General features: G+C 72.3%; 56 protein-coding genes (2 of these 56 running past the window's edge). 37 read left to right on the forward strand and 19 right to left on the reverse strand.

Features of this window, described 5'->3' with window-relative positions; genetic code table 11:
- A protein-coding gene (locus tag ACFVDM_RS22790; RefSeq protein ID WP_383642908.1) for a hypothetical protein crosses the window boundary here: on the forward strand, positions 1-67 show its 3' portion. It extends 107 nt beyond the left edge of the window; the window shows 67 of its 174 coding nt (coding positions 108-174); the start codon falls outside the window, past its left edge; its stop codon occupies positions 65-67.
- A gap of 24 nt (positions 68-91) precedes the next feature.
- Here ACFVDM_RS22790 and ACFVDM_RS22795 read toward each other — a convergent pair whose 3' ends face one another.
- Positions 92-1,288, reverse strand: coding sequence for an acetyl-CoA acetyltransferase (locus ACFVDM_RS22795; RefSeq protein ID WP_383642911.1), 1,197 nt, complete (start codon positions 1,286-1,288; stop codon positions 92-94).
- A 165-nt stretch (positions 1,289-1,453) separates the two neighbouring features.
- Here ACFVDM_RS22795 and ACFVDM_RS22800 point away from each other — a divergent pair, with 165 nt between their 5' ends.
- Positions 1,454-2,737 (forward strand): acyl-CoA dehydrogenase family protein, encoded by a 1,284-nt coding sequence (locus ACFVDM_RS22800; RefSeq protein WP_383643247.1) that lies wholly within the window; start codon positions 1,454-1,456, stop codon positions 2,735-2,737.
- Positions 2,737-3,252, forward strand: a complete 516-nt coding sequence (locus ACFVDM_RS22805) for a nitroreductase family deazaflavin-dependent oxidoreductase (protein ID WP_383642914.1) — start codon at positions 2,737-2,739, stop codon at positions 3,250-3,252. Before ACFVDM_RS22800 ends, ACFVDM_RS22805 begins: the two co-directional genes overlap by 1 nt.
- 142 nt (positions 3,253-3,394) lie before the next feature.
- Here the strand turns inward: ACFVDM_RS22805 and ACFVDM_RS22810 are convergent, their stop codons facing one another.
- Positions 3,395-4,042: a TetR family transcriptional regulator gene (locus ACFVDM_RS22810; protein ID WP_383642917.1), complete on the reverse strand. Its 648-nt coding sequence runs from the start codon at positions 4,040-4,042 to the stop codon at positions 3,395-3,397.
- A 320-nt stretch (positions 4,043-4,362) separates the two neighbouring features.
- On the opposite strand from ACFVDM_RS22810, the gene ACFVDM_RS22815 reads away from it, so the two are divergent.
- Positions 4,363-5,163, forward strand: coding sequence for a VOC family protein (locus ACFVDM_RS22815; RefSeq protein WP_383642921.1), 801 nt, complete (start codon positions 4,363-4,365; stop codon positions 5,161-5,163).
- Positions 5,164-5,416: 253 nt separating this feature from the next.
- Positions 5,417-7,786 carry a PQQ-binding-like beta-propeller repeat protein gene (locus tag ACFVDM_RS22820; RefSeq protein ID WP_383643250.1) on the forward strand — a complete coding sequence of 790 codons (2,370 nt, stop codon included), beginning with the start codon at positions 5,417-5,419 and terminating at the stop codon, positions 7,784-7,786.
- Positions 7,787-7,790: 4 nt separating this feature from the next.
- Here the strand turns inward: ACFVDM_RS22820 and ACFVDM_RS22825 are convergent, their stop codons facing one another.
- Positions 7,791-8,435: a hypothetical protein gene (locus tag ACFVDM_RS22825; protein WP_383642923.1), complete on the reverse strand. Its 645-nt coding sequence runs from the start codon at positions 8,433-8,435 to the stop codon at positions 7,791-7,793.
- Positions 8,436-8,659: 224 nt separating this feature from the next.
- On the opposite strand from ACFVDM_RS22825, the gene ACFVDM_RS22830 reads away from it, so the two are divergent.
- Positions 8,660-9,205, forward strand: a complete 546-nt coding sequence (locus tag ACFVDM_RS22830) for a hypothetical protein (protein WP_383642926.1) — start codon at positions 8,660-8,662, stop codon at positions 9,203-9,205.
- 86 nt (positions 9,206-9,291) lie between these two features.
- Here ACFVDM_RS22830 and ACFVDM_RS22835 read toward each other — a convergent pair whose 3' ends face one another.
- Genes ACFVDM_RS22835 through ACFVDM_RS22845 form a run of 3 tightly spaced genes read right to left on the reverse strand, consistent with a single transcriptional unit; the run spans position 9,292 to position 11,668 of the window.
- Positions 9,292-10,068 carry an enoyl-CoA hydratase/isomerase family protein gene (locus ACFVDM_RS22835; protein WP_383642929.1) on the reverse strand — a complete coding sequence of 259 codons (777 nt, stop codon included), beginning with the start codon at positions 10,066-10,068 and terminating at the stop codon, positions 9,292-9,294.
- 4 nt (positions 10,069-10,072) lie between these two features.
- Complete coding sequence (locus ACFVDM_RS22840) at positions 10,073-10,513, reverse strand: Zn-ribbon domain-containing OB-fold protein (RefSeq protein WP_383642932.1); 441 nt, start codon at positions 10,511-10,513, stop codon at positions 10,073-10,075.
- Between the two features lie 6 nt (positions 10,514-10,519).
- Positions 10,520-11,668 (reverse strand): lipid-transfer protein, encoded by a 1,149-nt coding sequence (locus ACFVDM_RS22845; protein WP_383643253.1) that lies wholly within the window; start codon positions 11,666-11,668, stop codon positions 10,520-10,522.
- A gap of 124 nt (positions 11,669-11,792) precedes the next feature.
- Between ACFVDM_RS22845 and ACFVDM_RS22850 the strand changes: the two genes are divergently transcribed.
- The 3 genes from ACFVDM_RS22850 to ACFVDM_RS22860 all read left to right on the forward strand — a co-directional run bounded on the left by ACFVDM_RS22850 (position 11,793) and on the right by ACFVDM_RS22860 (position 14,106).
- On the forward strand, positions 11,793-13,370 hold the full coding sequence (locus ACFVDM_RS22850) for a FadD3 family acyl-CoA ligase (RefSeq protein WP_383642935.1): 1,578 nt from the start codon (positions 11,793-11,795) through the stop codon (positions 13,368-13,370).
- Positions 13,371-13,435: 65 nt separating this feature from the next.
- Positions 13,436-13,711, forward strand: a complete 276-nt coding sequence (locus ACFVDM_RS22855) for a hypothetical protein (protein ID WP_383642939.1) — start codon at positions 13,436-13,438, stop codon at positions 13,709-13,711.
- Positions 13,711-14,106 carry a PIN domain-containing protein gene (locus tag ACFVDM_RS22860; RefSeq protein ID WP_383642942.1) on the forward strand — a complete coding sequence of 132 codons (396 nt, stop codon included), beginning with the start codon at positions 13,711-13,713 and terminating at the stop codon, positions 14,104-14,106. The genes ACFVDM_RS22855 and ACFVDM_RS22860 overlap by 1 nt, the downstream gene beginning before the upstream one ends.
- 90 nt (positions 14,107-14,196) lie before the next feature.
- Here ACFVDM_RS22860 and ACFVDM_RS22865 read toward each other — a convergent pair whose 3' ends face one another.
- A complete protein-coding gene (locus tag ACFVDM_RS22865; RefSeq protein WP_383642945.1) occupies positions 14,197-14,385 on the reverse strand; it encodes a hypothetical protein in 189 nt (62 codons plus the stop codon).
- Between the two features lie 206 nt (positions 14,386-14,591).
- Complete coding sequence (locus ACFVDM_RS22870; protein WP_383642948.1) at positions 14,592-17,561, reverse strand: BTAD domain-containing putative transcriptional regulator; 2,970 nt, start codon at positions 17,559-17,561, stop codon at positions 14,592-14,594.
- Between the two features lie 234 nt (positions 17,562-17,795).
- On the opposite strand from ACFVDM_RS22870, the gene ACFVDM_RS22875 reads away from it, so the two are divergent.
- Positions 17,796-19,028 carry an amidohydrolase family protein gene (locus tag ACFVDM_RS22875; RefSeq protein WP_383642952.1) on the forward strand — a complete coding sequence of 411 codons (1,233 nt, stop codon included), beginning with the start codon at positions 17,796-17,798 and terminating at the stop codon, positions 19,026-19,028.
- 100 nt (positions 19,029-19,128) lie between these two features.
- Here ACFVDM_RS22875 and ACFVDM_RS22880 read toward each other — a convergent pair whose 3' ends face one another.
- On the reverse strand, positions 19,129-19,956 hold the full coding sequence (locus ACFVDM_RS22880; protein WP_383642954.1) for a MerR family transcriptional regulator: 828 nt from the start codon (positions 19,954-19,956) through the stop codon (positions 19,129-19,131).
- Between the two features lie 113 nt (positions 19,957-20,069).
- Between ACFVDM_RS22880 and ACFVDM_RS22885 the strand changes: the two genes are divergently transcribed.
- Both ACFVDM_RS22885 and ACFVDM_RS22890 read left to right on the forward strand, forming a co-directional pair.
- Positions 20,070-20,720: an RNA polymerase sigma factor gene (locus ACFVDM_RS22885; RefSeq protein WP_383642957.1), complete on the forward strand. Its 651-nt coding sequence runs from the start codon at positions 20,070-20,072 to the stop codon at positions 20,718-20,720.
- Positions 20,717-21,742 (forward strand): CU044_5270 family protein, encoded by a 1,026-nt coding sequence (locus tag ACFVDM_RS22890; RefSeq protein ID WP_383642960.1) that lies wholly within the window; start codon positions 20,717-20,719, stop codon positions 21,740-21,742. Before ACFVDM_RS22885 ends, ACFVDM_RS22890 begins: the two co-directional genes overlap by 4 nt.
- A 159-nt stretch (positions 21,743-21,901) precedes the next feature.
- On the opposite strand, the gene ACFVDM_RS22895 is transcribed toward ACFVDM_RS22890, so the two are convergent.
- Positions 21,902-22,105: a cold-shock protein gene (locus tag ACFVDM_RS22895; RefSeq protein WP_003967102.1), complete on the reverse strand. Its 204-nt coding sequence runs from the start codon at positions 22,103-22,105 to the stop codon at positions 21,902-21,904.
- Positions 22,106-22,460: 355 nt separating this feature from the next.
- On the opposite strand from ACFVDM_RS22895, the gene ACFVDM_RS22900 reads away from it, so the two are divergent.
- From ACFVDM_RS22900 to ACFVDM_RS22915, 4 genes are all read left to right on the forward strand, one after another.
- Positions 22,461-23,339: a menaquinone biosynthetic enzyme MqnA/MqnD family protein gene (locus ACFVDM_RS22900; RefSeq protein ID WP_383642962.1), complete on the forward strand. Its 879-nt coding sequence runs from the start codon at positions 22,461-22,463 to the stop codon at positions 23,337-23,339.
- 232 nt (positions 23,340-23,571) lie between these two features.
- Positions 23,572-25,362, forward strand: a complete 1,791-nt coding sequence (locus ACFVDM_RS22905; protein WP_383642965.1) for a serine/threonine-protein kinase — start codon at positions 23,572-23,574, stop codon at positions 25,360-25,362.
- A 72-nt stretch (positions 25,363-25,434) separates the two neighbouring features.
- Complete coding sequence (mqnC, locus tag ACFVDM_RS22910; protein ID WP_383642968.1) at positions 25,435-26,634, forward strand: cyclic dehypoxanthinyl futalosine synthase; 1,200 nt, start codon at positions 25,435-25,437, stop codon at positions 26,632-26,634.
- A 7-nt stretch (positions 26,635-26,641) separates the two neighbouring features.
- Positions 26,642-27,283, forward strand: coding sequence for a hypothetical protein (locus ACFVDM_RS22915; protein WP_383642971.1), 642 nt, complete (start codon positions 26,642-26,644; stop codon positions 27,281-27,283).
- A 21-nt stretch (positions 27,284-27,304) separates the two neighbouring features.
- Here the strand turns inward: ACFVDM_RS22915 and ACFVDM_RS22920 are convergent, their stop codons facing one another.
- From ACFVDM_RS22920 to ACFVDM_RS22950, 7 genes are all read right to left on the reverse strand, one after another.
- Positions 27,305-27,652 (reverse strand): helix-turn-helix transcriptional regulator, encoded by a 348-nt coding sequence (locus tag ACFVDM_RS22920; protein ID WP_383642974.1) that lies wholly within the window; start codon positions 27,650-27,652, stop codon positions 27,305-27,307.
- A 114-nt stretch (positions 27,653-27,766) separates the two neighbouring features.
- Positions 27,767-28,189 (reverse strand): peptidase inhibitor family I36 protein, encoded by a 423-nt coding sequence (locus ACFVDM_RS22925; RefSeq protein WP_383642976.1) that lies wholly within the window; start codon positions 28,187-28,189, stop codon positions 27,767-27,769.
- Positions 28,190-28,340: 151 nt separating this feature from the next.
- Positions 28,341-29,021 (reverse strand): DUF3152 domain-containing protein, encoded by a 681-nt coding sequence (locus tag ACFVDM_RS22930; RefSeq protein WP_383642979.1) that lies wholly within the window; start codon positions 29,019-29,021, stop codon positions 28,341-28,343.
- A 114-nt stretch (positions 29,022-29,135) separates the two neighbouring features.
- Positions 29,136-29,924, reverse strand: coding sequence for a DUF3152 domain-containing protein (locus ACFVDM_RS22935; RefSeq protein WP_383642982.1), 789 nt, complete (start codon positions 29,922-29,924; stop codon positions 29,136-29,138).
- 182 nt (positions 29,925-30,106) lie between these two features.
- Complete coding sequence (locus tag ACFVDM_RS22940; protein WP_383642985.1) at positions 30,107-30,379, reverse strand: helix-turn-helix transcriptional regulator; 273 nt, start codon at positions 30,377-30,379, stop codon at positions 30,107-30,109.
- Positions 30,380-30,568: 189 nt separating this feature from the next.
- Complete coding sequence (locus tag ACFVDM_RS22945) at positions 30,569-31,549, reverse strand: hypothetical protein (protein ID WP_383642988.1); 981 nt, start codon at positions 31,547-31,549, stop codon at positions 30,569-30,571.
- 125 nt (positions 31,550-31,674) lie between these two features.
- Positions 31,675-32,109: a peptidase inhibitor family I36 protein gene (locus tag ACFVDM_RS22950; RefSeq protein WP_383642991.1), complete on the reverse strand. Its 435-nt coding sequence runs from the start codon at positions 32,107-32,109 to the stop codon at positions 31,675-31,677.
- A gap of 302 nt (positions 32,110-32,411) precedes the next feature.
- Here ACFVDM_RS22950 and ACFVDM_RS22955 point away from each other — a divergent pair, with 302 nt between their 5' ends.
- From ACFVDM_RS22955 to ACFVDM_RS22995, 9 genes are all read left to right on the forward strand, one after another.
- Complete coding sequence (locus ACFVDM_RS22955; RefSeq protein ID WP_383642994.1) at positions 32,412-32,963, forward strand: hypothetical protein; 552 nt, start codon at positions 32,412-32,414, stop codon at positions 32,961-32,963.
- 61 nt (positions 32,964-33,024) lie between these two features.
- Entirely contained in the window at positions 33,025-34,641 is a 1,617-nt protein-coding gene (locus ACFVDM_RS22960) for a peptidoglycan-binding protein (RefSeq protein ID WP_383642997.1), read from the forward strand.
- Positions 34,638-35,354, forward strand: coding sequence for an ABC transporter ATP-binding protein (locus ACFVDM_RS22965; RefSeq protein ID WP_383643000.1), 717 nt, complete (start codon positions 34,638-34,640; stop codon positions 35,352-35,354). The genes ACFVDM_RS22960 and ACFVDM_RS22965 overlap by 4 nt, the downstream gene beginning before the upstream one ends.
- The gene (locus ACFVDM_RS22970; protein ID WP_383643003.1) at positions 35,351-36,637 is read left to right on the forward strand and encodes an ABC transporter permease; all 1,287 of its coding nucleotides are present in this window, start codon (positions 35,351-35,353) and stop codon (positions 36,635-36,637) included. Before ACFVDM_RS22965 ends, ACFVDM_RS22970 begins: the two co-directional genes overlap by 4 nt.
- Before the next feature lie 41 nt (positions 36,638-36,678).
- A complete protein-coding gene (locus ACFVDM_RS22975) occupies positions 36,679-37,371 on the forward strand; it encodes a demethylmenaquinone methyltransferase (RefSeq protein WP_383643006.1) in 693 nt (230 codons plus the stop codon).
- 180 nt (positions 37,372-37,551) lie between these two features.
- Positions 37,552-39,087, forward strand: a complete 1,536-nt coding sequence (locus ACFVDM_RS22980; protein ID WP_383643009.1) for a zinc ribbon domain-containing protein — start codon at positions 37,552-37,554, stop codon at positions 39,085-39,087.
- A 170-nt stretch (positions 39,088-39,257) separates the two neighbouring features.
- The gene (locus ACFVDM_RS22985; RefSeq protein ID WP_383643012.1) at positions 39,258-40,541 is read left to right on the forward strand and encodes a geranylgeranyl reductase family protein; all 1,284 of its coding nucleotides are present in this window, start codon (positions 39,258-39,260) and stop codon (positions 40,539-40,541) included.
- 144 nt (positions 40,542-40,685) lie between these two features.
- Positions 40,686-41,195, forward strand: coding sequence for a hypothetical protein (locus tag ACFVDM_RS22990; protein ID WP_383643015.1), 510 nt, complete (start codon positions 40,686-40,688; stop codon positions 41,193-41,195).
- A 101-nt stretch (positions 41,196-41,296) separates the two neighbouring features.
- A complete protein-coding gene (locus tag ACFVDM_RS22995) occupies positions 41,297-41,785 on the forward strand; it encodes a DinB family protein (protein ID WP_383643018.1) in 489 nt (162 codons plus the stop codon).
- 106 nt (positions 41,786-41,891) lie between these two features.
- On the opposite strand, the gene ACFVDM_RS23000 is transcribed toward ACFVDM_RS22995, so the two are convergent.
- Both ACFVDM_RS23000 and ACFVDM_RS23005 read right to left on the reverse strand, forming a co-directional pair.
- Positions 41,892-43,154: an MFS transporter gene (locus tag ACFVDM_RS23000; protein WP_383643021.1), complete on the reverse strand. Its 1,263-nt coding sequence runs from the start codon at positions 43,152-43,154 to the stop codon at positions 41,892-41,894.
- Positions 43,155-43,334: 180 nt separating this feature from the next.
- The gene (locus ACFVDM_RS23005; RefSeq protein WP_383643023.1) at positions 43,335-44,174 is read right to left on the reverse strand and encodes a C40 family peptidase; all 840 of its coding nucleotides are present in this window, start codon (positions 44,172-44,174) and stop codon (positions 43,335-43,337) included.
- A gap of 782 nt (positions 44,175-44,956) precedes the next feature.
- Here ACFVDM_RS23005 and ACFVDM_RS23010 point away from each other — a divergent pair.
- The 12 genes in view from ACFVDM_RS23010 to nuoL are tightly spaced (at most 29 nt apart) and all read left to right on the forward strand, a layout consistent with a single transcriptional unit that may run on beyond the window.
- Complete coding sequence (locus tag ACFVDM_RS23010; RefSeq protein ID WP_003992243.1) at positions 44,957-45,316, forward strand: NADH-quinone oxidoreductase subunit A; 360 nt, start codon at positions 44,957-44,959, stop codon at positions 45,314-45,316.
- Positions 45,317-45,334: 18 nt separating this feature from the next.
- A complete protein-coding gene (locus ACFVDM_RS23015; protein ID WP_383643026.1) occupies positions 45,335-45,889 on the forward strand; it encodes a NuoB/complex I 20 kDa subunit family protein in 555 nt (184 codons plus the stop codon).
- Positions 45,886-46,599, forward strand: coding sequence for an NADH-quinone oxidoreductase subunit C (locus ACFVDM_RS23020; RefSeq protein WP_383643029.1), 714 nt, complete (start codon positions 45,886-45,888; stop codon positions 46,597-46,599). Before ACFVDM_RS23015 ends, ACFVDM_RS23020 begins: the two co-directional genes overlap by 4 nt.
- Positions 46,599-47,921, forward strand: a complete 1,323-nt coding sequence (locus ACFVDM_RS23025; RefSeq protein WP_383643032.1) for an NADH-quinone oxidoreductase subunit D — start codon at positions 46,599-46,601, stop codon at positions 47,919-47,921. The genes ACFVDM_RS23020 and ACFVDM_RS23025 overlap by 1 nt, the downstream gene beginning before the upstream one ends.
- A 29-nt stretch (positions 47,922-47,950) precedes the next feature.
- Positions 47,951-48,673: an NADH-quinone oxidoreductase subunit NuoE gene (gene nuoE / locus ACFVDM_RS23030; RefSeq protein ID WP_383643255.1), complete on the forward strand. Its 723-nt coding sequence runs from the start codon at positions 47,951-47,953 to the stop codon at positions 48,671-48,673.
- A complete protein-coding gene (gene nuoF, locus ACFVDM_RS23035; RefSeq protein ID WP_383643036.1) occupies positions 48,673-50,049 on the forward strand; it encodes an NADH-quinone oxidoreductase subunit NuoF in 1,377 nt (458 codons plus the stop codon). Before nuoE ends, nuoF begins: the two co-directional genes overlap by 1 nt.
- Positions 50,046-52,550, forward strand: a complete 2,505-nt coding sequence (locus ACFVDM_RS23040; protein WP_383643039.1) for an NADH-quinone oxidoreductase subunit G — start codon at positions 50,046-50,048, stop codon at positions 52,548-52,550. Before nuoF ends, ACFVDM_RS23040 begins: the two co-directional genes overlap by 4 nt.
- Positions 52,547-53,950, forward strand: coding sequence for an NADH-quinone oxidoreductase subunit NuoH (nuoH, locus tag ACFVDM_RS23045; RefSeq protein ID WP_383643042.1), 1,404 nt, complete (start codon positions 52,547-52,549; stop codon positions 53,948-53,950). Before ACFVDM_RS23040 ends, nuoH begins: the two co-directional genes overlap by 4 nt.
- Positions 53,943-54,662: an NADH-quinone oxidoreductase subunit NuoI gene (gene nuoI, locus ACFVDM_RS23050; RefSeq protein WP_383643045.1), complete on the forward strand. Its 720-nt coding sequence runs from the start codon at positions 53,943-53,945 to the stop codon at positions 54,660-54,662. The genes nuoH and nuoI overlap by 8 nt, the downstream gene beginning before the upstream one ends.
- Complete coding sequence (locus tag ACFVDM_RS23055) at positions 54,659-55,489, forward strand: NADH-quinone oxidoreductase subunit J (RefSeq protein WP_383643048.1); 831 nt, start codon at positions 54,659-54,661, stop codon at positions 55,487-55,489. The genes nuoI and ACFVDM_RS23055 overlap by 4 nt, the downstream gene beginning before the upstream one ends.
- Positions 55,486-55,785, forward strand: a complete 300-nt coding sequence (gene nuoK, locus ACFVDM_RS23060; protein WP_018101339.1) for an NADH-quinone oxidoreductase subunit NuoK — start codon at positions 55,486-55,488, stop codon at positions 55,783-55,785. The genes ACFVDM_RS23055 and nuoK overlap by 4 nt, the downstream gene beginning before the upstream one ends.
- 13 nt (positions 55,786-55,798) lie before the next feature.
- Positions 55,799-55,961 carry the beginning of an NADH-quinone oxidoreductase subunit L gene (nuoL, locus tag ACFVDM_RS23065; RefSeq protein WP_383643051.1) on the forward strand. It continues 1,733 nt past the right edge of the window, so 163 of the gene's 1,896 nt are visible here — the first part of the coding sequence; it begins with the start codon at positions 55,799-55,801; its stop codon lies beyond the right edge, outside the window.

Genomic DNA, 55,961 nt, shown 5'->3' on the forward strand with positions numbered 1-55,961 from the left:
CGACGGGCTCCTCGGCGGCGAGGACCGGGTCGGGGAAGCCGGTCCCCGGGAGCGCCCGCGCGGCTGAACGCGGCGGAGCGGGCCCCGCCCCTCACCCCCGCCCCAGCACCACCGTCCCCGACGAGCAGAACCAGCCGCCCGTGCCCGAGGCGACGGCGAGTTCCGGGAGGCGGTCGCCGGGTTTGCGGACCTGGCGGGCGCCGGCCTCGCCCCGGAGCTGGCGGACGGCCTCGACGAGGAGGAAGAGGCCGCGCATGCCGGGGTGGCAGGCGGAGAGGCCGCCGCCGTCGGTGTTGACGGGGAGCTCGCCGGTCAGGCCGGTGCGGCCCTTCTCGACGAAGGGGCCGCCCTCGCCCTTCGCGCAGAAGCCCAGGTCCTCCAGGGTCACCAGCGTCATATAGGTGAAGGCGTCGTAGATCTCGGCCAGATCGATGTCCGCCGGGCGCACCCCCGCCCGTTCGAAGGCGAGGCGGCCGGAGACGGCGGCGGGGGAGACGGTGAAGTCGTCCCATTCGGACATCGTGGAGTGGGAGACGTGCTCGCCGGTGCCGAGGACCCAGACGGGGGTCTTCGCCGTGTCGGGGACGTACTCCTCGGCGGCCAGCAGCACCGCGCAGCCGCCGTCGCTGCGGATGCAGCAGTGCAGTTTGGTGAACGGGTCCGCGATCATCGGGCCGGACAGCACCTCGTCCACGGTGACCGGGTCGCGGAACATCGCGTCCGGATTGGCCGCCGCGTTCGCCCGCGCCCGCACCGCGACCTCCGCGAGCTGTTCCAGCGTGGTCCCGTACGTGTGCATGTGGCGGCGGGCCGCCATCGCGTACTTGGCGATCAGCGAGTGCCCGTACGGCACCTCGAACTGGAGGGGGCCGCGCGCGCCGAACGACAGGTTCGAGGTGCGGCGGCCCGCCCTGATGTCCGCGCGGGCCGTCGACCCGTACGCCAGGAGCACGGCGTTGGCCCGGCCCTCGACTATCGCGTCCGCCGCGTGGGCCGCCATCACCTCCCAGGTGGCACCGCCCACCGAGGTCGAGTCCACCCAGGTCGGCCGCAGCCCCAGGTACTCGGCCACCTCCACCGGGGCCAGCGTGCCCAGCCCGGCCGAGGCGAACCCGTCCACGACCGAGCGGTCCAGCCCCGAATCGGCCAGCGCCCGGCGGGCCGCCTGGGCGTGCAGGGCGTACGGCGTGGCCGTGTCGACGCGCCCGCAGTCGGACAGGGCGACCCCGACGACGGCGACCCGGCGGCGCCCGCCGGAGGGGGAGGGGTGCGTGGGAGTGGTCGGCATGAACCTGACGGTACATCAGATAGTGGGGAGCGGAACCCGTGCGGAACGGGGTGGCCGTGTGGCCCCCGTCGCCCTGCGCGACTCTGGGAATCTCCGTGCTTCACCCCTAGCATGACGGCCCGTCAGATCAGAGGCCGTCGGCCCCTGAGGGGAAGGAGCCCGATGATGGACGCCGCCTTCACCGCGGACCAGGAAGCGATCCGCCGCACCCTGCGCGCCCTGCCGGCCGCGCACCGCTCCCCGGCGCCGGACGGCCCCGGGGGCATCGCCTCGCCGGACGGCCCCGGGGACGGGAGCGGTGCGCCGGACGGCTACGACCCGGAGGTGTGGCGCGCCCTCGCCCGCGACCCCGGGCTGCCCGGCATCGCCCTGCCCGAGGCGTACGGAGGGGGCGGCCGCGGGACCGCCGGGCTCGCCGCCGCCCTGGAGGAGACCGGCCGCGCCCTGCTCCCCTCCCCGCTGCTCGCCACCGCCGCGCTGGCCGCGCCCCTGGTCCTCGCCCTCGGCACCGAGGACCAGCGCACCGCCCTGCTGCCGAGGATCGCCGACGGCACCCTCACCGCCGCCCTGGCCGTGCCCGGCGGCTCGCTCCCCACCGCACTCGGCCTCACCGGCGACCCCACCGGGGGCGCCTGGGCGGGCGGCGGCCGGGCCGGCGGGGTGCAGGCCAGGCCCGCCGGGGGCGAGGGCGGCTGGCGGCTGTACGGCGAGGCCGTCCCGGTGCCCGACGGCGCGAGCGCCGGACTGCTCGTGGTCGCCGCCCACGCGGGCGGCTTCCCGCGCAGCCGCACCCTGCTCTTCCTGGTCGCCGCCGACGGGCCGGTCCCGCCCGCCGGGCTCGTCCGCACCCCGCACCCCTCCCTCGACCCGACCCGGCCCCTCGCCCGGGTCCAGCTGCGCGACACCGAGGCCGTGCTGCTCGGCGCCGACGACGGCGCGGACGTCACCGCGGCCCTCGCGGAGGCGGGGCGCACCGCCGCCGTCGCGCTCGCCGCCGAGGCCGCCGGGGCCGCGGCGGGCGCGCTGGAACGGGCCGTCGCCCGCGCGCAGGCCGCCGAGGCGGCCGGAAGCCGGGCGGCGGACCCCGGAGTCGCCGGCGCGTTCCCGGCCGCCCGGCTGCGCCTCGCCGAGCTGTACGCCCGGGTGCGGTCGGCCCGGACCGCCGCCCACCACGCCGTCGGGGAACCGGAATCCGGCGGGCTGGCGCTCGCCCAGGCCCTGGAGGTGCTGCGCGCCACCACCGCCGAGACCGCGCATCCGGCCGGCGGCCCGGGGGCAGCCCGGGACGGCGGGGCCCGGGGCTACTTCGAACGGGCCGCCGGGGACGAACTCCTCCTCGGCCCCGTCCAGCTGCTCCGCGACCACGCGGCCCACCGGGCCGGAATGTTCGGCGCGCGGCCGTGCGGGGACGCCGGACACGGGGCCGCGTCCGGGCGGGTGGCGGTCTGATGGCGCCCGGCGTCCGGCTCGTCCAGAAGGTCTCCTCGACCCGGGTCTTCGCGCGGCTCGCCCCGCACGTCGTGCCCGCCATGGACCGCGCGGTCCACCGGCTCACCCGGGGCAAGGTGCTGCTCAGCGCCCGGATGCTGCCCGGGGTGGTGCTCACGGTGCCGGGGGCGCGCAGCGGGCAGCCGCGTACGACCCCGCTGGCCTGCATGCCGCACCCCGGTGCGGACGGCGGCGAGGGCTGGGTCCTGGTGGGCAGCAACTTCGGCCGCCCCGGCCATCCTGCCTGGACGGCCAATCTGCTGGCGCACCCGGAGGCGGCCGTCATCAACTGGAAGGGACGCGACATCCCGGTGACGGCCCGGCTGCTGGCGGGCGAGGAGCGCGCCGGTGTCTGGGCGCTGGCGCTGCGGTTCTGGCCGCCCTATGCCGCGTACCAGTCCCGGATCGACCGGGAGATCCGGCTGTTCCGGCTGGAGCGGCGGGAGGGCGGGGGCGCTCCGGCCCGGGGGGTCTGAGCTGGGGAGCGGCCGGGGGCCGCAGGAGTGTCCCGTCCGGGTACGCCGACGGCGGACCACAGGCGTGGTCCGCCGTCGGTGAGACAGGACCCGGGGCGCGCGGGGCCGCCGCGCTTCGCCCCGCGGGGAGACCGGCCGCGCGTTACTTCGGCGGCTTCTTGCCGGTGATGCCCAGATGCACCAACAGCGCCAGGTTCGGCTTCAGTTCGGCCTGCTTGACGCCCCAGGTGGTGAAGCCCTTCTGGTGCGAGGCGACGGCGGCGAGCATCGCGACCAGGGAACCGGCCATCGCCGCCGCGCTGACGTCCTTGTCGACCTTGCCCTTGGCCTGGAGCTCCTTCACGGAGTCCGTAAGGGAGTTGGTGACCGAGTTCAGGATCTTCATGCGGATCTTGTAGAACCGCTTGTCGCCCTCGGCCGCGCCGAGGTCCACCACGCGGAGGATGGCGTCGTTGCGGCGCCAGAAGTCGAGGAAGCCCTCGACCAGTTCCTCGGCCGCGTGCCAGCCCGACTTGCCGACCCAGGAGCGCCCGGCGACCAGTTCGGTCAGTCCGGCACCCTCCTTGGCCATTTCCTCGGCGATTTCGAGAACGGCGCCCTCGACGTCCGGGAAGTACTGGTAGAAGGTCGCGGGTGAAGTCCCCGCCTTCCGGGCGACGTCGATGACTTTGACGTCCCGGTACGGCGAGGAACTGAGCATCTCGCTGAGGCAGTCGAGCAGCTTCTGCCGCGTCGCCTGACCGCGTCGACCGGCCACGCGGCCGTCGACGGTGCGTACTTGTCCTGTCATGCCGTCAGCTTACCGACGGGTGATCGGAGCGCGATTCGGCCGAGTGCAAATGGGGTGCGGGGCAGGTGTGATGGGGGGAACGGGGGGATTTCGGGGGGTGCGCCCCGGGCTCTCCCGGCCCTTCCCCACGGAGTGATTAGTGTTATCAACAGCCTGTGGACAACTTTGGTGGATAACTTTCCGTGAGGGCGGGGTGACCACGGCGCGCGGAGTGCTCTGTATCGAATGTGTGTTCGCATGTGGTGGGCCGGGGAGCGCGTCGCGGGCCGCGCGGCTACGTTGGGTGTGACGAGCGTCACCGCTACGGAAGGAGCCGGGCCATGGCCGCATTCGCACGGTCCGCCCCGTGCTGGGTGGATGTGCAGCTCCCCGACCTCGAAGCCGGCAAGCGCTTCTACGGGGAGCTGTTCGGCTGGACCTTCCGGCCCGGCGACGGCCCGTACGCCGACGCGCTCAGCGAGGGCCGGCTCGTCGCCGCCCTCGCCGCCAAACAGGACGGCCGGATGCCCACCGCCTGGGGCGTCTACTTCGCCACCGACGACATCGGCGCCACCGTCGCCCTCATCCGCGAGCACGGCGGCCAGATCATCACCACCCCCGTCCGGGCCGGGCTCTCCGGAATCCTCGCCCAGGCCGCCGACCCCGGCGGCGCGGTCTTCGGCCTCTGGCAGGCCGCCGAACGCAAGGGCTTCCAGAAGCAGAACGAACCCGGCTCCTTCTGCTGGACCGAGGTCTACACCCGCGACAAGGAGCACGTGGACGCCTTCTACGAGGCCGTCTTCGGCTTCCGCTCCACGGACCTCGACGCGTCGGGACCCGGCGACCCCGGCACCGCCGAATCCGGCGTCGACTTCCGCATGTGGTCCCCGGAGGGCACCGAACCGGGCCCCGACACCGCCGTCGGCGGGCGCAGCGTCATCACCGACGCCTTCCCCGCCGAGATGCCCAGCTACTTCCTCAGCTACTTCGCCGTCGCCGACTGCGACACCACCGCCGAGACCGTCCAGCGGCTCGGCGGCCGGATCTCGGCGGAGCCCTTCGACATCCCGTACGGGCGGATGGCCGTCGTCCAGGACGACCAGGGCGCCGTCTTCGCCGTACTCCAGCCGCCCCCGTCCTGACGCGTCGCCCGCCTCCCCGGGCACGGCCGCGGGCCCCGGCTGTCCCGAAAGCCCGAAAGCTTCCCGTGTCCCGAAAACAGCCGGAGTGGTACGGGACACCCCGATCCGCCCCCGGGTTCGCCACCGGAGCCTCGGCCAGGAAGAATCGGGGTGCGCACCGCCGGGTGGTGCCCACGGATGAGACGCTGCACACGGCGGGTTTTTCGCGGACCTCAGATCTTTGGGGTCCGTACGGGGAGGTGGCAGGCAAGTGGTGGAGCAGCTGACGCAGCACGACCCGAGGCGGATCGGCCCGTTCGAGGTGCTGGGACGGCTCGGGGCCGGCGGCATGGGGCTGGTCTATCTCGCCCGCTCGGCGTCCGGCCGGCGGGTGGCGATCAAGACGGTCCGTACGGAACTGGCCGAGGACCAGCTGTTCCGGGTCCGCTTCACGCGCGAGGTCGAGGCGGCCCGCGCGGTCAGCGGTTTCTACACGGCCGCCGTGGTCGACGCGGACCCGCGCGCCGCCGTGCCGTGGCTCGCCACCGCCTATGTGCCGGCGCCCTCGCTCGAAGAGATAGTGAATGAGTGCGGGCCGATGCCGACGCAGGCCGTGCGCTGGCTCGCCGCGGGCATCGCCGAGGCCCTCCAGTCCATCCACGGCGCGAAGCTCGTCCACCGCGACATGAAGCCCTCCAACGTGCTGGTCGTCGAGGACGGCCCCCGGGTCATCGACTTCGGCATCGCCTCCGGGGTCTCCAACACCCGGCTCACCATGACGAACGTCGCCGTGGGCACCCCCGCCTACATGTCGCCCGAGCAGGCCCGGGACTCCCGCAGCGTCACCGGGGCCAGCGACATCTTCTCGCTCGGCTCGACCCTGGTCTTCGCCGCGACCGGGCACGCCCCGTTCCACGGGGCCAACCCCGTCGAGACCGTCTTCATGCTGCTGCGCGAGGGCCCCGACCTCGCCGGACTGCCCGAGGACCTGCGCCCGCTCATCGAGTCCTGCATGCAGATGGACGCCGCGCTGCGCCCCACCCCGGCCGAGCTCCAGGCCCAGCTCGCCCCGCACCTCTTCGCCTCCGGCGGCGACGACAGCGGCACCGCGTCGGCCTGGCTGCCCGCCGAGGCCACCGCGATGATCGAGCAGCGCCGGGGCGGTGGCCGCGCCCCCGCCGCCCGGCCCGCGCCCGCCGCCCCGCCGCAGCGGAGCGCCGACTGGGACAACGCCTGGCGCCCCGGCGAGAACCCGCCCCCGCCGCCGCCCGCCGTCCCGCCCGCCCCCGCCCCGGTGCCCGACGCCGGCGGTCCCGTACGCCTCCAGGGCGCGGCCGTGCCGATCGGGCCCGGCCCCCGGGCCCAGGACGTGCGCGCCTCCGCCGGTGCGGCCGAGGCCGGTCCGGCGACCGACTGGGTGCGCCCGCCCGCCGGGATGAACGGCGCCGCCGCCACGCACGCCCCCGTACCCGCCCCGGCCCCCGCGCCCGAGCCCGGACCGGCCGCGCCGGACCGCTGGCGGCCCTGGCGTTTCCGCATGTCCAACGATGTGTGGGGCACCCCGGTCGTCGTCGGCGATCTGCTCTACGTGACGTCCTTCGAGGTGCACGCGCTGGACACCGGCAACGGGCGGCGCCAGTTCAAGACCCGGGACGTGGCCTGGGCGATGGCCGTCGACGGCGGCAGCATCCACGCCTCCGACGGCCCCTCGCTCTACGCCCTGGACGCGACGAGCGGCGCCGAGCGCTGGCGGGTGCAGTGCGAGGCCTGGGTGTACGCGCTGCGCGCCGAGCGCGGCACCGTCGTCACCGCCACCCGCGGCGGCGGCGTCCAGGCCTGGGAGGCGGCCACCGGCGAACGGCTCTGGGAGATCACCGGGGCGCAGACGGACTTCGAGACGGCGGAGGCCGGACCGGCACTCCACGACGGCACGGTCTACCTCTGGCAGGACGCCCGGCTGCGGGCCGTCGACGCCCGCACCGGCACCGAGCGCTGGTCCTACCCGGTCGGCGACGCCGCCTCCTGCGGCGGTGTGCCGGTCCGGGTGACCCCGGCCGCGGACGGCTACGCGTACATCGCGGCCGGGACCCGCGTCCTCGCCGTGGACATCGCCGCCGGCCACGTCCGCTGGCACTTCGAGGCCCCCGCGGTCTTCCTCTCCCCGCCCGCCTTCGCGCCCGGCCCGGCGGTGACCGGCGGTGGGGTCTACCTCGCGGACTACCTCGGCACCGTCTACGCCCTGGACGCCTCCACCGGCAAGGACCGCTGGCGCATCGCCACGGAGTCCCGCCAGTCGATCGAACCGGTGCTGGTGGAGGCGGGCAACGTGCACGTCGGCAGCGGCAGCGCGCTCTACACCCTGGACGCGGTCACGGGCACCCCGAAGTGGCGGTTCGCCGCGGGCGGCGAGGTCGTGGGCGCCCCGGTCGTCGCCGACGGGCGGGTCCACTTCGGCTCCGCCGACCACGTCCTGTACACCCTCGACGCGGCGGGCGGCCAGCTCCGCTGGAAGCTCGCGACCGGCGGCGAGATCACCGGCTCGCCCGTCGCCCAGGGCGGCGTCGTCTACGCCTGCAGCAAGGACCGCTGCGTGTACGCGCTGGACGCGGTCAAGGGCACGGGCACGGGGAACAGGGCGCGGTAGCCCCTCAGCCGGTGTCCTTCGGGGGACGCGGCTCCCCGGGCGGCGGCGGGGCCGGGCGGCTGCCGGTCCCCGGACCCGCGTCCCGGCCCGGTCCGGCCTCCGGTCCCACGTACGGCTCCGCCTCCGGCTCCGGCCAGGGGCTCGTCTGGACCGACGGGCCCGGCTCGCGGGTGGGCGGCCAGGTGTCGGGATCCGCCGAATCCGGCGGGGTGTACGGCGGCTCGGCGCGGACCTCGCGGGGCCGCCCGGACATCAGCGCGGCGCCCAGCAGGAGCAGCACCCCGCCGGCCGCGGCGCTCGCCACGCCCTCGTCGAGCCCCGATCCGTCGCCCGCGACCGTCAGGCTCCCCTCCGCCTGTCCCTGGCGCACCATCCACAGCACGGTGAAGCCGAGCACCAGCACGCCCGCGACCGCCACCAGCGGCCGGAAGCGCAGCACGACGCCCACGACGGCCAGGACGGCGGCCACGAGGAAGGGCAGCAGGATCGAGCCGAGGACGGCGGGGCGGTCCCCGGTGATCCCGGTGAACAGGTCGTCGACGCGGTAGTACCGCCCGAGGCGGCCGTCGTACCAGTCACGGAAGGGGCTCTGCACGGCGGCCGCCGCTCCTAGGAGAGCGACGACGGAACCCAGGACGTTGCGGATCATCTCCGGCCTCCCGCGGACGATGGCCATCGCCCTCGCTCCGACGCTACGCCGGGCCTCCGGGTGCCGCCACCAGACGGACCATGACGCACCTGTGACAGGACCATGACCGGGGTGCCGGAACGTGGGCGGGATGCTGTGCGCTACGTTGTCGCGCGCCCGTTCGACAACGCGCCGACGGACGGCACGCAGGGAACGAGAAGCGGGCACCCGAGGGGGACATGGCGATGGTGAAGCAGCATGTGAAACTGACGGTGGTTCTGGTGGCGGTGGTCCTCGCCCTCACCGGATTCTCCACCAGCGGCAAGGGCCGGGGCGGCAGCGGCAAGAGCAAGTCGCACAGCAGCAGCGGTGGCGGGGGCGGGTGCTCCAACTCCAAGAAGAGCAACGGCACCTACCACGACACGGACTCCGACACCGACTACTCCTCGTCGAGCGGCGGTAGCTCCGGCTCGGTCAGCACCACCCCGACCGCCACCGCGACGGACGCGCCCCAGGTGTACGTCTTCCGCTGCGCCTCGCCCCGCAAGGGCAAGCGCAAGGCCGTCACCGTCTCCACCGCGCGGCTCACCCCGAACGCGACGGCGACCGGCAGCCACACCTACGAGGTCGAGGTGACGTTCCTCGACGCGATCGGCAACACCGTCGACACCGGTTCCGCCTCCACGACGGTGGAGGGCAACGAGACGAAGACCGTCTCCGTGCGCATGGACCACCCGTCGAAGGTGTCCCGCGTCAAGAAGTGCTCGGCCACCGCCGAGCTGCTGTACTGACCTGACCGGGGGCCGCGCGGCCACCCCCCACCGCGGCCGGCCCTTCACCGAGGCCGCCTTCACCGAGGCCGCCTTCACCTCGGCCCTCACCGCAGGCGGAACCCGCCGCCCCTGGCCCGCCCGCCGAACAGCCCGGCCTGCTCCTCGGGCGCCAGGTTCCCGAGCGCGATCAGATGCGGGGCATGGGCGAACGCCTGCGCCCGCGCCGCCTCCTTCGCCGACCACACCGCCCGCACGGTGCCCTGCACCGCCCCGGTGGGGTACGAGGCGATCACCCCGGCGGCCCGCAGTGCCGCCGCCACCGCGCCCCCGGGCTCCGTCACCTCGCTGACCAGCCCCGTCTCGTACGCCCTGCGGGCCGTGACCCGTTCCGCCGTGCCCATCAGGGCCATCCGGGCCACCTCGCCGAACGGCATCCGCTGCGCCATGGCGATCGCCTCGTACGCGCTGACCATGCCGTACGTGGTGTGCGGATCGAAGAACACGGCCTCCTCGGAGGCGACGACGAACTCCGCCTCGCCCAGCAGATAGAACGCCCCGCCGCACGCCATCCCCTCCACGGCGGCGATCACCGGCTTCCACAGGTCGTTCGCCTTCGGTCCGATCGTGAGCAGCGGATCGTCGATGGTGAAGGGCGAGGAGGGCTGCGGGACCTCGGCGTCCCGGTCGATCCCCGTACAGAACGCCCGGCCGCCGGCCCCGGTGAGCACCACCGCCCTGACCGTGTCGTCGCACCGGAACGCCCGCCAGGCGGCGACGAGTTCGGCCGCGGTGGCCAGATCGATCGCGTTGTGCCGCTCGGGCCGGTCCAGGGTGAGCAGGGCTACCCCGGTCGCCTCGTCGGTCTCCGTGCGAAGGCTCATCCGCTCACCGCTCCAGCAGCCAGCGGACCAGCACGGTCCCGGGCGCGACGGGGCAGAACACGGCCCGCACCGGGGCCCCGATCCGCAGCCGCGCCGGGTCGACGGAGTCCAGGGGCGCGTCCGGGCCGCTGACCACATTGCCGACCAGCCGGATGTGCGGGGCCTCGGCGAGTTCGACGACGACCGCGTTGTACGGGGCCTGGGCGGCGTACGCCGGAAGGAGCGGGGGATGCGGCAGCACGTACGACCAGATGCGGCCGCGGCCGCTCGTCTCCCGCCACTCGCTGTCGAACGAGCCGCAGTGCGGGCAGCACGGCCTCGGCGGGAAGCGGAGCCGGCCGCAGTCCGGGGCGGCGCACGCCTGGACGCGCAGTTCGCCGCGGGCCGCGTACTCCCAGAAGGGGGCGCCGTCGTCGTCGACGACGGGCAGCAGAAGATCGTCCATCGCGGTTCAGCTCCTCAGCAGTACGGCGGAGGTGGGGACGCCCTCCCCGGCGGTGACCAGGCAGGTCGAGGCGTCGGGGACCTGGGCGGTGGAGGTGCCGCGCAGTTGTTTGACGCCCTCGTTGATGAGGTTGAAGCCGTGGACGTAGCCCTCGCTCAGGCCGCCGCCACCGGTGTTGATCGGCAGCCGGCCGCCGCTCTCCAGTGCCCCGCCCTCGGTGAACGCGCCGCCCTCGCCGCGTCCGCAGAAGCCGTACCCCTCCAGGGAGAGCGGGATGAGCGGGGTGAAGGCGTCGTAGATCTGGGCCACGTCGACGTCCCCGGGCCCGAAGTCGGCCTGTTTCCAGAGCTGCCGGGCGGCGGCCCAGGCGGGGCCGGTGAGCGGGTCGTCGTTCCAGTAGTTGACCATCCCGTGGTGCTGGGCGGGCAGGCCCTGGGCGACCGAGTGGAGGTAGACGGGCCGCTGCCGGCAGTCCCGGGCCCGTTCGGCGGAGACGATCACGCAGGCCAGCGCCCCGTCGGTCTCCAGGCAGTTGTCGAAGAGGCAGAGCGGCTCGCTGATCCAGCGCGAGGTCATATACATGTCGCGGGTCAGCGGCCGTTCGTACATCACGGCGTCCGGGTTCTGGTTGGCGCGGTTGCGGCAGGCGAGGGCCACGTTGAAGAGGTGGTCGCGGGTGGCCCCGTACTCGTGCATGTAGCGCCGGGCGAGCATGCCGATCTCGTCGGCGGGGCGCAGCAGCCCGTAGGGCCGGGTCCACTGGGCGGGGGTGGGCAGCTGCACCGCGGTGTTCTTCCAGGGGCGCGGGCCCGAACCGCGTTTGCGCGAGCGCCAGGCGACGCCGACGCTCGCCTGCCCGGTGGCGACGGCGGCGGCCAGATGCGCGAGCGTCGCGCAGGAACCGCCGCCGCCGTAGCCGACCTTGCTGAAGAAGGTGACGTCCCCGGCGCCGATCGCCTTGGCGACCTCGACCTCGTCGGTCTCCTCCATGGTGTACGAGGCGAACGCGTCCACCTCCGACGGGGCGATGCCCGCGTCGTCGAGCGCGGCGAGGATCGCCCGGCACGCCAGGGTCTTCTCGGACTCGGGCAGGTGTTTCGCGAACTGCGTCTGCCCGATCCCGGCTATCGCCGCCTTGTCCTTGAGCGTCCCCACCGCCACCTCCGAGGCCGTCACGACTGCTGACAGCGGCAGAGGCTACAGCTAATCTGACGGATAGTCAGCTACGAGGGCTCCAGCGGTTGTCCGGTGGGGATTCCGTTCGGCGGGAGGGCACGAGATGCGCGGCGACGAGGAATGGTCCACCGTCCCCGACCTGGTACGCGCGGCGGCGCGCCGCCACGGCGACCGCGAGGCGGTGGTGGACGGCCGGACCCGCGTCACGTACGCGGAACTGGGCGAGCGGGTGGAGCGGGCCGCCGCCGCGTGCATGGCGAACGGGGTGGAGCAGGGGGACCGGGTCGCGATCTGGGCACCGAACACCCTGGACTGGATCGTCTCCGCGCTGGGCGCGGTGACCGCGGGCGCGGTCCTCGTCCCGCTCAACACCCGCTTCAAGGGCACGGAGGCGGCGTACGTCCTGGAACGCAGCCGCGCCAAGCTCCTGTTCGTCACGGGCACCTTCCTCGGCACCTCGTACGTGGCCTCCCTGCGCCGGGCCGAGGCGGACCTGCCGCATCTGGAGAAGGTGGTGGTCCTCGCCGACACCGCGCCGGAGGCGGAGGACTACCTCACCTGGAAGGACTTCCTGGCGACGGGGGAGGGGACATCCGCCGGGCGGGTATGGCAACGGGCCGACGCCGTCCCCGCCTCGGCCCCCTCCGACATCATCTACACCTCGGGCACCACCGGCCGCCCCAAGGGTGCCGTCATCACCCACGCCCAGACCCTGCGCTGCTACGCGATCTGGAGCGAACTGGCCGGGCTGCGCGAGGGCGACCGCTATCTGATCGTGAACCCGTTCTTCCACACCTTCGGCTACAAGGCCGGTGTCATCGCCTGCCTGATGCGCGGGGCGACGATGATCCCGCAGCCGGTCTTCAACGTGGACACGGTCCTCGCCAACATCGCCGCCGAACGCGTCTCGGTCCTCCCCGGCCCGCCCACGCTGCACCAGTCGCTCCTGGACCACCCCGCCCGCTCCTCCCACGACCTCTCGGCCCTCCGTCTCGTCGTGACCGGCGCCGCCGTGGTCCCCCTCCGGCTCGTCGAACGGCTCCGCACGGAACTGAACATCGCCACGGTCCTCACCGCCTACGGCCTCTCCGAGGCGAGCGGCATCGTCACCATGTGCCGCCGCGGCGACCCCGCCGAGGTCATCGCCTCCACCTCCGGCCGCGCCATCCCCGGCACCGAACTCCGCGTCCTGGCCGCCCCCGGCGAACCCGGCGAGATCCTCGTCCGCGGCTTCCACGTCATGCGCGGCTACTTCGAGGACCCCGAGACCACGGCCGCCACGGTCACCCCCGACGGCTGGCTGCACACCGGCGACGTCGGCGTCCTCGACGCGTCGGGCAACCTGCGCATCACCGACCGCATCAAGGACATGTTCATCGTCGGCGGCTTCAACGCCTACCCCGCCGAGATCGAACAGCTCCTCGGCCTCCACCCGGACGTGGCCGACGTGGCCGTGATCGGCGTCCCCGACCCCCGCCTGGGCGAGGTCGGCAAGGCGTACGCGGTCCGCCGGCCGGGGGCGACGCTGACGGCGGACGACCTCATCGCCTGGTCGCGGCGCGAGATGGCCAACTACAAGGTGCCGAGGTCGGTGGAGTTCGTGGCCGAGCTGCCGCGCAACGCGAGCGGGAAGGTGCTGAAGGGGGAGCTGCGGGGGCGGTCCGATCGCTCCGCAGGGTGAAGTGGTCACTCTATGTGATGAACCGACTCCGCCCGGCCGCTCGGGTGCGGAGTATGGTGCAAGGTATGGCAACCAAGAAGTACACCGTCACGCTGCCCGAGGAGCTCGCGGAGGAGATCCGCAAGGAGGTCGGCCCCGGAGCCTTCAGCGCGTATGTCACCCGTGCCATAGAGCGGCAGCGCGAGCACGACCGGCTGGGGGAGCTGGTGGAGCGGCTGTTGGAGGAGCACGGTCCGCTGACCGAGGCCGAGGAGACGGCGGCCGAGAAGGAGAGGCGCGACATCGAGCGCTGGTTCGAAGAGCGCGAGTCCGCCTCCGACGCGCGGCCGGAAGCCGCCTGATGCCGGAGATGACGTACGTGTTGGACAGTGAGGCCCTCTCCAGGGTCGCCCTGAACGACCGCGCCATGGCCGTGACGCTCGCGAAGGCCCATCGGTCGAACGTCCGCGTCGTGACGAGTTCCATGACGCTCATCGAGGCGTATCACAGCAGGATCCGGCAACCCGTCTGGGACTGGGCGATGGCGCGGGTCGTCGTCGAACCCGTCACCAAGGCCATCGCCGACGAGGCCATCCGCCTCCTCCGCGCCACCGGCCTCCACGGCCACAAGTACGCGATCGACGCCGCCCTCGCGGTGATCGCCGGCCGTCAGCGCGGTCGCGTGGTCGTGTTCACCTCGGACGAGGACGACTTGGGGAAGCTGTGCGGGGCGGGGGTGCTGGTGCGGGGCGTGTAGCCGCCGCACCGAGGCCGCCCCCGGACATGCAACGGCCGCGGTGGCTCCCCCTCCGCGCCACCGCGGCCGTTCCCCCGTCGAGAGAAGTCGTCAGTTGGCCGGCTCCGACGTGGCGTGCATGTCGTTGGTGGAGGCCTCGCCGCCGGTCGCGTGCATGTCCAGAGGCTTGATCGGGCTGCCCGTGGCGTGCATGTCCTGCGTCGTTATCTGGCCCGCGTCCTCCCCGGTGGCGTGCATGTCCTCCGGCTTGAGCTCCAGATCCTTCTTCGCGTCAGCCATGATCGTCTGCTTCCCTCGGCTATCTGTGATGGGTCGGTGAGGCCCGCCCGGCTGTTCCCCCGTGGACTGCCGGGCGGGCGTCTCCAGAGCCGCTCACCTTAGTGCTACGGCTTCGGCGTCAACCCGTCTGCCCCCCGACGCGGCGGATTGACATGGATGAGATTGCCGGGCCGGGATAAACGATTGATGAACGCCCCGCACAGGCGTTACGAGGCCGCCGCCGAGGCGACGGAGGACAGCAGCACGCGCACGCTCGTGGCTTCCTGGGAGCCGAGCCGCTCGTAGATGGTCAGGGCCTCGCGCCAGCACACATGGGCCCGGCCGAACTGCCCGATGCTGTTGAGCGCGCGGCCCAGCACGGTGAGGACGTTCCCCCGCCGCCACTCGCCACCGATTCCCCGGAGGGCCGTCAGGGCCTGTTCCGCCTTGGTCGCTGCGTCGGCGGGTCTGCCCCACGCGAGGTCCACCTCCGACAGCCGGAAGAGGGCCATCCCCTCCCACAGGCGCTGCCTGCTGTCCCGGAAGGTGCCGAGCGCCTCCATGAGGACCTCGGAAGCCGCGCCGAACTGCCCGCTCTGGGTCAGCGCCATGCCGAGGGCGTAGCGCCCGTTGGCACTGCGCAGCGCGTGCCCGAGGCTGTTGTAGATCGCGATGCCCTGCTCGGCCAGGGAGACCGCGCTCTCGGTGCGTCCGGTGGCGAGGTGGATGCGCGAGAGGTTGCACAGCGCGCTGGCCTCGCCCGGACGGTCCTCGATGCGGCGGAAGCGGTCGATGGCCAGGCTGAGGTACTTCTCGCCGTCCGCGTGCCGGTTCTCGTACAGGGCCATGATCCCGAGCGCGTTCGGCGCCCAGCATCCCGGCAGCGGGTCGGAGGTGGTCCCGACGAGCTCCATGACCTGTTCCGACTCGTCACGGGCCTGGTCGAAGCGGCCCGAGGTGTGGTGCACGTCGGCCAGTGTCATGAGGGCCCGTACCTCGGTGCGGCGGTCGCCGGCCCGGCGGGCGGCCGTGAGCACCGTGAGGGCGGTGGACTCGTACTGCTTCGCGTCCGTGCCGGACTCGCCCAGGTCGAGCGCCGCCCACAGCAGATCGACCGAACGGGGCAGGGTGTCGGGCGAGGACGACTGCCGTACGCAGGACAGGAGCGGGCCCGCCTCGGCGTACAGCCAGTCGCGGGCGGCGTTCCTGCTCAGGAACGACAGCCCGGCGCGATCCGTCGGCTCCAGATGGTCCACCAGCCGGTCCCCCGGCCGCTCCAGCGCGTACACCCCCGCCGCCGTCGCCAGATAGAAGTCCAGCAGCCGCGACAGCGCCCGGTCCTTCTCCTGCGGGGGCTGTTCGTCGCGGTCGGCGCAGGAGCGGGCGTAGAGGCGGACGAGGTCGTGGTAGCGGTAGCGGCCGGGGGCGGCGGATTCGAGGAGGCTGGTGTCGACGAGGGCTTCGAGGAGGTCCTCGGCCTCGTGGACGTCGAGGTCCAGGAGGGCCGCCGCGGCGGCCAGGGAGATGTCGGGGCCGTCGGCGAGGCCCAGGAGGCGGAAGGCGCGGGCCTGGGCGGGTTCGAGCTGGCCGTAGCCGAGTTCGAAGGTGGCCTTGACCGCGAGGTCGCCGGCCTGGAGCTCGTCCAGGCGGCGGCGCTCGTCGGCGAGCTTGGCGGCGAGGACGGAGACCGTCCAGGTGCGGCGGGAGGCCAGCCGGGAGGCGGCGATGCGGATGGCGAGGGGGAGGAAGCCGCAGGCGGCGACCACGTCGAGGGCGGCCTCGCGCTCGGAGTTGATGCGTTCCTCGCCCACGATGCGGGTGAAGAGCTGGAGCGCCTCCTCGGGCGACATCACATCGAGGTCGACGAGGTGCGCGCCCGCCAGATCGACCATCCGGACCCGGCTGGTGACCAGGGCGGCGCAGCCCTCGGTGCCGGGGAGCAGCGGGCGGATCTGGGCCGCGTCGTGGGCGTTGTCCAGGAGGACGAGGACCCGGCGGCCGTCCAGCGTGGAGCGGTAGAGCGCGGCGCGCTCGTCCAGCGAGTCGGGGATCGCGGAGTCCGCCGTGCCCAGCGCCCGCAGGAACGCGCCGAGCACCGTCTCCGGCTCGGCGGCCCGGGAACCGGCGCCCTGGAGGTCGACGTAGAGCTGGCCGTCGGGGAAGTGCCGGCGGGCCTGGTGGGCGACGTGCACGGCGAGCGTCGTCTTGCCGACACCGCCGATACCGGCCAGGGCGGAGACGGCCATCACGGAGCCCTCGGCGGTGGCGAGGCGGTCGCCGAGTTCGCGGACGAAGGAGGCCCGGCCGGTGAAGTCCGGGACCGTCGCCGGGAGCTGCGCCGGGCGGACCGGTGCGGGCGCCGGGGCCGGTTCGTCCGCCGGGCGGGCCAGTTCCTCGTCGGCGCGCAGGATGCGCTGCTGGAGCTGGGCCAGCTCGGGGCGCGGGTCCACGCCCAGCTCCTCGGCGAGCAGCCGGCGGGTGTCCGCGTAGACGGCCAGCGCCTCGGCCTGCCGGCCGCTGCGGTACAGCGCCACCATCAGCAGCTCGCGCAGCCGCTCGCGCAGCGGGTGGGCGGCGGTGAGCGCGGTCAGTTCGGAGACCGCCTCCGCGTGGCAGCCGACCTCCAGGTCCAGATCCAGCCGGGTCTCGGTGAGCTGGAGCCGCCACTCCTCCAGCCGGGTGCGCTGGTTGTCGGCGTAGGGGCCGGGCACGGAGGCCAGCGCCTCGCCGTCCCACAGCGCCAGCGCCTCGTTCAGCAGCACCCGTGCCCGGCAGCGGTCGCCCGAGGCACGGGCCTTCTCCGCCTCGGCCGCCCGTTCCTGGGCGCGCGTCAGATCGAGCGCGTCCGGGGCGACCCGCATCGCGTAGCCGCCGGAGTCGCTGGCCAGGGTCAGGGGGCCCAGGGTCTTGCGGAGCCGGGAGGCGTAGGTGCGTACGGCGGCCAGCGCCTGCGAGGGCGGGTCCTCGCCCCAGATGGCGTCGATGAGTTCGGCGGCGGTGGCCGTCCGGCCGCTCCGCAGCAGCAGCGCGGTGAGCAGGGCGCGCTGCTGGGGTGATCCGGACGGCAGCGTCTCCTCCCCGCGCCGGGCCCGTACCGGACCGAGCACGGAGAAGTGCAGCCCCGTGTCCTGTACGGCCTCCCGCTCCGGGGCGCGCTGCTCCGGAACACGTATCCGCGGCCCGACGTCACGGCCCATTGCTGCCTCCTGTCCCACCCTGTGCGCTGCCCGGCACGATCCGCAGATGTCCCGATCCCTCCGGGGCCATCCGGATTGCTCCATACCGTTGGTATCGCCGTCAACAGTCTGCCTTGTGAAGGGGCGAATCGTCAGCCACGGGTGACTCTCTGCACAAGCCCTCGACAACGATTGTGGAACGGGCCCCGGCACAGATAGCTGACGGTTCGTCAGATCAGCGCTACCGTGGAACGCATGGAGACCTTCCCGAAGATCATCTCGGTGGACGACCACACGGTGGAGCCCGCTCATGTCTGGCGGGACCGGCTCCCGTCCCGGTACGCCGACTCCGGACCGCGCATCGTCCGCGCACCGCTCAAGGAAATGACCTTCATGGGCGGCAAGTTCGCCCCCGTGATGGGCGCCCGGGGCGACGAGGGGCCGATCGGCGACTGGTGGGTGTACGAGGACCTGCACCGCCCGCTCACCCGGCTGGACACCGCCGTCGGCTACGACAGGGACGAGATCAGGCTCGAAGTCATCACGTACGAGCAGATGCGCCCCGGCTCGTTCTCCGTGCCCGAGCGCCTCGCCGACATGGACGTCAACCACGTCCAGTCCGCCCTCTGCTTCCCGACCTTCCCCCGCTTCTGCGGCCAGACCTTCACCGAGGCCAAGGACCGGGAGCTGGGACTGCTCGCGGTGCGCGCGTACAACGACTGGATGGTCGAGGAGTGGTGCGGCCCCGACGCGCACGGCCGGCTCATCCCGCTCACCCTCATCCCGCTCTGGGACGCGGAACTGGCCGCTGCCGAGGTCCGCCGCAACGCCGCCCGCGGGGTGCGCGCCGTCGCCTTCTCCGAGATACCCCCGCATCTGGGACTGCCGTCCATCCACACGGACGACTGGGACCCCTTCCTGCGCGCCTGCGACGAGACGGGGACGGTGATCGCCATGCACATCGGCTCGTCCTCGAAGATGCCGTCCACCTCCGCCGACGCCCCGCCGGCCGTCGGCTCCACCATCACCTTCGCCAACTGCTGCTTCTCGATGGTGGACTGGCTGATGAGCGGCAAGTTCGAACGCTTCCCGAACCTGCGGATCATGTACGCGGAGGGCCAGATCGGCTGGATCCCCTACATCCTGGAGCGCGCCGACGTGGTCTGGGAGGAGAACCGCGCCTGGGGCGGCGTCGCCGACAAGGTCCACCGCCCGCCGTCGGAGCTCTTCGCCGATCACGTCTTCGGCTGCTTCTTCGACGATGCTTTCGGGCTCAAGAACCTCGACGCGATCGGGGTGGGGAACGTACTGTACGAGACGGACTACCCGCACTCCGACTCGACCTGGCCCAAGTCGCGCGAGGTCGGCGAGGCGCAGATGGGCCACCTGGACGCCCACGTGGTGGACCGCATCGTGCGGGGCAACGCCATCGACCTGCTGGGTCTGACCGCCGAAGGACTATGGGCGGGGCCCGGTACAGGGGCCTGAACCAGGGCCCCGCAAGGGGCCTCGGACAGAGGCCCTTCGAGGGAGGGGGGCCCGGCCCCGGCCGGGCAGTACTCGGCCGGGCCCCCGCCCCGCGACCCGATCAGCCTGCGGTCAGCGGCTCCTGAAGCTCCGTCACCCACTGCGACTCGTCCTCGGGGCACTCCAGGCTCACCTCGCGCGCGTACCCCGCCGAACCGCGTCCGCTCGCGTCGATCCACCGGGCCAGCGTCTGCGCCGTCGGCAGCACCGTGGCCATCGGACCCCGGTGTACGACGGTCGCCGCCTCCACCGGCTCCAGCTCCACCACCGTGACGCCCGTGTCGCCCACCGGCCCCACCGGGGCGGAGACCGTCACCCCGGCGTGCACGACGATCGCGCCGCCGCCCTCCGGGGCGTCCTCGTACCGGGCGATCCCCGGGCCCGACGGCCGGACCCCGGCCCCCTCCAGCAGCGGGAAGAGCCGCTCGTACAGCGGCCGGATCACCGGAGTGATGTCCTCCGGCTCATAGCTCGCGGCGATCCCCGTCAGCTCCGCGACCCGCACCGCCGGGATGGTCTTGATCACGACATCGTCCGTGGACATGTGTCCCTCGCTCTCGATCGACCGGAGCCTCGCCTCGACCTGGACGAGCCGCGCCGCGGCCCGCGCCATCGCCTCCTCCAGCTCCGCCCGGCGCAGCCGCAGCATGCCCCGCAGCTCCTCCGGGTCCACCTCCTCGTCCAGGACGGCCCGCACCTGCTGGAGCGTGAAGCCGAGGTCCTTGAGGGCGATGATCCGGTTGAGCCGGGCGAGCTGGGCGGCACCGTAGTGGCGGTAGCCGTTGGCGGGGTCGGTACGGTCGGGATGCAGCAGTCCGACCGCGTCGTAATGACGCAGCATGCGGACCGACACCCGTCCGTACCGGGCGAAGTCTCCGATGGTGAACATGATGTCTCCCAGTGCACGGCCTCACACGGTGTCAGGGTCAAGCATCCCCCGTCGCCCCGAGGGCTGTGACCCAGGTCACCGGAACCCGGCGTCCGCCGCGGACAGGTCCTGACGTGGAGCATTCCCTGAGAGCCCGGATACGGGCAGGCGACCCGGACGCCTTCGGCACCCTCTTCGACGACCACGCCCGCACGGTCTTCCGTTACGCGGCGCGGTCGACGGGCGACGCGGCCGGGGCGGAGGACATCGTCTCGCTGACCTTCCTGGAGGCGTGGCGGCTGCGCACCACCCTGCGCGACTCCGACGAGGAGCTGAAGCCCTGGCTGCTCGGCATCGCCACCAACGTCCTGCGCAACACCCGGCGCGCCGCCCGCCGCCACGACGCGGCCCTGACCCGCGTCCCGGTCCGGCCCGCCGTGCCCGACTTCGCCGACGAACTCGTGGGCCGCATCCACGACGCGGAGCAGCTCACGGCGGCGCGGGCGGCGCTCGCCCGGCTGCGCCCCAAGGAGCGGGAGGTCTTCCTGCTCTGCGTCTGGGACGGACTGGACTACCGGCAGGCCGCCCGCGCGCTCGGCGTCCCCGTCGGCACCGTCCGCTCCCGGCTCTCCCGGGCCAGGAAGCGGCTGCGCGTCCTCACCGAGGACGAGATCAAGAAGTTCGAGAAAACCGCAAGAAACATGGAACTACCGGGATCAGCCGGACAGTACCCGAGTGACCGCGCCACCGCGGTCCGGTCGAACGAAAGGGAGGGGAACCGATGAGTGCCGACGCCGAGAAGGTCGCCCGGGAGCTCCGGGCGCGGCTGCCCGAGCCGCACGGACCGGTCCTGCCGAGCGACCGCCAACGGCTGCTCAAGGAGTACGTGATGAACGAGATCCACCAGGCCGGGGCCGGGGAGAAGGCGGCGGCGGGCAGCACCCGCCCGCGCCGGCTGCGCGGCTGGTACGCCGTGCCGGTCGGCATGGTCGCCGCCGGGGCGCTGGCCTTCACCTTCCTGGCCGGTCCCGGCCAGGGCGGCGGGGACACCGGCTACCACCTCAGCGCCGCCCCGGTCGTCCAGGTCGAGGTCGCCTCGGCCGACGGCGTGGGCGCGCTCATGGAGAACGTCGCCCGCCACGCGGAACAGGGCCCGGCCCCCCGCGTCCGCGCGGACCAGTTCGTGTACGTGCGCTCGCACTACTCCAACATGCAGGCGAAGGAGGGCGAGGCCTTCCAGCTGAAGACGTACTACCGCGAGTCCTGGACCTCCCAGAACCCCGACGAGGTGCAGAGCCGGCTCAAGCAGCCCGGCGACGACCTCGTCTGGTCCGAGCCCGACGAGGAGGGGCTGCGCCGGTACAACCGGAACCACACCTACGCCGCGCTGGAGAAGCTGCCCACGGAGAAGGGCGCCCTGCTGCGGAAGCTCCGCGCGGACGCCGCGTACACCGGCTCCTCCGACCAGGACCTCTTCGACTACGTCGGCGGTCTGATCGGTGAGTCGATCCTGCCGCCCGAGACCGGCGCCGCGATCTACCGCGCCGCCGCCGGCATCCCCGGCGTCGTCATGGTGAAGAAGGCCCAGGACGGCGACGGCCGGCCCGGCGTCGCACTCGCCCGCACCGACGAGCGGACGCACGAACGCAAGGAGCTGGTGTTCGACGCCAACAGTTACGACTATCTGGGACTGCGTTCCTATCTCGTCCGGAACACCGAACTGGGCAAGAAGGGCACCGTCACCGAAATGCAGGCGGTACTCGACCGGGGTGTCGTGAACAGCCGCGACGAGACGCCCGGGAAGTAATCGCACACCCGGATGACGGGTGCCGGGCGGAATGACCGCTATTCCGTCCGGCACCCGCCCGGGGCCGTACAACGGGCAGGAGCCCCGCTTCTCCGCCGGAACGGAGGAGCGGGGCTCCTTGGGTACTGCATATGCGGCCGCGATCGGCCGACCTGGCAACTAGGCCGGGGTGACGTTCTCAGCCTGCGGGCCCTTCGGACCCTGAGTGACGTCGAAGTTCACGACCTGGTTCTCCTCGAGGGAGCGGAACCCGGACGCGTTGATCGCGGAGTAGTGGACGAAGACATCCGGGCCGCCGCCGTCCTGGGCGATGAAGCCGAAGCCCTTTTCAGCGTTGAACCACTTGACGGTTCCGGTAGCCATAAGCCCTCCTTGGGCCAAAGGGTTGCCCTGCTCCAGAACCTGCAAAGAAGTCTGAAAACTACAAAAGCCTGCGGGGTTACATGCTCCGCAGGCTCTGTACTGCAAGGGAAACCAAACTGCAACTTGGCGACGAGCCTAGCACGCAGCCTGTGCCGAGGGGTAGAGGGAAAGATCACTTCACCCGGATGTTTGATTGCCGTGCGGATGAGCGTCCCGAGAGCGTCTTCCGGGTGACTCCCGAAGCCTTCCGGAGGGCCGCTCGCAGAGCCAATGCGGGGTCTTCGTGAAGAAGTGGTGCGCGACACCGCGCGCCCCCGGTGGGGCGCGCCGAGGGGTACGGGTCTAGCCTCGCGATGTGGACAATTCAACCGTCTCAACCGTCGCAGGCGACGACCGTCGCAGCCGGCCGCGCGTCGGCCACATCCAGTTCCTGAACTGCCTTCCCCTCTACTGGGGCCTCGCACGGACCGGAACCCTGCTCGATCTGGAGCTGTCGAAGGACACCCCGGAGAAGCTCAGCGAGCAGCTGATCCGAGGCGAGCTGGACATGGGTCCGGTCACCCTCGTGGAGTACCTCCGCAACGCCGACGACCTGGTCGCCTTCCCCGACATCGCCGTCGGCTGCGACGGACCCGTCATGTCGTGCGTCATCGTGTCGCAGCGCCCCCTGGAGGACCTGGACCGGGCCCGGGTCGCGCTCGGCTCCACCTCCCGCACCTCCGTACGCCTGGCGCAGCTGCTGCTCGCCGAGCGGTACGGGGTCACCCCCGACTACTACACCTGCCCGCCGGACCTCGGCCTGATGATGCAGGAGGCCGACGCCGCCGTCCTCATCGGCGACGCCGCGCTCCGCGCCAATCTCCACGACGCGCCCCGGCTCGGGCTCCAGGTCCACGATCTGGGCGCGATGTGGAAGGAGTGGACGGGGCTGCCCTTCGTCTTCGCCGTCTGGGCCGCGCGCAAGGACTATCTGGCCGCCGAGCCGACCGCCGTGCGCCAGGTGCACGAGGCGTTCCTCGCCTCGCGGGACCTCTCCCTGGAAGAGGTCACCAAGGTCGCGGAGCAGGCCGCGCGCTGGGAGGCCTTCGACGCGGAGGTGCTGGAGCGCTACTTCACCACCCTCGATTTCCGATTCGGTCCGGCGCAGCTCGCCGGGGTCGAGGAGTTCGCCCGCCGCACCGGTCCGACGACCGGCTTCCCGTCGGATGTACGGGTCGAACTGCTCGGCGGCTGAATTCCGCAAACGGCGGCGCCGTTCGATCAATCGACCGGAGGGCTCGATCAATCGACCGGATCTCTTCGATAACCGACCGGCGGAACGACACATTCACGCCTTTTGTTGTGGCGAATGATGTCGTTCGTTCCTTCCGGGGCGAAATCGTCGGATGGTTTCCTCTGTGAGCCGATGACCTTCAGAGCCTAGGCTTCGGTCCGAGGTCAGGCCGGTCCACAGGGGGAGTTCGCATATGCAGCCGCTCGAAGCCGGCGACCCGCTGGGCATCGGTGCCTACCGGCTGCTCGGCAGACTCGGGGCCGGCGGCATGGGCCGCGTCTATCTCGGACGCAGCGCGGGGGGCCGTACGGTCGCGGTCAAGGTCGTCCATCCGCACTTCGCGCTCGACGAGCAGTTCCGCGCCCGGTTCCGCCGCGAGGTGGACGCGGCGCGGCGCATCGGCGGCCAGTGGACCGCGCCCGTCCTGGACGCCGACCCGGACGCCCCCGTGCCCTGGGTCGCCCACGGCTACGTGGCCGGGCCGCCGCTCTCCTCCGCGGTGACCGACCACGGCCCGCTGCCCGAACAGGCGGTCCGCACGCTGGGCGCCGGGCTCGCCGAGGCGCTGGCCGCCGTCCACGGGCAGGGGCTCATCCACCGCGATGTGAAGCCGTCCAACGTGCTGCTCGCCCTCGACGGCCCCCGGCTGATCGACTTCGGCATCGCCCGCGCCATCGACGCGACGGTCTCCCTCACCTCCACCGGGGTCTCCGTCGGCTCGCCCGGCTACATGTCGCCCGAGCAGATCCGGGGCCAGGAGATCTCCGGCGAGGCCGACATCTTCTCGCTGGGCGCGGTGCTGGCGTACGCGGCGACGGGCTCGGCCCCCTTCCTGGGCGACTCCTCGGCGGTCCTCCTCTACAAGGTGGTCCACGAGGAGCCCGAGCTGGGCGAGCTGGAGGGCGAGCTGCGCGAGGTGATCGCCGCCTGCCTCGCCAAGGACCCGGCACACCGCCCGACCCCGGCCGAGCTGGCCCGCCGGCTGATGCCCGGCGGCGCGGCGGCCGCGGTGGCGGCGGGCTGGCTCCCCGCCTCCCTGGAACGCGAGGTCAGCCGCTCGGCGGTCGCCCTGCTGGACCTGGAACCGCAGGACGCACCGGTCCAGTCGGGTCCGGTGCCGTTCAGCAGCGCCTCGTTCGGCACGGGAGGCGCGGGAGGCGCGGGAGGCGGGGGAAGCGCGGGAGGCACCGGGGACGCGGGCGCGGCGGGCGGCGGGGCGCTCGGGGTCTTCGGGCCGCCGCTCGAACCGCGGACCGGGTCCGCTCCGCGGCCGGGGCCGTACGGGGCCGGAACCGGCGGGGTGCCCGGCCCGCGCACCGCCGACCCCCGGTTCGCCCTCACCATGGACGCGGGCTCCCGGCCGGACGGGCGGCGCGGGCGCCGGCTCAGCTGCACCGTCGCGCTCGCGGTGGCCGGGGCGCTGGCGGTGGTGACCGTCGGCAGCGCGTACCTGTTCGACCTGATGCCGGGCGGGGGCGGCGGCACGGAGAACGCCGGATCACGGCCGACCACCGGCGCCGAGACCTCGCCCAGCACCCCCGGTGACTCCGCGACCTCGGAGCCGGAGACCCCGTCCGGCTCGGGGACGGGCACCCCGGGCCGGTCCGCCGAGGTCCCGGCCGCCTTCCTCGGCACCTGGCGCGGACCGCTCACCGAGAAGACGACCGGCGCCCCGCACGGCACGCTCACCGCGGTGATCGGCAAGGGCCGCGAGGGCGCCGACGTGGTCCGTATGACGACGACGATCGAAAGCCTCGGCGTGGAGGTGCGCTGCTACAGCGTCGCCTCCCTCACCGCCGCCACCGACCGGGCGCTCACCCTGAGGGAACGGGCCGACCCCGACCGCGCCGGCACCCCCGGCCTCTGCACCACCGACCCGGCCGTCCTCCACTACACGCGCGCCGCCGACGGCACCCTGCGCTTCCGGTCCGAGGAGCGGGCGGCCGGGCTCCCGTACGGCACGCTGACCAGGTCCGGCCGCTGAGGTCCGGCGGGGCTGGCGTACGCTGAGCCGGTCCATGGATCCGTTGAAAAACCGCCGAAAGGTGACAGCCCGGTGACCGAGAAGGCCGACCTCCAGCCCATCCTCGACCGCGCCGCCGCGGGCGGCCGGATCACTCCGGAGGAGGCCCTCGACCTCTACCGGTCCGCGCCCCTGCACGCCCTGGGCGCGGCGGCCGACGCCGTGCGCCGGAGGCGTTACGCGGGTACGGAGCACATCGCGACGTACATCATCGAGCGCAACATCAACTACACCAACGTCTGCGTCACGGCGTGCAAGTTCTGCGCGTTCTACGCGGCGCCCAAGGACACGGACAAGGGCTGGTCCCGGGACCTGGACGACATCCTGCGCCGCTGCGCGGAGACCGTCGAGCTGGGCGGCACCCAGATCATGTTCCAGGGCGGGCACCACCCGGACTACGGCGTCGAGTACTACGAGAAGCACTTCTCGGCGATCAAGAAGGAGTTCCCGCAGCTGGTCATCCACTCGCTCGGGGCCTCCGAGATCGAGCACATGGCCCGGATCTCGAAGGTCTCCGCCGAGGAGGCCATCGCCCGGATCCACGCGGCGGGCCTCGACTCCTTCGCGGGCGCCGGCGCCGAACTGCTGCCGGCCCGGCCGCGTACGGCCATCGCCCCGCTCAAGGAGTCCGGCGAGCGCTGGCTGGAGATCATGGAGATCGCCCACGGTCTGGGCGTCGAGTCCACGTCGACGATGCTCATGGGCACCGGCGAGACGAACGCCGAGCGCATCGAGCACCTGCGGATGATCCGCGACGTCCAGGACCGCACCGGCGGCTTCCGCGCCTTCATCCCGTACACCTACCAGCCGGAGAACAACAAGCTGAAGGGCCGTACGCAGGCCACGCTCTTCGAGTACCTGCGGATGATCGCCATCGCCCGGATCTTCCTGGACAACGTCGCCCACATCCAGGGCTCCTGGCTCACCACGGGCAAGGAGGTCGGCCAGCTGTCGCTGCACTACGGCGCCGACGACCTGGGCTCGATCATGCTGGAGGAGAACGTCGTCTCCTCCGCCGGTGCCAAGCACCGCTCCAACCGCCTGGAGATCATCGACCTGATCCGCAAGGCGGACCGGGTGCCGGCCCAGCGCTCCACCACGTACGAGCACCTGGTCGTCCACGACGACCCGGCGAACGACCCGGTCGACGAGCGCGTCGTCTCGCACATCTCGTCCACCGCGATCGAGGGCGGCACCGCGCACCCGGAGCTGAAGCTCCTCGGCGCCAACTGAACGCCCCGTGCTGACGATCCACACCGCCGCCCTGCTGCTGCCGGGCGGCGGCCGTCCGCCCGTGCCCGGCGGGGCGGTGGCCGTGCGGGACACGGTGGTCGCGGCCCTCGGACCGTACGAGGAGCTGGCGGCCGCCCATCCGGGTGCCCGGGTGCGGCGCTGGCCCGGACTGCTGGCCCCCGGCCTCGTCCAGTACGACGCCGTCCGGCTGCTGACCGAGTGGTACTTCCCCGACCCGCGCGAGGCCGGGACCCTGGGCACCGAACCCCTCACCGGCGCCGCCCTCGACGCCCTCGGCCCGGACTCCGCCTGGCGTCCCGGCAGCGTCCGGCGCGGTCTCCACCGGATGCTCGCCCTCGGCACGACCCATCTCGCGGGCCGCTTCGACGACGCGACCCTGCGCGGCCCCGTCGCCCGCTCGGGCCTCACCGTCCTCCCGCCGGCCCGGACGGCCGCGGGCGCCCCGTGTCTCGATCCGTTCGCACACGGACGCGACCTGGCCGCCGCCGCCCACGGGCCGCTCACCGAGGGCGCCCGCGCCGACTTCGCCGCCTTCGACGCCCCGGACGAACCGGCCCTCCTCGCGGAGGGGGCCGGCCGCTGCGTGGGAACGGTGCTGGGCGGACGGCTGGTGTACCGGCGGCGGTGAGTCCGCCGGTGCACCGGCCGCCTACGCGCACTGGGCCAGACCGGCCGGCTCCGCCAGGAGCCGGGCGCAGGCCGGGCAGACCGCCGGCAGCTCCAGCCGCTCCAGGGCCGCCAGCAGATGGAGCCGCAGCCGGGTCAGACCGCCCAGCTTGGTGCGGAGATTGACGATGTGGAACTTCACGGTGCGCGGGGTGATGTGGAGCCGCGCCGCGAGTTCCTCGTTGGACGGTCCGCTGTACAGCGCGGCGAACACCTGCCGTTCCATCGGGGTCAGATGATGGAGCGGGACGCGCGTCAGCGGGGTCCGCTGCTTGCCCTGCGGGTGGCCGGCGCTCGCGCCGTCCGCACATACGAGACAGCGAATCCTCATGATTCCCCCCCCCGGGAGCCAGTTCAGATCCCGGAATCTCGCACGGACACGGGGTGGTCGGACCCGCGCCCGGGAGGCGAGTGTTCCGGAGTGCTTGGTGGTGGCCGGTCCCGGCTACTCGGCCCAGGCCGCGCTGACCGACGAGATCGTGTTCCGGAACGCGCTCGACGCGTTGCCGACGTAACCGGGCGGAAGGCTTCCGTAGGAGCCGCTGAAGCCCGCCCCCGTGTACACGACCATCCGGCTGCTCGCGCTGCGGTTCCAGTACGAGGCGGTGTTGTTGTCCACCCGCTGTCCGGCGCAGCTCAGCGAGCCCTTGAAGTAGTCGTTGCCGAGGTCCGCGTCGTTGCTGTACTCGCCGAGGTCGAAGACGGAACTGCCCTGGTTCGGCGTGCAGTACAGGCCCATCTCCCCGGCGGTCAGCCAGCCGTCCTTCTCCGCGGCCGAGGCCGGGCCGGCCGTGACGAGACAGAGCACGGCGGCGGTGGCGGCGAGGGCCGCGGGGACCAGGGCCGCTGAACGGGTTCCGGTGCGCATGATCGCTCCCCTTCCGGGGGTCTCGGTGGTCGGATCGGCCTTGATCGGCGTTCAGGGCCGTTGAGAATTGAAGCAACCTCCACCGGCTCTCGACCACTGTCCCTCGGGCCAGTACGCCCCGGGTGAGACGCGGCTCACAGCGCGGGCGGCGTCACGGAACGGGGGGTCCGCCGAGGTAGCGCCCGTGGCCGTCGTACGGCCAGGCGTTGGCGACGCAGCCCTTCAGCCCGTCGATCTGCTGCATCATCGCGGGCGCCGGGCGGCCCTTCCCGGGGCAGGTCTCGTGGCCGTGGCCGAGCCAGTGCCCGACCTCGTGGTTGATGATCAGCGCCCGGTACTCGGCGAGCGGGCCGTGGAACTCGGGTGAACCCTTCGTCCAGCGCTTCAGGTTGACCATGACATCGGTCCCGACCCGGCAGTTCACCTCGCCATGGGTGTTCAGGCCGCTCTTGGCGCAGATCCGGTCGGTGGTGCCCGGTGTCGCGATGCGGATGACGAGCCCCGCCGAGGCGTCGTCGACCTGGCGGAAGGACTGCTCGCCGCCGTGCGCCCAGCCGCGCGGCGCGGCCAGGACCGAGGCCACCTCGGCGGCGGCCTCGTCCGGGTCGAGCCCGGAGTCCTCCTCCACCTCGACCCGGTAGGCGTGGCCCGTCGTGCCCTTCGAGACGCCCGCGTGGGCCACCTCGAACGTGTCCCCGCCGTGCCCGGCGTTCCACCGCAGCCCCACGACACCGGCCGCGACCAGCACCAGGGGGACGGCGGCCGTCAGCACCAGCCGACGCCGCCCCGCTCCCGCCTGTATTCGTTTCCGGCGCCCCGTACTCGTGGACATCCGTACCCTCCCCGGTCCCGCGTGTGTTTCCGCTCCCCGTTGGTATGACCGGTGTCGGGGGCAATGGGTTCAGTCCACACGCGTACCGTGACTCAGGGCCACGCGTACCGTGACTCAGGGCACGGAGGGTCCGCCGAGGTAGGACCCGTGGCTGTCGTACGGCCAGGCGTTGGCGACGCAGCCCTTCAGCCCGTAGATCTGCTGCATCATCGCGGGGGCCGGACGGCCCTTCCCGGGGCAGCCCTCGTGGCCGTGGCCGAGCCAGTGCCCGACCTCGTGGTTGATGATCAGCGCCCGGTACTCGTCCAGCGGGCCGTCGAACTCCGGCGAACCGGTCTGCCAGCGCTTGAGGTTGACCACCACCGTCTCGCCCAGCCGGCAGTTGACCTCCCCGTGCGTGTTCATGCCGCCCGAACCGCAGATGCGGTCGGTCGTCGCCGCCGTCGCGATCTTGACCACCATCCCGGCCGGCCCCTCGGTGACCTGGCGGAACGACTGCTTCCCCCCGTGCGACCAGCCGCGCGGCGAGGCCAGGATGTCCGCGATCCGGTCCGCCGCCTCGTCCGGGGCGACCCCGGACCCGTCCTCCACCTCCACCCGGTACGCGTTCCCGCCCCCGGCCGACGCACCCGCCCGCGCCACCGTGAAGGTGCCGGGCCCGGAGGCCGGGACGACGGGCGGGGCCGTCCGGGTCTTCCGGGGGGACGGGGAGGGGGAGGGCGAGGGGGCGGCCTCGGGGGAGGGCGGCGCGGAGGCGGGCGCGGGAGCGATCTCCTCGGTGCCGGTGCCGGCACCGGTGCCGGTGCCGGCGGCGGCAGCGGCGGGCTCGCCCCGCTCCCAGGGCGGCGCGACGACGAGGAAGGCCGCGACGGCCAGGGCCGCGAGGGTCAGTGCGGCGAGCACCGTCCGGCGCGGCCCTCCTCTCCGTCGGGACGGCGCGCGCCCGGATATTCCGCTGATGCCTCGGTCTCTCTTCACCCGGTGGATCCCACTGTTCTTTCGCACGGTCTGTTCGTCGCGTATCGCATCAGTTCCCGGAACCGCCGCACGCGGCGGGGGGTGCGGAACGTCCGCGGGTGCGGTCCTCAGGCGGACCGGGCCACGACGGAGCCGTCCGTGAAGCCCGACGCGCACGAGTCGCACAGGGCCGGAAGCCCGCGGTGGTGCAGTGCGGCGAGCAGACAGAGCTGGAGGTGCGTGAGACCGCCCAACTTCTGCCGGAGATTGGCCAGATGGAACTTGACCGTGCGGGTGGTGATGAAGAGCGACGCGGCGATGTCCTCATGCGCGGGGGCGTTGTGCAGCCCCTCGAAGATCCGGAGTTCCGTCGGTGTCAGATGGTGGACCGGAACGGTCACCAGCGGCGGTTCCGGTAAGCACCTGCACGCGCTGACCATGCGGTGAGCAGCGCAAACGACGCAACGGTCCATCATGTTCCCCCCCCCAGGGAAGCCGGCACAACGCCCGCGAAACTAGCACGGGGCCGGCGGATTCCCCGGGGGGATATCAGGATCCGGAATGTCGTCGGGACGTCAGCTCCACGGGCGTCACGACGTCAGTTGCGAGGCGAGCCGGAGCCGGTCCTGCGCCTGCTCGCGGAGGAGGCCGAGCGTCTCCGCGTTCCGGTCGGCGGAGCGCTTCTCGTACGCGCTCTGCACGGCGAACCGGATCCCCGCGTAGTTGACCTCCGCCTTGCAGGCCACATCCGCCTTCGCCGCCGTCACCGCCCCGGGACCGGTGGCGGCCCCGCCCGAGAAACCGAGGTCCCGGGCGGCCGAGGCGGGGGCGGCCGTGACGTATCCGGCCTTCTTCATGCACGCGGACCAGGCCTTCGTCGCCTTCTTCACCCGCGAATCGCTCAGGGCGCGGGACTCCGCCTCGCCCTTGAGGTTGAAGACGTACATGATGTCCACGCTGGACGAGGTGGGGGCGTACAGCTTCAGATACGACTCCCGCAGACAGCCGCCCACGGGCACGGGGCTGCCGTTGACGACGAGCCCGCTCTTCTTCTTCTCGGCGGCGGTCTGGCTCATGGGCATCTCGGCGAGGGCCTTGCCGCTCTTCTTCGTCTTCGGCCCGAACAGCACCGACTTGGCGGTCTCCCCGAGGACGGCGGACTTCGGCTTCGTGGGTGCCGGGCCGGTCCGGGCCACCGATCCGTAGCCGTAGCGGGCCGCCTCCCCGGCGTCCACGAGACCGAAGATCCGCGCGTTCGGCCGGATGTGGGCCGGCGGCGAGGGGTCGGGGGCGTCGTAGGCGAGGCCGTAGCGCTTCATGCACTGCTCGGTGAGGACGTTCTGTGCCTTGGCCAGCGCGTACACGTCGTCCTCGGACCGTTCGTACGCGTCGAGCGGGAGCTCCGTGCCCGCGGTGAGCGTCATCCTCGGGGTCTCGGCCACCGAGGGCTCGCCGCTGCCGGTGCCGGAGCCGGTTCCGGAGCCGTCGTCGGAGGAGGAACAGCCGGTCAGGACGGCCGCGACGGCTGCGGCCAGGCATACGGCACGGAGGCGGCCGGGGACAGCGGGCATGGGGCGGTCCTTGCACTCGGAGGGGGCGACAGCGGGTTGTAGGGTGCTCGCGGCGCCGTCCCGCCCGGCTCCAACGGGCGGGACGGCGTTGCGGAGGGGTGAGGCTCGGGTCCTACGGCTCGTCCCTACCGCTGGGGGTGGTAGTGGAAGGCCGAGCTGATCTTGTTCCGGAAGGCCGTCGACGCGTTGCCGATGTGGCCGGGGGGCAGTGAGCCCTCGCCGCCCCCGGCGTTGGCGTCGGTGTACACCCACCAGGTCAGGGTGTCGCGGTTGTAGTACGACGCCGTGTTGTCGTTCACGCTCTGGCCCTGCCCGTTGCAGCTGCCGACGAACGGCTTGAAGTAGTCGTCCGAGAAGTCCGAGTCGTAGGAGTACAGGTCGAAGACACAGCCCTGCTGGTTCGGGCTGTAGTACAGGCCGAACTCCTCCGCGTCGAGGTATCCGTCCTTCGGCGCGTACACGGCGAAGGCATTGCTGGCAGTGAAGACACCGGCACCGGTCAGCGCGGCCGCGGCCAGCGTGAGGGTGGCGGCGCGGCGCGCCAGGTTGTTCTTGAACACTGAGTCATTCCTTCGGTCCAGCGGCGACCGCCCGGCGTGGCGGGCCGTCCCCGCGGCTGATGTCGGAGCAAGCGGATTCAGCAAAGCGCAGCGCCCGACGGGCCGTCTACTGGCCTCGGGGACAGTGGACACGGGCTGCGCGGCCGCTTAGTTTCGCTGCGGGACGAGCGAATAAGTCCTGTTCAACGCAAGGCAGTTGGCTTGTCACCGGACGCTGTCCGGTTCTCCCGTACGCCCCTCGCCCGGCCTCTGTTCCGCCGAGCCGCCGCCCTCACCGGCGCGCCCCGCCCCAGGAGTTCCCCATGCCGCGCACCGCTCGCACCGCCCGAGGCGCAGCCCTGTGCGCGCTTCTCGTGTCCGTGCTGCTGAGCGGATGCGGGGGCGGTACGCCGGACGGTTCCCCGGAGCGGCACGAACCCGTCGCATCCGCGAAGACCCCGACGCCGAAGGCCACCGCCACGCATCGGGACGAGGCCCTGACGGCCTACCTCCGCTGCCTGGAGGACCGGGGCGTGATGCTGGAGACGACCGCCGAGGGTGTGCTCCGGGTGGACAAGGAGCGAATCGATCCGGCCACGCTGAGCGGGGCGGAGAAGCGGTGTGCCGGCCGGCTGCCCGCGCCCTCCGGGAGGACGGCCGACGCCGTCGCGGTGGCGAAGGCACGGGAGTTGAGCGCCTGTGTGCGGCGCGAGGGGTACGCCGGATATCCGGACCCCGACCCGGCGACCGGGCTGGTCGCGCTGACGGAGGAGCAGGCCCGGACCGTCAGGACGGACCCCGCGGCGGTCCGGGCGCTCCAGATGTGCGGTGGCGGTGGGGCGGGTGGGAGCGGTGGGACGACGGTCGGTGGCTGAACCCGGACCGGCCACCACGACTGCCCCCGGCCGATGTGCCGCCCTACGAAGGAAAGTTGACATGACGGCTCCGACCGCCTCCCGCCGCACCGAGCGCGCCCCCGGGCGCCCCTCCGAAGGAGAGGGGCCCGAGGACGCGGCCTCCTGGCTCTCCCGGCGCAGGCGCTGGGTCGCCGTGCTCGCCGCCGGAGCCGTGGCCCTGGCGGGGGCCGGGGTCGCCGCCGCCGCGTTCGTGAAGTCGCCCGCGCAGGCCGCCGCCGACGCGGAGCCGCCCGCGCCGAGCGTGCTCACCGCCGAGGTCGAGTACCGGGTCCTGGCGTCGACCGTCATCACCCGGGGGCAGGTGATCGCCGGGCAGTCGGTGCGGATCGCCCCGCAGACCGCCGGCGGGGAGGGGGCCGGGAGCCCGGTGGTCACCAAGATCGGGGTGCCGCCCGGCGGGAAGGTCATGGCGGGGAAGGTGCTCCTGGAGGTCTCCGGGCGGCCGGTCTTCGCCCTGCCCGGCAAGCTCCCCGTCTACCGCGACCTCAAGCCCGGCGCCACCGGCGACGACGTCGCACAGCTCCAGAAGGCGCTGAGCGGGCTGGGCCACAGCACCGGGGCCGACGCGCGCGGCACCTTCGGTGAAGGGACCAAGGCCGCTCTCACCGCCTTCTACGCGTCGATCGGTTACGACCCGCTGCCCGCGCTCGACGACCACGGTGCCGGTCTCAAGGCCGCGCGCGACGCGGTCACCGCCGCCGAACGCGCCGTCCAGGACATCGAGGACGCGAACGCGTCGGCGGACGCGGCCCGGAGCGGGACCTCGGACGGATCCCCAGACGGGACCGCGAACGAGAAGACCTCCGGGGACGCGGGTACCACGGACGCCAAGAGCACCGACCCCACCGGCACGAGCACCGGCACCGCCAAGGGCTCCGGCGCCCCCGCCCCCGGCCGGCAGCTCGCGCGCGCCCGGGAGGACCTGGCCGCCGCCCGTACCGCCCTGGCCGCCGCGCGTGCCGCCGACGGACCCGAACTGCCCGCGGGCGAGGTGGTCTTCCTCCAGGGCTTCCCCGCGCGCGTCGACTCGGTCTCCGGCAGGGTGGGGACGCAGGTCTCGGGCACGATCATGACCGTCTCCGCGGGGCGGCTGGTCGTCCACGCGTACCTGCAGGAACACCAGACGGGCCTCGTCAGGAAGGGACTCAGGGCCCAGGTCCTCTCCGAGCTGACCGGTATCCGCGCCGGGGCCCGTGTCACCTCGCTCTCCGGCACGCTCTCCACCGCCGGGCAGGACGCCGGAGCGGACGCTCCGAGTGGCGGGAACCAGCAGGGGAGCGGCCAAGGCGGCGGCGAGGCACCCGTCGGAGAGTCCGGATATCTGCTGGAGGTCCGCCCCGACCGCCCCCTCGACCCCAGACTCGCCGGGCAGGACGTCCGGCTGACCATCGAGGCGGCGACCACCGACGGCAAGGCCCTGGTCGTCCCCGTCACCGCGATCACCGCCGGGGCCGACGGCCGGACGACCGTCACCGTGCTCACCGGGAGCGGCGCCCGCCGGCAGGTGGCCGTCGAACCCGGCACCGTCGGCGACGGCTTCGTGGCCGTCACCCCCGTCGGCTCCGGCGCACTCCGCCCCGGCGACAAGGTCGTCACCGGCGTACGGAGGACCACGGACACGGGGGCGGGACAGTGACCGGGCCCGGCGGTACCGCCCGGACCGCCGAACCGCCCGTCATCGAGTTCCGCCGGGTCGGCCTCACCTACCCGGGGCCGCCGCCGGTCGCCGCGTTCCGGCCGTGCGATCTGCGCGTGGACGCGGGGGAGTTCGTGACCGTCGTCGGCCCCTCAGGCTCCGGCAAGTCCACCTTCCTGAACATCGCCGGACTGCTCGACGCCCCGACCCACGGCACGTACCTCCTCGACGGATACGACACGGGGGCGCTCAAGGACGCGGACCGCACCGCGCTGCGCGGCCGCCGGATCGGCTTCGTCTTCCAGTCCTTCCACCTGCTGCCGCACCGCTCCGCGCTGGAGAACGTCATCCTGGCGATGGTCTACAACGGCACCCCGCGCGCCGAACGCCGGCCCCGGGCCCGCGAGGCGCTGGACCGGGTCGGCCTCGGTCACCGGACGGACAGCCTGCCCACCCGCCTCTCCGGCGGCGAGCGCCAGCGCGTCGCCATCGCGCGCGCCCTGGCGGCCGGTCCGTCCCTGCTGCTGTGCGACGAGCCGACCGGCAACCTGGACACCGCGAACGCCGCGACCGTGCTCGCCCTGCTCACCGAACTCCACGCCGAGGGCATGACCGTACTGATGATCACGCACGACCCCGCCATCGCCGAACGCGGACAGCGGACCGTCACCATCCGCGACGGGGTCCTCGCCGAACGGCGGGCGGCCGTATGAACGGGCGGGGAGTCCGGTTCCTCCGGCGGAGGGGGCGCGGGGCGGACGAGGGGGCGCGGCCGGCCGTGGAGCCGTCCGGGTTCCGGCCCCGGGACCTGCTGTCCGAGGCCACCGCGGGCATCCTCCAGCGACCCGCCCGTTCGGCGCTGACCGCGCTCGGCACGGTGCTGGGCGTCGGGACCTTCGTGGCGGTCCTGGGACTGACCGCCACCACCTCCTCCCAGATCGACTCCCGGTTCAACGCCCTGACCGCCACCGAGGTGACCGTCGAGGAGGCCGGGGCCGAGGGCGCCGCGGACTCCGGCCCGGTCTTCCCCGAGGACGCCGACCACCGCATGGACCGCGTGAACGGGGTGAAGGCGGCCGGGGTGTACTGGACGGTCCGCCTCCCTGACTCCGTCACCGTACGGTCCGCACCGATCGGCGCCGACGGACCGGGCGGCGGCCAGGACATCGACGTCGTCGCCGCCTCCCCCGGAGTCTTCGCCGCCGCCCGTCCCGTCCTCTCCCAGGGCCGGGTCTACGACGACTACCTCTCCGACTCCGGCGAACCCGTCGCCGTCATCGGCTCCGGCGTCGCCGCCCGGCTCGGCATCACCACCCTGGAGACCCACCCGGCGGTCTTCATCGGGGAGGAGCCCTTCACCGTCGTCGGCATCGTCGAGAACGTCGCGCGCAAGGCCGATCTGCTGCTCTCCGTCGTCGTGCCCCGGACCGCCGCCGAGCGGATCTGGGGCGCCCCGGACCCGCAGGAGACGCAGATGCTGGTCTCCACGGAGATCGGCGCCGCCCGCCAGGCGGCCCGGGAGGCGCCGACGGCCCTGCGCCCCGACCACCCCGAGTACCTCAAGGCCTCACCGCCGCCCGACCCCAGGACCCTGCGCACCCACGTCACCTCCGACCTCGACCAGCTCTTCCTCCTGCTCGCCGGGATCTGCCTGGTCATCGGGGCCGTCGGCATCGCCAACACCACCCTGGTCGCGGTGCTCGAACGGACCGGGGAGATCGGCCTGCGCCGCGCGCTCGGCGCCCGGGGGCGGCACATCACCGCGCAGTTCCTGGCCGAGTCCGGGGCACTCGGCGCGCTGGGCGGGCTGGTCGGCACCTCGCTGGGCACCGTGACCGTCGTCGGCGTGGCGGTGCTCCGGGACTGGACGCCGGTCGTCCACCCCGGCACGGTGGCCGCCGCCCCCGTCATCGGCCTGATCACCGGGGTGGTGGCCGGCCTCTACCCGGCCTGGCGGGCCGCGCGCGTCGAACCGGCCGAGGCCCTGCGCCGGTGACCCGCCCCGTCCCCGCCCGGCCGGGCTGCTTGAATGGACGGGTGACCCGAGCCTCCCTGGACAAGCAGCCGCACGAAGTCGCCTCCATGTTCGACGGCGTGGCGGCCAACTACGACCTCACCAACGACGTGCTCTCGCTCGGCCAGGCCCGGCTGTGGCGCAAGGAGGTCGCCAGGGCGGTGCACGCGCGGCCCGCGGAGAAGGTCCTCGACCTGGCGGCCGGGACGGCGACGTCCTCACTGCCGTTCGCCGCGACCGGGGCGTACGTCGTGCCCTGCGACTTCTCCATCGGCATGCTGAGCGAGGGCAAGAAGCGCCACTCCTGGCTGCCGTTCACGGCCGGCGACGCGACGAGGCTGCCGTTCCGCGACGAGACCTTCGACGCGGTGACGATCTCCTTCGGGCTGCGCAACGTCCAGGACACGGACGCGGCGCTGCGCGAGCTGTACCGGGTGACGAAGCCCGGCGGCCGGGTCGTCATCTGCGAGTTCTCCCAGCCGGTCTGGGCGCCGTTCCGCACGGTGTACACGGAGTACCTGATGCGGGCGCTGCCCCCGGTCGCGCGGGCGGTGTCGTCCAACCCCGACGCGTACGTGTACCTCGCCGAGTCCATCCGCGCCTGGCCCGACCAGCCGGGCCTCGCCGCCCTGCTCCAGCGGGCCGGCTGGTCGCAGGTCGCCTGGCGCAACCTGAGCGGGGGCATCGTCGCCCTGCACCGGGGCGTACGCGCCTGACGGCGGGCGGCGCGGCGGCGGACCGGGGCATGCACGTGGCGTGAAATCGGTTGTGGTCGTGGGCGGTTGGCGGGAACCTTCGGGCTCGGAATCGTGTCGTTGACACGGCACGCGTATCCTCCGTTCCTCTGTGTCACCGTTCGGCCCCCGTCCCCGCCCCCTCCCCGCTGCGGAGTCCCCATGGCGTCGTCCTGTCCCTTCTGCGGAACCCCGGCGCCGGACGAGGCGCGCTTCTGCATGGCGTGCGGGCGCGAACGCCCCGCCGCCCCGCCCCCGCAGGCCCCGCCGCCCCCGGCCTGGGCGCCGGCCCCCGGAACGCCCCCGGCACCCGGCGCACCCCCGGCGCCCGGCTACGCGCCACCGCCCCCTCCGGCGTACGCCCCGCCGCCGGGCGGCCACGCACCCGCACCGGCCGGCCCCTCGCCCCTCGGGCTCTTCACCGGCCGCGTGATGGGAGGCGACTGGGCCGGATCGCTGAAGGCGGCCCTCTGGCCGACCGGGCTGATCGTCGCCCTCGCGGTGGCGCTCGCCGTCCCCACGTACGGGCAGGGCGACGACGTCGCCGTCGGCTGGAGCGACCGGGTGCGGGTCGCCCTCGCCCTGCTGCTCCAGGCCGTGGGCGGCGGCTTCGAGCTGAGGGAGGCCGCGGGCGGTACCGGCGGCTACGGGGGAGGCTCGGCGTACGGGGACACCTACGCCGACTTCGACCCGGGCGGCCAGGGCCGGGTCACCCTCTTCCTGGTCCCGCTCACCGTCACCGTCCTGTGGATCGGCGTGCTGGCCCTGGGCGCCCGCGCGGTCCGCCGGCAGGGCGGCGGCGCGGACGCGGCCGTCCGCATCAGCGTCCTGAGCGCCGCCGCGGTCCTGGTCCTCGGGCTCTGGGCCCAGCCCCGGATCGAGGACGCCGAGGTCCACTCCTCACCGGCTCTCGCGGCCCTCGGCGCGCTGGTCCTCGCCCTCGTCACCACCGTCACCGTCCTGCGGGGCGACACCGCGTCCGCCGCCGCGCCGGGTTTCGCCCGTGCCGCCGGGACCGCCGTCCGCGCCCTCGGCGCCGTCCTGCTGGTCTGCGGCCTGGTCGGCTACCTGACCTTCGCCACCCGGGACGACGTCGACGGCGAAGCCCTGCTGACCGCCCTGCCGTTGCTGCCCAACATCGCCCTGGTGGTGCTGTCGGTGGGCTGGGGCGGCTCGGTGGAGTACGACTTCCGCGGGCGGACCGATTTCTTCCGCACCGGCAGCGAGCACGGCTCGCTCGGCCTCGGCGAACTGGGTGACGCGGCGAGCGACGGACTGGTCGTCGGCGCGCTGGTCACCGGTGTCGTCTCCGCCCTCCTGGTCGCCCTGATCGTCGGCCGCCGCTGCGCCGGCCGTGGTGAACAGGTCGCCGCCTGCGGGCTGTTCCTGCTGGGGTTCCTGGCCCTGGCCGGTGTCGGAGGCCTGTCCATGGAGGCCTCCGAGGGCTCCTCCGACGCCGGCGGCCCGGGGCTCCTGGAGATCGCCCCCAGCGTCACCGACGCGCTGCTGTTCGGTCTGCTGTGGGTGGGCGGCGCGGCGCTCCTCGCGCCGTACCTGGCGCGGATGACGGGCCGGGGCCCCGGTGGGGGCGCACCGGCCCACCCGGGTCCGTACGGTACGCCGGGCGCGTACCCGCCCCCGGGCCCGAACGGTCCGCATCCCGGTCCCACGGGGCCCGCCCCCGACAAGGCCGGCTGATCCCGGCCCGGGGCCGTCGCCCGGACTGCCCGGGGCCGTCGCCCGGATCGTCCGGGGCGCGCCGGGCTGACATGAGGCAGCCCTTCGGAGGGCTGACCGGCGGGCTCTCATAGACTGCGGGGGACAAGTGCCGCGCGGCACGCGAATGCGAGTCTCCGGGAGAGCCGATCGTGACCGAGCCCCTGTCCGAACACAGCGCGGACGTGATCGTCGTCGGGGCGGGCCCGGCCGGCTCCACGACCGCGTACTACCTCGCCAAGGCCGGACTCGACGTCCTCCTGCTGGAGAAGACGGCGTTCCCGCGCGAGAAGGTCTGCGGCGACGGCCTCACCCCGCGCGCCACCAAGCAGCTCGTCGCCATGGGGATCGACATCTCCGAGGAGGCCGGCTGGCTGCGCAACAAGGGCCTGCGCATCATCGGCGGCGGCGTCCGCCTCCAGCTGGACTGGCCGGACCTCGCCTCCTTCCCGGACTACGGACTGGTCCGCAAGCGCGACGACTTCGACGAGCAGCTGGCCCGGCAGGCGCAGAAGGGCGGCGCCCGGCTGTACGAGCGGTGCAACGTCGGCGCCCCGATCGTGGACGAGCGCACCGGCCGTATCACCGGGGTGCACGCCAAGCTCGGCGAGGAGAAGACCCCGGTCACCTTCCACGCCCCGCTCGTCGTCGCCGCCGACGGCAACTCCACCCGGCTCTCCCTCGCGATGGGCCTCCACCGCCGCGAGGACCGCCCGATGGGCGTCGCCGTGCGCACGTACTTCACCTCGCCCCGCCACGACGACGACTACCTGGAGTCCTGGCTGGAGCTGTGGGACCGGCGCGGCCCCCAGGACCGGCTGCTGCCCGGCTACGGCTGGATCTTCGGCATGGGCGACGGCACCTCCAACGTCGGCCTCGGCATCCTCAACTCCTCCTCCGCCTTCAAGGAGCTGGACTGGCGCGAGGTCCTGAAGGCGTGGTGCGCCTCGATGCCCGAGGACTGGGGCTACACCCCGGACAACATGACGACGCCCATCCGCGGCGCCGCCCTCCCCATGGCCTTCAACCGCCAGCCGCACTACACCAAGGGCCTGCTGCTCGTCGGTGACGCCGGCGGCATGGTCAACCCGTTCAACGGCGAGGGCATCGCGTACGCCATGGAGTCCGGCCGGATCGCCGCCGACGTCATCGTCCAGGCCCACGCCCGCGCCACCCCCGCCCAGCGCGAACTGGCCCTGAACAACTACCCGAAGGTCCTCAAGGAGACCTACGGCGGCTACTACACGATGGGCCGCGCCTTCGTGAAGCTGATCGGCAACCCGAAGGTCATGAAGGTCGCCACCCAGCGCGGCCTCACCCACCCGGTGCTGATGAAGTTCACCCTGAAGATGCTCGCCAACCTCACCGACCCCACGGGCGGCGACGCGATGGACCGCATCATCAACGGCCTCGCGAAGGTGGCTCCGAACGCCTGATCCCGGTTCAACGGCCGGAGCGAGCACGGATCGGCCCGGGGGCGTCCCCCGGGTCGATTCCTGTTTCGACCGACACCCCCCTGGGGTGAATGCGGCGCGGACCTCCCCGGGCGCGGCCGTGCGGAGCGGCTGACTCTGCTGGGATTGCCCCGAAGCCATCAGGGCATCCACGAGGGCCAGTTCCCGGAGGACATCATGAAGCTTGTCAGCAGGAGGCGTGTGGGGCTCGCGGTCACCGGTGTGGTCGTGCTGCCGACTCTCGCCGTGCTGGCGCCGACCGCCCTGGCCAACGCCCAGAACGCGGCCGGCCTCAAGGCCAAGCCGGCGCCGACGGTGACAGTGATCGTCACGAAGACGGCGAAGCCGAAGCCGGCGCCGACGGTGACGGTGACGAAGACGGCGAAGCCGAAGCCGGCGCCGACGGTGACCGTGACGAAGACGGCGAAGCCGAAGCCCGCCCCGACGGTGACCGTGACGAAGACGGCGAAGCCGAAGCCCGCCCCGACGGTGACGGTCACGAAGACCGCGCAACCGAAGCCCGCGCCCACCGTGACCGTGACGGAGACCGCGCAGCCCGTGCCGGGGCCGACGGTGACCGTGACGGAGACCGCACGCCCGTGGATCGACGTGGACGTGACGGTCGACGCTCGCTGACCACGCGGCCGGGACGGGCCGCCGGCCGAGGTGGGGCGGTACGGGGTATCCGGCCCCAGGCCGTACCGCCCCCTGTCAGTGCCCCCTGGGACCATGCCCGCATGGACACTGAGAGCAAGGAGAAGGCGACCCTGTCGGCATTCCTCGCCGCGCAGCGAGCCAGTGTGCTGGCCATCGTCGACGGGCTCGACGCACGGTCGCTGACCACGCCGGTCCTGCCGTCGGGCTGGACGCCGCTGGGGCTGATAGAACATCTGGGGCACGCGGAGAGGTACTGGTTCCAGGAGGTCGTCACCGGAGGGGCCGAGCCGTTGCCGTGGACCGACGGCGATGCGCCGCTGACGACACCGCGGGCGCCGGAGGTGGTTTTCGCGTTCTACGAGGACCAGTGCCGCCGGTCCGACGCCGTGATCGCCCGCACCCCGTTGTCGGCGCTCCCGAAGGGGCGCCTGCCCGACATGATGGGCGACGAAGTCTCCGACCTGCGCGGGATCGTCCTGCACCTCGTGGAGGAGACCGCGCGCCACGCCGGCCATCTGGACATCGTCCGTGAACTCCTCGACGGGCGGACGGGACTGGGGCCGCGCTGAGTACCCCTGCGGTGTCGCCCATCGTGTTCCGCGCGTTTCGCGCGTTTCGGCCGTTCCGCCCCGATGACACCGAAGGCCCGCCGTCCGTCCGCGGACGGAGGAGCCGTCAGTTCCGGGCGGGGGAGCGACCGTCCCCGGTCGGTTCGGCGTCCCGGCGGAGGCGGCGGCCGGGCCCGGCGTTCCTCGTCCGCGACGCGACGAGCACCGCCAGGCCGGCCGCCCCCGCCCCGCACCACATGACCGCGCGGAGCGAGGTGTGGTCGACGACCGCGCCCCCGGTGAGGGCGCCGGCGGCGAGCGTCGCCTGGAAGGACGCGGTGAACAGGACCGTGGCGGCCTCGGGCGCGCGCGGGGCCGCGCGGACGAACCAGGTCTGGGAGCAGACCGGCACCGCGCCGTAGCCGAGTCCCCAGACGACCAGCACGGTGAGCGCGCCCGCGTCGGTGCGGCCGAGGACGGGGGCCAGCGCGGTCGCGGCGGCGATCGTCGCGGCGGCGGCCCCGAACGCGAGGCGGGGCGCTCGCGTGACCAGTGCGCCCCCGATGAAGTTGCCGGCGACGCCGGCGGTGCCGTAGATCAGCAGGTACCCGGTGATCCGTGCCGGACCGGCCCCGGTGATCTGCTGGAGGAGGGGCGTCACGTAGGTGTACGTGGCGAAATGCGCCATGACGACGAGGAACGTCATCAGCAGGGCGTACCGGGTGTCCGTGCCGCGCAGCAGGGTGCGGAGCACCGAGGTGCGGGTGCCGTCCCCCTCCGGGGGCAGGGCGGGGAGTGTCAGCAGCAGCAGGGCGAGCGCGCCGGTGCTCAGCAGCCCCATCACCGCGAACGCGGTGCGCCAGCCCGCCAGATCACCGACGAGCGTGCCGGCGGGGACACCGAGGACGGAACCGAGGGGGACGGCCGCGAAGACGACCGCCGTCGCGCGCCCGGCCGACTCGGGGCGGACCAGCCGGCCGACGAGACCGGCGCCGATCGACCAGAAACCGCCGATGGTGACGCCGACGAGCACCCGGGCGACGAGCACCAGCCAGTAGGCCGTCGCCGCGGCGGTGAGGAAGTTGGCCACCGCGAGCAGCAGGATCAGGGCGCAGAGCATCAGCCTGCGGTCGACGCGGGCCGTCGTGAGGGTCACCGCCGGGGCGGCGACGGCGGCGAGGATGCCGGGCATGGTCATCATCAGGCCCGCGGTACCGTCCGCGACGCCGAAGTCGGCGCCGATCGGGGTCAGCAGACCGATCGGCAGGATCTCGGTGGTGACGAGGGCGAAGAGGGCCAGGGTCAACGCGCCCACCGAGGGCCGGCCGCGCAACGGGGTGCCGGTGGGACGGCCGGAGACGGGCGGGGGCGTGGTGGCCGTGCGGTGCATGGAGGGCCGTCCTGTGCTCGGTGGGCTGTTCCCTCCAGTGCACAAGCACACGCGGACGATGTCCGGCAGGTTCGCGACGTCAACGGGGATGCCGAAGGGCCACCGCCCCCGAGCGGGGGAGCGGTGGCCCTTCGAAGCACTCCGGAACAGGGGTTCCGGAGCGCTTGTGAATCCGTGAACTCAGAGCACGCGCACGGCGCCCGTGGGCATGTCGTAGGACAGCGGGCGCTGCACGACTCCGGTGGAGGAGTTCTGCGCGCCGACGAACTGGCCGTTGCCCACGTAGATCCCGACGTGGTACGCGCTGCCCGCGCTGCCCCAGTACAGGATGTCGCCCGGCTGGAGGTTGCTCAGCGAGACCTGGGTGCCCGCGGTCGACTGGCTCTGCGAGACGCGCGGCAGGTCGACGCCGACCGTGCGGAACGCGGCCTGGACGAGGCCGGAGCAGTCCCAGGAGTTGGGGCCGGTGCCGCCGGACACGTACGCGTCGCCGACCTGGGCCTGCGCGAACGCGACGACGGAGGCGGCGGAGCCGGTGGCGCTGGAGGAGTACGAGGCCGTGGCCGTGGAGGCGGACGACGACGAGGAGGACGAGGAGCCCGAGGTGGTGCTGAGCGTCGTGCGGGCGGCCGTGCGGGAGGCGCGCTCGGCGGCCTCCGCCTTGGCCTTCGCGGCGGCCTCGGCCTTCTTCTTGGCCTCGGCCTTGCGGACGGCCTCGGCCTTGGCCTTCTTGGCTGCCTTGGCGGCGCTGGTGGCGGCCGCGTCCTCGTGGGCCTGCGTCTCCAGGTCCAGGGCGACCTGCTGCGTGGCCTCGGCGGACGCCGCGACGGTGGTCGAGAGACCGTCCGTGAGGGTCGGCATCTCGATGGTCTGGGTCACCGGCTCGGCCTGGGCCGGACCGGCGGCACCCGCGACCGCGATCGTGCTGAGGACGCCACCGGCAACTCCGGCCCGCAGCGCCGTCTTGGAGGCGTTTCGGCGGGGCTTCCGGTGGCTGGGTATGAGAGCGGAGTGGGACATGGGTACTAGCGCTATCAGGGCCGTAGGGGTCCCATCAAGAAACGTGTGTTGCGACACAGTTACGTCCGGAACCTGTGAATCCGCTTTCTGGCGGCCTTTATTGACGCCGTAACGGGCAAAACGGGCAGGCGTCATCACGGCTGTGAACACGGGTTTTCAGTAATACGCCCGAATTGCCCGTCACTTACCATCCGTTCACACGCTTGGCCAAGCCCGGTTTTCCGCCGTTCCCCTACGGGTGACGCAGGTCACAGGATGGTCTCGTCGGGGTGTGTGTGCGGCCGATGGGTGCGCGGCCCGGGGATGGGGGCGCGGAACGGGCGGCGCGCGAGGGGGTATTCGCCCCCTAGGGGGTGGATGCGGCTTTCCGTCCACTTCGTTCCGTGCGGGCCCCTCGCGCGGGTGAAGGAATGCTTGTGAAGCGACGGAGGATTCCTTTATCACCCCCTCGCGTCCATGGCCAATTTGGCGGATGGTGCCTCCGCTTGATAGGGCGACACCCGTTTGACCAGCATGTACGGCAATGGATGTCACGTCTCGTGATCACTCGGCCGCTTCGTGTACGAAGATCACCGCTCATCCGACTTCATGATCGTTCGTCAGGTGGTGGAGATCACAAAGGCGTTGTCGTACCCCGTGTCGCAGATCACAGGATGGCGGGCATAGGATGCGGGGCAGTCGGGCTTGTGAACTGCCTCACATGTGCACGATCTTGGTGAGGCGGGGAACCGGTTCGCCCGATGCGGTCCAACGGTCAAGGACGACTGGAAGGAGCGAGGAGCGTGAATGCCTACGCGCCCATCCTCGTGCTCGGCGCCCTCGGGGCAGGGTTTGCGATCTTCTCCGTGGTCATGGCCACGCTTATCGGTCCCAAGCGCTACAACCGGGCGAAGCTCGAAGCGTACGAGTGCGGTATCGAACCCACCCCGACTCCGGCCGGAGGCGGCCGCTTTCCCATCAAGTACTACCTGACGGCGATGCTCTTCATCGTCTTCGACATCGAGATCGTCTTCCTCTATCCCTGGGCGGTCACCTTTGACGCCCTGGGGATCTTCGGGCTCGTGGAGATGCTGCTCTTCGTGCTCACCGTCTTCGTCGCCTACGCGTACGTGTGGCGACGCGGCGGTCTGGAATGGGACTGAGGGGCTGAGGGGCACACCATGGGACTCGAAGAGAAGCTGCCCAGCGGCTTCGTACTGACCACTGTCGAGCAGGCCGCCGGCTGGGTGCGGAAGTCCTCCGTCTTCCCCGCCACCTTCGGCCTCGCCTGCTGCGCCATCGAGATGATGACGACCGGAGCCGGGCGCTACGACCTGGCCCGGTTCGGCATGGAGGTCTTCCGCGGCTCGCCGCGGCAGGCGGACCTGATGATCGTGGCGGGACGGGTGAGCCAGAAGATGGCGCCCGTCCTTCGCCAGGTCTACGACCAGATGCCCAACCCCAAGTGGGTCATCTCCATGGGCGTTTGCGCGTCATCCGGTGGAATGTTCAATAATTACGCCATTGTTCAGGGTGTTGATCACATTGTCCCGGTTGATATCTATTTGCCGGGCTGCCCACCGCGGCCCGAGATGCTGATGGACGCCATCCTCAAGCTCCACCAGAAGATCCAGGGCTCCAAGCTCGGGGTCAACGCCGAGGAGGCCGCCCGCGAGGCCGAGGAAGCGGCGCTCAAGGCCCTGCCCCTGATCGACATGAAGGGGCTCCTGCGGTGAGCGACGAACAGAACACCACCAACGGCGTCCCCGCCCCGCGCGACGACCGCGGCGAGGTCATCGGCGTACGCAAGGGCATGTTCGGCGCCAACAACGGCGGCGACACCACCGGCTACGGCGGCCTGGTCCGCACCGTCGCCCTGCCCGGCGCCTCCTCCCGGCCCTACGGCGGCTGGTTCGACGAGGTCGCCGACGAGCTGGAGGGCGCGCTGGAGGAGCAGGACCTGCTCCCCGAGAACGCCATCGAGAAGACCGTCGTGGACCGCGGCGAACTCACCTTCCACATCGCCCGCGAGCACCTGCTCACCGTCGCCCGGACCCTGCGCGACGACCCGGCGCTGCGCTTCGAGCTGTGCACGGGGGTGAGCGGCGTCCACTTCCCCGGCGACAAGGGACGCGAGCTGCACGCCGTCTACCACCTGCGCTCGCTCACCCACGGACGGCTGATCCGCCTGGAGGTGTCCACCCCGGACACCGACCGGCATCTGCCGTCCCTCGTGCCGGTCTACCCGACCAACGACTGGCACGAGCGCGAGGCCTACGACTTCTTCGGACTGATCTTCGACGGGCACCCCGCCCTCACCCGGATCATGATGCCGGACGACTGGCAGGGCTTCCCGCAGCGCAAGGACTACCCGCTCGGCGGCATCGCCGTCGAGTACAAGGGCGCCCAGATCCCGGCTCCGGACCAGCGGAGGTCGTACTCCTGATGACCACTCCCCATGCCACGCCCCGCGCCACGACCGAGGGGACTGTATATACAGTCACCGGCGGCGACTGGGACGAGATCGTCGAGAACGCCACCGCCTCCGACGACGAGCGCATCATCGTCAACATGGGCCCCCAGCACCCGTCCACCCACGGCGTGCTCCGGCTCATCCTGGAGATCGACGGCGAGACCGTCACCGAGGCCCGCTGCGGCATCGGCTACCTCCACACCGGCATCGAGAAGAACCTCGAATACCGCAGCTGGACCCAGGGCACCACGTTCGTCACGCGCATGGACTACCTGACGCCGTTCTTCAACGAGACGGCGTACTGCCTCGGCGTGGAGAAGCTCCTCGGCATCGAGGACCAGATCCCCGACCGCGCCAGCGTCCTGCGCGTGCTCCTCATGGAGCTCAACCGGCTCTCCTCCCACCTGGTGTGCATCGCCACCGGCGGCATGGAGCTGGGCGCCACCACGATCATGATCTACGGCTTCCGCGATCGTGAACTAGTTCTCGATCTCTTCGAGCTGATCACCGGACTCCGGATGAACCACGCGTTCGTCCGCCCCGGCGGACTCGCCCAGGACCTGCCTCCGGGCGCGGTCGACCAGCTGCGCGAGTTCGTGAAGACCATGAAGAAGAACCTGCCGGAGTACGACAAGCTCGCCACCGGCAACCCCATCTTCAAGGCCCGCATGCAGGACGTCGGCTACCTGGACCTGACCGGCTGCATGGCGCTCGGCGCCACCGGCCCGATCCTGCGCTCCGCCGGACTCCCGCACGACCTGCGCAAGACCGACCCGTACTGCGGATACGAGAACTACGAGTTCGACGTCCCCACCGCGGACAGCTGCGACTCCTACGGCCGCTTCCTCATCCGGCTGGAGGAGATGCGCCAGTCGCTGCGGATCATCGAGCAGTGCATCGACCGGCTCGCACCCGGACCGGTCATGGTCGCCGACAAGAAGATCGCCTGGCCCGCGCAGCTCGCGCTCGGCCCGGACGGTCTCGGCAACTCGCTGGACCACATCAAGAAGATCATGGGCACCTCCATGGAGGCCCTGATCCACCACTTCAAGCTGGTGACCGAGGGCTTCCGGGTCCCCGCCGGACAGGCGTACGCCGCCGTCGAATCGCCCAAGGGCGAACTCGGCGTGCACGTCGTCTCGGACGGCGGAACCCGCCCCTACCGGGTCCACTTCCGCGACCCGTCCTTCACCAACCTCCAGGCCATGGCGGCGATGTGCGAGGGCGGCCAGGTCGCCGACGTCATCGTCGCCGTCGCATCCATCGACCCCGTGATGGGAGGCGTCGACCGGTGACCGAAGCACGTCAGGAAGTCAGTCTGGGGATGCCGCAGCTCCCCGCCCCCGCCTACCCGGCCGAGGTGCGCGCCAGGCTCGAAGCGGATGCGAAGGAGGTGATCGACCGCTACCCCGGCAGCCGCTCCGCGCTGCTCCCGCTGCTGCACCTGGTGCAGTCCGAGGAGGGGTACGTCTCGCGTACGGGCATGGCCTTCTGCGCCGAGATGCTCGGCCTCACCACCGCCGAGGTCACCGCGGTCGCCACCTTCTACACGATGTACCGGCGCAAGCCGAGCGGCGACTACCAGGTCGGCGTCTGCACCAACACGCTCTGCGCGGTGATGGGCGGCGACGCGATCTTCGACCGGCTCAAGGAGCACCTCGACGTCGGCAACGACGAGACGACCGCCGACGGCAAGGTGACGCTCGAACACATCGAGTGCAACGCCGCCTGCGACTTCGCACCCGTCGTGATGGTCAACTGGGAGTTCTTCGACAACCAGACGCCCGAGAGCGCGACCCAACTGGTCGACGACCTCATCGCCGGACGTCCCGTCGAGCCCACCCGCGGCGCCCCCCTCTGCACGTACAAGGAGACCGCCAGGATCCTGGCCGGCTTCCCCGACGAGCGCCCCGGCGCCGTCGCCGCCTCCGGCGGTGCCGGCCCCGCCTCGCTCATCGGCCTGAAGCTCGCCAAGGGCGAAACCGCTCCGCAGGCCCGCGTGGTGGGGCCCCGAGGGGAACGCCCGCAGCCACAGGGAGGGGAGTGATGACGTTGACCACCGAACTCAACGACAACGGCAGCGGCAACGGGAACAGCCCCGAGAAACTGCTCGCCCCCGTCCTCTCCGCCTTCTGGGACCAGCCCGAGTCCTGGACCCTGGACACCTACCGGCGCCACGAGGGCTACGAGGGCCTGCGCAAGGCCCTCGCCATGTCCCCGGACGACCTCATCGCGTACGTCAAGGACTCCGGACTGCGCGGCCGCGGCGGCGCCGGCTTCCCCACCGGGATGAAGTGGCAGTTCATCCCGCAGGGCGACGGCAAACCGCACTACCTCGTCGTCAACGCCGACGAGTCCGAGCCGGGAACCTGCAAGGACATCCCGCTCCTCTTCGCCAACCCGCACAGCCTCATCGAGGGCATCGTGATCGCCTGCTACGCGATCCGCTCCTCGCACGCCTTCATCTATCTGCGCGGCGAGGTCGTCCCCGTCCTGCGACGGCTCCACGAGGCCGTCCGCGAGGCGTACGAGGCGGGCTATCTCGGCAAGGACATCCTGGGCTCCGGTCTCGATCTGGAACTCACCGTGCACGCGGGCGCCGGCGCGTACATCTGCGGTGAGGAGACCGCGCTGCTCGACTCGCTCGAAGGACGCCGCGGCCAGCCCCGGCTGCGCCCGCCCTTCCCCGCGGTCGCCGGTCTCTACGCCTGCCCCACCGTGGTGAACAACGTCGAGTCCATCGCCTCGGTTCCCGCGATCCTGAACCGGGGCAAGGACTGGTTCAAGTCGATGGGCAGCGAGAAGTCCCCGGGCTTCACGCTCTACTCGCTCAGCGGCCATGTCGCCGGACCCGGCCAGTACGAGGCCCCGCTCGGCATCACCCTGCGCCAGCTCCTCGACATGAGCGGCGGGATGCGCCCCGGCCACCGGCTGAAGTTCTGGACCCCGGGCGGCTCCTCCACCCCGATGTTCACCGAGGAGCACCTCGACGTGCCCCTCGACTACGAGGGCGTCGGCGCCGCCGGATCCATGCTCGGCACCAAGGCGCTCCAGTGCTTCGACGAGACGACCTGCGTGGTGCGGGCCGTCACCCGCTGGACCGAGTTCTACGCGCACGAGTCCTGCGGCAAGTGCACGCCCTGCCGCGAAGGCACCTACTGGCTCGTCCAGTTGCTCCGCGACATCGAGGCCGGCAAGGGACAGATGTCCGACCTGGACAAGCTCAACGACATCGCCGACAACATCAACGGCAAGTCGTTCTGCGCCCTCGGCGACGGCGCCGCCTCACCGATCTTCTCCTCGCTGAAGTACTTCCGCGAGGAGTACGAGCAGCACATCACGGGCAAGGGCTGCCCCTTCGACCCCGCCAAATCGACCCTCTGGGCCGACGACAAGAACGCATCCCAGGGGGTGAACGCATGACAGTCACCACGAGTGCGCCCTCCGGGGGCGGCGAAGCGGCGATCCCGCCCGAGGACCTGGTCACGCTGACCATCGACGGCATCGAGATCAGCGTGCCCAAGGGCACCCTGGTCATCCGCGCCGCCGAACTCCTCGGCATCGAGATCCCGCGCTTCTGCGACCACCCGCTCCTCGATCCGGCCGGCGCCTGCCGCCAGTGCATCGTCGAGGTCGAGGGCCAGCGCAAGCCGATGGCGTCCTGCACCATCACCTGCACCGACGGCATGGTCGTCAAGTCGCAGCTCACCTCGCCCGTCGCCGACAAGGCGCAGCGCGGGGTGATGGAGCTGCTGCTCATCAACCACCCGCTGGACTGCCCGGTCTGCGACAAGGGCGGCGAGTGCCCGCTCCAGAACCAGGCCATGTCCCACGGCGACGCGACCTCCCGCTTCGAGGGGAAGAAGCGGACGTACGAGAAGCCCGTGCCGATCTCCACCCAGGTGCTGCTGGACCGGGAGCGCTGTGTGCTCTGCGCCCGCTGCACCCGGTTCTCCAACCAGGTGGCCGGCGACCCGATGATCGAGCTGATCGAGCGCGGCGCGCTCCAGCAGGTCGGCATCGGCGAGGGCGACCCCTTCGAGTCGTACTTCTCCGGCAACACCATCCAGATCTGCCCGGTCGGGGCGCTGACCTCGGCGGCGTACCGATTCCGCTCCCGCCCCTTCGACCTGGTGTCGACGCCCTCGGTCTGCGAGCACTGCGCGGGCGGCTGCGCCACCCGCACCGACCACCGGCGCGGCAAGGTCATGCGCCGCATGGCCGCCAACGACCCCGAGGTCAACGAGGAATGGCTCTGCGACAAGGGCCGCTTCGGCTTCCGCTACGCGCAGCAGCGCGACCGGCTCACCACCCCGCTGGTGCGGGGCGAGTCGGGTGAGCTGGAGCCGGCGAGCTGGCCCGAGGCGCTGGAGGCGGCGGCCGCCGGACTCTCCGCGGCCCGCGGCCGGACCGGTGTCCTCACCGGCGGCCGGCTGACCGTCGAGGACGCGTACGCGTACGCGAAGTTCGCCCGGATCGCCCTGGACACCAACGACGTGGACTTCCGGGCCCGGGTGCACAGCGGCGAGGAGGCCGACTTCCTGGCCTCGCGCGTCGCCGGACGCGGCACGGACCTGGACGGCAGCGGGGTCACGTACACCTCGCTGGAGAAGGCCCCGACCGTGCTGCTGGTCGGCTTCGAGTCCGAGGAGGAGGCCCCCGGCGTCTTCCTCAGGCTGCGCAAGGCCCACCGCAAGCACGGCCAGCGCACCTTCTCCGTCGCCACGCACGCCACCCGGGGCCTCGGCAAGGCCGGCGGCACGCTCCTTCCCGCCGCCCCCGGCACCGAGACCGAATGGCTGGACGCCATCGCGGGCGGGGTCGGACTGGACGGCGACGGGGCCGCCGCCGCCGAGGCGCTGCGCGCCGAGGGCGCCGTGATCGTGGTGGGCGAACGGCTCGCCGGGGTGCCCGGCGGGCTGACCGCCGCGGTGCGGACGGCGACCGCGACCGGGGCCCGGCTGGTGTGGATCCCGCGCCGGGCCGGCGAGCGCGGCGCGGTGGAGGCGGGCGCCCTCCCGTCGCTGCTGCCCGGCGGCCGCCCGGCCACCGACCCGCGGGCCCGGGACGAGGTGGCGGCCGTCTGGGGCGTCGCCGAACTCCCCTCCCGCTTCGGCCGCGACACCGGCCAGATCATCGAGGCCGCGGCCACCGGTGAACTGGGCGCGCTGCTCGTCGCCGGGGTGAACACCGAGGACCTGCCGGACCCGGCCCGTGCCCTGGAGGCGCTGGACGCGGTCGGCTTCCTGGTCTCCCTGGAACTGCGGCCCAGCGAGGTCACCGACCGCGCCGACGTGGTGTTCCCGGTGGCCGCGGTCGCCGAGAAGTCCGGGACCTTCCTCGACTGGGAGGGCAGGGTCCGGATGTTCGAGGCCGCGCTGAAGCCCGAGCAGATGACGCGGACGCTCGCCCCCGGCGACGCCCGGGTGCTGCACATGCTGGCCGACGCGCTCGACGTCCACTTCGCGCTGCCGGACCTCAAGTCCGTGCGCCGCGAGCTGGACCGGCTCGGCCACTGGCAGGGCGACCACGCCGACGAGCCGCGCGTCCCCGCGCAGCCGCTGCCCCGGCCCGGCGACGGCGAGGCGATCCTCGCCGGCCACCGGATGCTGCTCGACCTGGGACGGCTCCAGGAGGGCGACACGGCGCTGGCCGGGACCCGGCACGCCGCTCTCGCCCGGCTCTCCGCGGCCACGGCCGCCGAGACCGGCGTCAAGGACGGCGACCTCCTCGCCGTCTCCGGCCCGGCGGGCACCGTCGAACTGCCGCTCCGGGTCACCGACATGCCGGACCGGGTGGTCTGGGTGCCGCTGAACTCCGCCGGGCGCGGTGTCCCGGGCGACACCGGCGTACAGCCCGGTGGTCTGGTCCGCATCGGCCCCGCCGCCGGCACTCCCGACGACGCACCGGAGGTGGGGGCGTGAGTGCCTTCGCTCAACTCGCCGCGGCCCCGCACGGCTCCGTGCTCGCCGCCGAGGACCTGTCGATGTTCGGCAACGACCCGTGGTGGCTCGTCGTCGTCAAGGCGGTCTTCTGCTTCGCGTTCCTGATGGTGACGGTGCTCTTCTCCATCGTGTGGGAGCGCAAGGTCGTCGCCTGGATGCAGCTGCGCATCGGCCCCAACCGGCACGGTCCCTGGGGCATGCTCCAGTCGCTCGCCGACGGCATCAAGCTGATGCTGAAGGAGGACGTGATCGTCAAGCGGGCGGACAAGGTCGTCTACGTCCTCGCCCCGATCGTCGCGGCCGTCCCGGCGTTCATGGCCATCGCCGTGATCCCCTTCGGCCCGTCCGACAACCAGGTCTCGATCTTCGGCCACCGTACGGCGATGCAGCTCACCGACCTGCCGATCGCGATGCTCTACATCCTCGCGGTCGCCTCGGTCGGCATCTACGGCATCGTGCTGGCCGGCTGGTCGTCCGGATCGACGTACCCGCTCCTGGGCGGTCTGCGCTCCTGCGCGCAGATGATCTCGTACGAGATCGCGATGGGCGCCGCGTTCGCCTCGGTCTTCCTCTACTCCGGGTCGATGTCGACCTCGAAGATCGTGGAGGCGCAGGAGGACCGCTGGTTCATCATCCTGCTGCCGGTCTCCTTCATCATCTACATCGTCACGATGGTCGGCGAGACCAACCGCGCCCCGTTCGACATGCCGGAGTCCGAGGGCGACCTGGTCGGCGGCTTCAACACCGAGTACTCGTCGATCAAGTTCGCGATGTTCATGCTCGCCGAGTACGTCAACATGGTCACCGTCTCGGCGGTCTCCACCACCCTGTTCCTGGGCGGCTGGCGGGCCCCGTGGCCGATCAGCACCTTCTGGGAGGGCGCGAACCAGGGCTGGTGGCCGATGCTCTGGTTCGTCGTCAAGGTCCAGCTGCTGCTGTTCTTCTTCATCTGGCTGCGCGGCACGCTGCCCCGCGTCCGCTACGACCAGCTGATGAAGCTCGGCTGGAAGGTCCTCATCCCGGTCTCCGTGGTCTGGCTGATGCTGGTCGCGACCGTGCGGGCGCTGCGCAACGAGGGCTACGACTTCACAAGGATCCTGCTCTACGTGGCCGGAGCCGTGATCGCGGTCCTGCTGATCTCCTTCGTCGTCGACATCTTCCGAGACAAGCAGGACAAGGCCGCCGCCGGGCGTGCCGAACCGGAGCCCGCGTTCGACCCGATGGCGGGCGGGTTCCCGGTGCCGCCGCTGCCCGGACAGACCCTGCCGCCGGTACCGCGGCGTACTCCGCGCCGCGAGCGGGAGCTCGTTGTCAGTGGCGGAGTGGATACTCAGAGTGACGGAAATCCGAGTGACGGAAAGGAGGCCGGCGGTGTCTGAACTGTCTGGGTCCCCGGGGTCCGGGAAGCCGGCGAAGCCCACCGGGCCGAAGGGGGCGGTCGCGCCCTCGGGCGGCTCCGGGGCGTCGGGATCCTCCCCGTCCTCGGAGGAGAAGTTCCTCAATCCGGTGGCCGGCTTCGGCGTGACCTTCAAGGCCATGTTCAAGAAGCGGCTCACCGAGCAGTATCCCGAGACGCCGAAGGTGACGGCGCCGCGCTTCCACGGGCGGCACCAGCTCAACCGCCACCCGGACGGCCTGGAGAAGTGCGTCGGCTGCGAGCTGTGCGCCTGGGCCTGTCCGGCGGACGCGATCTACGTCGAGGGCGCGGACAACACGGACGAGGAGCGCTACTCCCCGGGGGAGCGCTACGGCCGCGTCTACCAGATCAACTACGCGCGCTGCATTCTCTGCGGTCTGTGCATCGAGGCCTGCCCGACCCGGGCGCTCACGATGACCAATGAGTTCGAGCTCGCCAACACCACCCGCGAGAGCCTCATCTACACCAAGGACGAGCTGCTCGCGGGCCTGGAGGAAGGCATGGTCGACAGCCCGCACGCGATCTTCCCGGGCATGGACGAACAGGACTACTACCGGGGCCTGGTGACCGAGGCCGCCCCGGGTACGGAGCGTCAGGTCGCCGTCTCCAAGGGCGAGAAGCCCGAGGACGCGCACAGCGAGGGCAACGGCTCCGCGCAGGAGGTGGACGCATGACCGGCCTGGCCGCCGCGGCCTCCCAGACCTCGACCGGCGAGGCCTTCCAGTTCTGGGTGCTGGGCACGGTCGCCGTGCTCGGCGCCCTGTCCACGGTGCTCATGAAGAAGGCGGTGCACAGCGCGCTGAGCCTCGCCGGGACCATGATCATCCTGGCGGTGTTCTACCTCGCCAACGGTGCCTACTTCCTCGGCATCGTCCAGATCGTCGTCTACACGGGCGCGATCATGATGCTGTTCCTCTTCGTCGTCATGCTCGTCGGCGTCACGGCCGCGGACTCCCTGAAGGAGACCATCAAGGGCCAGCGCTGGCTGGCCGCCGGCTGCGGCCTCGGCTTCGGCGTCCTCCTGATCGCCGGCATCGGCAACGCCTCGCTGAACAGCTTCAACGGCCTGGGTGTCGCCAACACGGAGCACGGCGGAAACGTGGAGGGGCTCGCCAGCCTCATCTTCACCAAGTACGTCTTCGCCTTCGAGATCACCGGCGCGCTGCTGATCACCGCGACGGTCGGCGCGATGGTGCTGACCCACCGCGAGCGCACCGAGCGGGCCAAGACCCAGCGGGAGCTGTCCGAGGAGCGCGTGCGCGGCACGCACCTCCCGCCGCTGCCCGCCCCCGGCGTCTACGCCCGGCACAACGCCGTGGACATCGCCGGTCTGCTCCCCGACGGCACCCCGTCCGAACTCACCGTCATGCAGACGCTGCGCAAGCGCGGCCAGATGCGCGACGTGTCCCACGAGTCGCTGGCCGGCCTCAAGGCACTGGAGCAGCGCTCCGGTGAGCGGCTGGGCCGGGACACCGCAGAAGAAGAGGAGGTCGCCAAGTGAACCCGGTCAACTACCTCTATCTCGCCGCTCTGCTGTTCACCATCGGCGCCGCCGGGGTCCTGATCAGGCGGAACGCGATCGTGGTGTTCATGTGCGTGGAGCTGATGCTCAACGCCTGCAACCTCGCGTTCGTCACCTTCTCCCGGATGCACGGCAACCTCGACGGCCAGATCATCGCCTTCTTCACGATGGTCGTCGCCGCCGCGGAGGTCGTGGTCGGGCTCGCGATCATCGTGTCGCTGTTCCGTTCCCGTCACTCGGCCTCGGTCGACGACGCCAGCCTGATGAAGCTGTAAGGGGCGCTTGACCGTGAACAACCTGATTGCGCTGCTCGTCGCGGCGCCCCTGCTCGGAGCGGTGGTGCTGCTCTGCGGAGGCCGGCGCCTCGACCGAGCCGGCCACTGGCTGGGCACCGCGCTCGCCGCCGTCTCCTTCGTCGTCGCCGTGGTGCTCTTCACCGACATGCTCGGCA

It is taken from the genome of Streptomyces sp. NPDC057682 (assembly GCF_042799575.1).
In the GTDB taxonomy this organism is placed as follows: Bacteria; Actinomycetota; Actinomycetes; order Streptomycetales; family Streptomycetaceae; genus Streptomyces.

Coding starts and splice junctions, on each gene's coding strand:
- ACFVDM_RS22795 (WP_383642911.1), bottom strand. CDS start 1,288: ATGCCGACCACTCCCACGCACCCCTCCCCCTCCGGCGGGCGCCGCCGG.
- ACFVDM_RS22800 (WP_383643247.1), top strand. CDS start 1,454: ATGGACGCCGCCTTCACCGCGGACCAGGAAGCGATCCGCCGCACCCTG.
- ACFVDM_RS22805 (WP_383642914.1), top strand. CDS start 2,737: ATGGCGCCCGGCGTCCGGCTCGTCCAGAAGGTCTCCTCGACCCGGGTC.
- ACFVDM_RS22810 (WP_383642917.1), bottom strand. CDS start 4,042: ATGACAGGACAAGTACGCACCGTCGACGGCCGCGTGGCCGGTCGACGC.
- ACFVDM_RS22815 (WP_383642921.1), top strand. CDS start 4,363: ATGGCCGCATTCGCACGGTCCGCCCCGTGCTGGGTGGATGTGCAGCTC.
- ACFVDM_RS22825 (WP_383642923.1), bottom strand. CDS start 8,435: ATGATCCGCAACGTCCTGGGTTCCGTCGTCGCTCTCCTAGGAGCGGCG.
- ACFVDM_RS22830 (WP_383642926.1), top strand. CDS start 8,660: ATGGTGAAGCAGCATGTGAAACTGACGGTGGTTCTGGTGGCGGTGGTC.
- ACFVDM_RS22835 (WP_383642929.1), bottom strand. CDS start 10,068: ATGAGCCTTCGCACGGAGACCGACGAGGCGACCGGGGTAGCCCTGCTC.
- ACFVDM_RS22840 (WP_383642932.1), bottom strand. CDS start 10,513: ATGGACGATCTTCTGCTGCCCGTCGTCGACGACGACGGCGCCCCCTTC.
- ACFVDM_RS22850 (WP_383642935.1), top strand. CDS start 11,793: ATGCGCGGCGACGAGGAATGGTCCACCGTCCCCGACCTGGTACGCGCG.
- ACFVDM_RS22855 (WP_383642939.1), top strand. CDS start 13,436: ATGGCAACCAAGAAGTACACCGTCACGCTGCCCGAGGAGCTCGCGGAG.
- ACFVDM_RS22860 (WP_383642942.1), top strand. CDS start 13,711: ATGCCGGAGATGACGTACGTGTTGGACAGTGAGGCCCTCTCCAGGGTC.
- ACFVDM_RS22865 (WP_383642945.1), bottom strand. CDS start 14,385: ATGGCTGACGCGAAGAAGGATCTGGAGCTCAAGCCGGAGGACATGCAC.
- ACFVDM_RS22870 (WP_383642948.1), bottom strand. CDS start 17,561: ATGGGCCGTGACGTCGGGCCGCGGATACGTGTTCCGGAGCAGCGCGCC.
- ACFVDM_RS22875 (WP_383642952.1), top strand. CDS start 17,796: ATGGAGACCTTCCCGAAGATCATCTCGGTGGACGACCACACGGTGGAG.
- ACFVDM_RS22880 (WP_383642954.1), bottom strand. CDS start 19,956: ATGTTCACCATCGGAGACTTCGCCCGGTACGGACGGGTGTCGGTCCGC.
- ACFVDM_RS22890 (WP_383642960.1), top strand. CDS start 20,717: ATGAGTGCCGACGCCGAGAAGGTCGCCCGGGAGCTCCGGGCGCGGCTG.
- ACFVDM_RS22895 (WP_003967102.1), bottom strand. CDS start 22,105: ATGGCTACCGGAACCGTCAAGTGGTTCAACGCTGAAAAGGGCTTCGGC.
- ACFVDM_RS22905 (WP_383642965.1), top strand. CDS start 23,572: ATGCAGCCGCTCGAAGCCGGCGACCCGCTGGGCATCGGTGCCTACCGG.
- ACFVDM_RS22920 (WP_383642974.1), bottom strand. CDS start 27,652: ATGAGGATTCGCTGTCTCGTATGTGCGGACGGCGCGAGCGCCGGCCAC.
- ACFVDM_RS22925 (WP_383642976.1), bottom strand. CDS start 28,189: ATGCGCACCGGAACCCGTTCAGCGGCCCTGGTCCCCGCGGCCCTCGCC.
- ACFVDM_RS22930 (WP_383642979.1), bottom strand. CDS start 29,021: ATGTCCACGAGTACGGGGCGCCGGAAACGAATACAGGCGGGAGCGGGG.
- ACFVDM_RS22945 (WP_383642988.1), bottom strand. CDS start 31,549: ATGCCCGCTGTCCCCGGCCGCCTCCGTGCCGTATGCCTGGCCGCAGCC.
- ACFVDM_RS22955 (WP_383642994.1), top strand. CDS start 32,412: ATGCCGCGCACCGCTCGCACCGCCCGAGGCGCAGCCCTGTGCGCGCTT.
- ACFVDM_RS22960 (WP_383642997.1), top strand. CDS start 33,025: ATGACGGCTCCGACCGCCTCCCGCCGCACCGAGCGCGCCCCCGGGCGC.
- ACFVDM_RS22970 (WP_383643003.1), top strand. CDS start 35,351: ATGAACGGGCGGGGAGTCCGGTTCCTCCGGCGGAGGGGGCGCGGGGCG.
- ACFVDM_RS22980 (WP_383643009.1), top strand. CDS start 37,552: ATGGCGTCGTCCTGTCCCTTCTGCGGAACCCCGGCGCCGGACGAGGCG.
- ACFVDM_RS22995 (WP_383643018.1), top strand. CDS start 41,297: ATGGACACTGAGAGCAAGGAGAAGGCGACCCTGTCGGCATTCCTCGCC.
- ACFVDM_RS23000 (WP_383643021.1), bottom strand. CDS start 43,154: ATGCACCGCACGGCCACCACGCCCCCGCCCGTCTCCGGCCGTCCCACC.
- ACFVDM_RS23005 (WP_383643023.1), bottom strand. CDS start 44,174: ATGTCCCACTCCGCTCTCATACCCAGCCACCGGAAGCCCCGCCGAAAC.
- ACFVDM_RS23015 (WP_383643026.1), top strand. CDS start 45,335: ATGGGACTCGAAGAGAAGCTGCCCAGCGGCTTCGTACTGACCACTGTC.
- ACFVDM_RS23025 (WP_383643032.1), top strand. CDS start 46,599: ATGACCACTCCCCATGCCACGCCCCGCGCCACGACCGAGGGGACTGTA.
- nuoE (WP_383643255.1), top strand. CDS start 47,951: ATGCCGCAGCTCCCCGCCCCCGCCTACCCGGCCGAGGTGCGCGCCAGG.
- nuoF (WP_383643036.1), top strand. CDS start 48,673: ATGACGTTGACCACCGAACTCAACGACAACGGCAGCGGCAACGGGAAC.
- ACFVDM_RS23040 (WP_383643039.1), top strand. CDS start 50,046: ATGACAGTCACCACGAGTGCGCCCTCCGGGGGCGGCGAAGCGGCGATC.
- ACFVDM_RS23055 (WP_383643048.1), top strand. CDS start 54,659: ATGACCGGCCTGGCCGCCGCGGCCTCCCAGACCTCGACCGGCGAGGCC.